General features: G+C 60.6%; 49 protein-coding genes and 1 pseudogene. 23 read left to right on the top strand and 27 right to left on the bottom strand.

Annotated elements, in window-relative coordinates; translation table 11 throughout:
• Positions 1 to 115: 115 nt before the first annotated feature.
• Complete coding sequence (locus tag RWK44_RS32965) at positions 116 to 1,102, bottom strand: polysaccharide deacetylase (RefSeq protein ID WP_316030010.1); 987 nt, start codon at positions 1,100 to 1,102, stop codon at positions 116 to 118.
• Positions 1,103 to 1,223: 121 nt separating this feature from the next.
• Between RWK44_RS32965 and RWK44_RS32970 the strand changes: the two genes are divergently transcribed.
• The 3 genes from RWK44_RS32970 to der all read left to right on the top strand — a co-directional run bounded on the left by RWK44_RS32970 (position 1,224) and on the right by der (position 4,138).
• On the top strand, positions 1,224 to 1,808 hold the full coding sequence (locus tag RWK44_RS32970; RefSeq protein WP_222010231.1) for an NnrU family protein: 585 nt from the start codon (positions 1,224 to 1,226) through the stop codon (positions 1,806 to 1,808).
• A gap of 206 nt (positions 1,809 to 2,014) precedes the next feature.
• Positions 2,015 to 2,698 carry a tetratricopeptide repeat protein gene (locus RWK44_RS32975; protein ID WP_221942462.1) on the top strand — a complete coding sequence of 228 codons (684 nt, stop codon included), beginning with the start codon at positions 2,015 to 2,017 and terminating at the stop codon, positions 2,696 to 2,698.
• A gap of 18 nt (positions 2,699 to 2,716) precedes the next feature.
• Positions 2,717 to 4,138: a ribosome biogenesis GTPase Der gene (der, locus tag RWK44_RS32980; RefSeq protein ID WP_221942461.1), complete on the top strand. Its 1,422-nt coding sequence runs from the start codon at positions 2,717 to 2,719 to the stop codon at positions 4,136 to 4,138.
• Positions 4,139 to 4,349: 211 nt separating this feature from the next.
• On the opposite strand, the gene RWK44_RS32985 is transcribed toward der, so the two are convergent.
• Positions 4,350 to 4,787 carry a MarR family winged helix-turn-helix transcriptional regulator gene (locus RWK44_RS32985; RefSeq protein WP_221942460.1) on the bottom strand — a complete coding sequence of 146 codons (438 nt, stop codon included), beginning with the start codon at positions 4,785 to 4,787 and terminating at the stop codon, positions 4,350 to 4,352.
• Between the two features lie 159 nt (positions 4,788 to 4,946).
• Here RWK44_RS32985 and RWK44_RS32990 point away from each other — a divergent pair, with 159 nt between their 5' ends.
• Positions 4,947 to 5,960: an alpha/beta hydrolase gene (locus tag RWK44_RS32990; RefSeq protein WP_316030011.1), complete on the top strand. Its 1,014-nt coding sequence runs from the start codon at positions 4,947 to 4,949 to the stop codon at positions 5,958 to 5,960.
• Between the two features lie 5 nt (positions 5,961 to 5,965).
• Here the strand turns inward: RWK44_RS32990 and RWK44_RS32995 are convergent, their stop codons facing one another.
• Positions 5,966 to 7,150, bottom strand: coding sequence for a glycosyltransferase family 4 protein (locus RWK44_RS32995; protein ID WP_221942458.1), 1,185 nt, complete (start codon positions 7,148 to 7,150; stop codon positions 5,966 to 5,968).
• A 245-nt stretch (positions 7,151 to 7,395) separates the two neighbouring features.
• The gene (locus tag RWK44_RS33000; protein ID WP_018481520.1) at positions 7,396 to 8,436 is read right to left on the bottom strand and encodes a glutamine synthetase beta-grasp domain-containing protein; all 1,041 of its coding nucleotides are present in this window, start codon (positions 8,434 to 8,436) and stop codon (positions 7,396 to 7,398) included.
• 432 nt (positions 8,437 to 8,868) lie between these two features.
• Between RWK44_RS33000 and gstI the strand changes: the two genes are divergently transcribed.
• Positions 8,869 to 9,060, top strand: coding sequence for a glutamine synthetase translation inhibitor GstI (gstI, locus tag RWK44_RS33005; protein WP_168270633.1), 192 nt, complete (start codon positions 8,869 to 8,871; stop codon positions 9,058 to 9,060).
• 239 nt (positions 9,061 to 9,299) lie between these two features.
• On the opposite strand, the gene RWK44_RS33010 is transcribed toward gstI, so the two are convergent.
• The 7 genes from RWK44_RS33010 to RWK44_RS33040 form a co-directional block, all read right to left on the bottom strand.
• Positions 9,300 to 10,220 (bottom strand): sugar kinase, encoded by a 921-nt coding sequence (locus tag RWK44_RS33010; RefSeq protein WP_316030012.1) that lies wholly within the window; start codon positions 10,218 to 10,220, stop codon positions 9,300 to 9,302.
• A gap of 219 nt (positions 10,221 to 10,439) precedes the next feature.
• A complete protein-coding gene (locus RWK44_RS33015; protein WP_168270637.1) occupies positions 10,440 to 10,781 on the bottom strand; it encodes a hypothetical protein in 342 nt (113 codons plus the stop codon).
• 165 nt (positions 10,782 to 10,946) lie between these two features.
• Positions 10,947 to 11,933 (bottom strand): ABC transporter ATP-binding protein, encoded by a 987-nt coding sequence (locus RWK44_RS33020; protein WP_316030013.1) that lies wholly within the window; start codon positions 11,931 to 11,933, stop codon positions 10,947 to 10,949.
• The gene (locus RWK44_RS33025) at positions 11,926 to 12,933 is read right to left on the bottom strand and encodes an ABC transporter ATP-binding protein (protein ID WP_316030014.1); all 1,008 of its coding nucleotides are present in this window, start codon (positions 12,931 to 12,933) and stop codon (positions 11,926 to 11,928) included. The genes RWK44_RS33020 and RWK44_RS33025 overlap by 8 nt, the downstream gene beginning before the upstream one ends.
• Before the next feature lie 2 nt (positions 12,934 to 12,935).
• Positions 12,936 to 13,853, bottom strand: coding sequence for an ABC transporter permease (locus RWK44_RS33030; RefSeq protein WP_168285100.1), 918 nt, complete (start codon positions 13,851 to 13,853; stop codon positions 12,936 to 12,938).
• Entirely contained in the window at positions 13,850 to 14,773 is a 924-nt protein-coding gene (locus RWK44_RS33035; RefSeq protein WP_020051165.1) for an ABC transporter permease subunit, read from the bottom strand. The genes RWK44_RS33030 and RWK44_RS33035 overlap by 4 nt, the downstream gene beginning before the upstream one ends.
• A 48-nt stretch (positions 14,774 to 14,821) precedes the next feature.
• On the bottom strand, positions 14,822 to 16,402 hold the full coding sequence (locus RWK44_RS33040; protein ID WP_131664557.1) for a peptide ABC transporter substrate-binding protein: 1,581 nt from the start codon (positions 16,400 to 16,402) through the stop codon (positions 14,822 to 14,824).
• Between the two features lie 287 nt (positions 16,403 to 16,689).
• Between RWK44_RS33040 and bglA the strand changes: the two genes are divergently transcribed.
• Positions 16,690 to 18,336 carry a beta-galactosidase BglA gene (bglA, locus tag RWK44_RS33045; protein WP_131664558.1) on the top strand — a complete coding sequence of 549 codons (1,647 nt, stop codon included), beginning with the start codon at positions 16,690 to 16,692 and terminating at the stop codon, positions 18,334 to 18,336.
• Positions 18,337 to 18,339: 3 nt separating this feature from the next.
• On the opposite strand, the gene RWK44_RS33050 is transcribed toward bglA, so the two are convergent.
• From RWK44_RS33050 to RWK44_RS33065, 4 genes are all read right to left on the bottom strand, one after another.
• Positions 18,340 to 18,594: a type II toxin-antitoxin system RelE family toxin gene (locus tag RWK44_RS33050; RefSeq protein WP_077978948.1), complete on the bottom strand. Its 255-nt coding sequence runs from the start codon at positions 18,592 to 18,594 to the stop codon at positions 18,340 to 18,342.
• Positions 18,591 to 18,791 (bottom strand): hypothetical protein, encoded by a 201-nt coding sequence (locus tag RWK44_RS33055; protein WP_131664662.1) that lies wholly within the window; start codon positions 18,789 to 18,791, stop codon positions 18,591 to 18,593. Before RWK44_RS33055 ends, RWK44_RS33050 begins: the two co-directional genes overlap by 4 nt.
• Positions 18,792 to 18,849: 58 nt before the next feature.
• The gene (ade, locus tag RWK44_RS33060; RefSeq protein WP_316030015.1) at positions 18,850 to 20,547 is read right to left on the bottom strand and encodes an adenine deaminase; all 1,698 of its coding nucleotides are present in this window, start codon (positions 20,545 to 20,547) and stop codon (positions 18,850 to 18,852) included.
• Between the two features lie 119 nt (positions 20,548 to 20,666).
• Positions 20,667 to 21,770: a branched-chain amino acid ABC transporter substrate-binding protein gene (locus RWK44_RS33065; protein ID WP_222010238.1), complete on the bottom strand. Its 1,104-nt coding sequence runs from the start codon at positions 21,768 to 21,770 to the stop codon at positions 20,667 to 20,669.
• 482 nt (positions 21,771 to 22,252) lie between these two features.
• Between RWK44_RS33065 and RWK44_RS33070 the strand changes: the two genes are divergently transcribed.
• Complete coding sequence (locus RWK44_RS33070; protein ID WP_316030016.1) at positions 22,253 to 23,167, top strand: HD-GYP domain-containing protein; 915 nt, start codon at positions 22,253 to 22,255, stop codon at positions 23,165 to 23,167.
• A gap of 81 nt (positions 23,168 to 23,248) precedes the next feature.
• Here RWK44_RS33070 and RWK44_RS33075 read toward each other — a convergent pair whose 3' ends face one another.
• Positions 23,249 to 24,574, bottom strand: a complete 1,326-nt coding sequence (locus RWK44_RS33075) for an aspartate aminotransferase family protein (RefSeq protein WP_316030017.1) — start codon at positions 24,572 to 24,574, stop codon at positions 23,249 to 23,251.
• Positions 24,575 to 25,072: 498 nt separating this feature from the next.
• Here RWK44_RS33075 and RWK44_RS35110 point away from each other — a divergent pair.
• Both RWK44_RS35110 and RWK44_RS33085 read left to right on the top strand, forming a co-directional pair.
• Positions 25,073 to 25,365 (top strand): annotated as a pseudogene (locus RWK44_RS35110) (alkaline phosphatase PhoX); the annotation flags it as partial.
• 9 nt (positions 25,366 to 25,374) lie between these two features.
• Positions 25,375 to 26,583, top strand: a complete 1,209-nt coding sequence (locus tag RWK44_RS33085; protein ID WP_410056154.1) for a PhoX family protein — start codon at positions 25,375 to 25,377, stop codon at positions 26,581 to 26,583.
• Positions 26,584 to 26,815: 232 nt separating this feature from the next.
• Here the strand turns inward: RWK44_RS33085 and RWK44_RS33090 are convergent, their stop codons facing one another.
• The 5 genes from RWK44_RS33090 to RWK44_RS33110 form a co-directional block, all read right to left on the bottom strand.
• A complete protein-coding gene (locus RWK44_RS33090; RefSeq protein WP_003541857.1) occupies positions 26,816 to 27,133 on the bottom strand; it encodes an ArsR/SmtB family transcription factor in 318 nt (105 codons plus the stop codon).
• Positions 27,134 to 27,249: 116 nt separating this feature from the next.
• Entirely contained in the window at positions 27,250 to 27,999 is a 750-nt protein-coding gene (locus tag RWK44_RS33095) for a HugZ family pyridoxamine 5'-phosphate oxidase (protein WP_222060516.1), read from the bottom strand.
• Positions 28,000 to 28,030: 31 nt separating this feature from the next.
• Complete coding sequence (gene choV, locus RWK44_RS33100; RefSeq protein WP_131664564.1) at positions 28,031 to 29,083, bottom strand: choline ABC transporter ATP-binding protein; 1,053 nt, start codon at positions 29,081 to 29,083, stop codon at positions 28,031 to 28,033.
• The gene (choW, locus tag RWK44_RS33105; protein WP_017961531.1) at positions 29,080 to 29,925 is read right to left on the bottom strand and encodes a choline ABC transporter permease subunit; all 846 of its coding nucleotides are present in this window, start codon (positions 29,923 to 29,925) and stop codon (positions 29,080 to 29,082) included. The genes choV and choW overlap by 4 nt, the downstream gene beginning before the upstream one ends.
• Before the next feature lie 71 nt (positions 29,926 to 29,996).
• On the bottom strand, positions 29,997 to 30,953 hold the full coding sequence (locus RWK44_RS33110) for a choline ABC transporter substrate-binding protein (RefSeq protein ID WP_020051153.1): 957 nt from the start codon (positions 30,951 to 30,953) through the stop codon (positions 29,997 to 29,999).
• A 236-nt stretch (positions 30,954 to 31,189) separates the two neighbouring features.
• Between RWK44_RS33110 and RWK44_RS33115 the strand changes: the two genes are divergently transcribed.
• The 3 genes from RWK44_RS33115 (at position 31,190) to RWK44_RS33125 (ending at position 34,213) form a co-directional block, all read left to right on the top strand.
• The gene (locus tag RWK44_RS33115) at positions 31,190 to 31,792 is read left to right on the top strand and encodes a thymidine kinase (RefSeq protein ID WP_020051152.1); all 603 of its coding nucleotides are present in this window, start codon (positions 31,190 to 31,192) and stop codon (positions 31,790 to 31,792) included.
• 76 nt (positions 31,793 to 31,868) lie between these two features.
• Positions 31,869 to 32,942 (top strand): hypothetical protein, encoded by a 1,074-nt coding sequence (locus tag RWK44_RS33120; protein ID WP_222010243.1) that lies wholly within the window; start codon positions 31,869 to 31,871, stop codon positions 32,940 to 32,942.
• A gap of 140 nt (positions 32,943 to 33,082) precedes the next feature.
• Positions 33,083 to 34,213, top strand: a complete 1,131-nt coding sequence (locus RWK44_RS33125) for a DUF2333 family protein (protein WP_131664566.1) — start codon at positions 33,083 to 33,085, stop codon at positions 34,211 to 34,213.
• 11 nt (positions 34,214 to 34,224) lie between these two features.
• Here RWK44_RS33125 and RWK44_RS33130 read toward each other — a convergent pair whose 3' ends face one another.
• Positions 34,225 to 34,686: a PAS domain-containing protein gene (locus tag RWK44_RS33130; RefSeq protein WP_168285090.1), complete on the bottom strand. Its 462-nt coding sequence runs from the start codon at positions 34,684 to 34,686 to the stop codon at positions 34,225 to 34,227.
• 46 nt (positions 34,687 to 34,732) lie between these two features.
• Positions 34,733 to 35,458 carry a helix-turn-helix transcriptional regulator gene (locus RWK44_RS33135; RefSeq protein WP_222010245.1) on the bottom strand — a complete coding sequence of 242 codons (726 nt, stop codon included), beginning with the start codon at positions 35,456 to 35,458 and terminating at the stop codon, positions 34,733 to 34,735.
• A gap of 478 nt (positions 35,459 to 35,936) precedes the next feature.
• On the opposite strand from RWK44_RS33135, the gene RWK44_RS33140 reads away from it, so the two are divergent.
• Together RWK44_RS33140 and RWK44_RS33145 are read left to right on the top strand one after the other, a co-directional pair.
• Positions 35,937 to 37,616, top strand: a complete 1,680-nt coding sequence (locus tag RWK44_RS33140; protein ID WP_316030018.1) for a hypothetical protein — start codon at positions 35,937 to 35,939, stop codon at positions 37,614 to 37,616.
• Between the two features lie 200 nt (positions 37,617 to 37,816).
• Entirely contained in the window at positions 37,817 to 39,496 is a 1,680-nt protein-coding gene (locus tag RWK44_RS33145; protein WP_316030019.1) for a formate--tetrahydrofolate ligase, read from the top strand.
• Between the two features lie 86 nt (positions 39,497 to 39,582).
• On the opposite strand, the gene RWK44_RS33150 is transcribed toward RWK44_RS33145, so the two are convergent.
• Positions 39,583 to 40,062, bottom strand: a complete 480-nt coding sequence (locus tag RWK44_RS33150) for a GNAT family N-acetyltransferase (protein WP_246621784.1) — start codon at positions 40,060 to 40,062, stop codon at positions 39,583 to 39,585.
• 287 nt (positions 40,063 to 40,349) lie between these two features.
• A complete protein-coding gene (locus RWK44_RS33155; RefSeq protein ID WP_316030030.1) occupies positions 40,350 to 41,363 on the bottom strand; it encodes an extensin-like domain-containing protein in 1,014 nt (337 codons plus the stop codon).
• Between the two features lie 209 nt (positions 41,364 to 41,572).
• Between RWK44_RS33155 and RWK44_RS33160 the strand changes: the two genes are divergently transcribed.
• From RWK44_RS33160 to queF, 6 genes are all read left to right on the top strand, one after another.
• The gene (locus RWK44_RS33160) at positions 41,573 to 43,828 is read left to right on the top strand and encodes a TonB-dependent hemoglobin/transferrin/lactoferrin family receptor (protein ID WP_316030020.1); all 2,256 of its coding nucleotides are present in this window, start codon (positions 41,573 to 41,575) and stop codon (positions 43,826 to 43,828) included.
• A 263-nt stretch (positions 43,829 to 44,091) separates the two neighbouring features.
• On the top strand, positions 44,092 to 46,281 hold the full coding sequence (locus RWK44_RS33165) for an anthranilate synthase (protein ID WP_316030021.1): 2,190 nt from the start codon (positions 44,092 to 44,094) through the stop codon (positions 46,279 to 46,281).
• A 128-nt stretch (positions 46,282 to 46,409) separates the two neighbouring features.
• Positions 46,410 to 46,649, top strand: a complete 240-nt coding sequence (locus tag RWK44_RS33170) for a hypothetical protein (protein WP_316030022.1) — start codon at positions 46,410 to 46,412, stop codon at positions 46,647 to 46,649.
• A gap of 15 nt (positions 46,650 to 46,664) precedes the next feature.
• Positions 46,665 to 47,336, top strand: a complete 672-nt coding sequence (locus RWK44_RS33175) for a DUF2161 domain-containing phosphodiesterase (RefSeq protein WP_316030023.1) — start codon at positions 46,665 to 46,667, stop codon at positions 47,334 to 47,336.
• Positions 47,337 to 47,489: 153 nt separating this feature from the next.
• Positions 47,490 to 48,404, top strand: coding sequence for a CDF family cation efflux transporter EmfA (emfA, locus tag RWK44_RS33180; RefSeq protein WP_316030024.1), 915 nt, complete (start codon positions 47,490 to 47,492; stop codon positions 48,402 to 48,404).
• The gene (gene queF, locus RWK44_RS33185) at positions 48,404 to 48,868 is read left to right on the top strand and encodes a preQ(1) synthase (protein WP_026158801.1); all 465 of its coding nucleotides are present in this window, start codon (positions 48,404 to 48,406) and stop codon (positions 48,866 to 48,868) included. Before emfA ends, queF begins: the two co-directional genes overlap by 1 nt.
• A 126-nt stretch (positions 48,869 to 48,994) precedes the next feature.
• On the opposite strand, the gene RWK44_RS33190 is transcribed toward queF, so the two are convergent.
• Positions 48,995 to 49,774: a DUF2076 domain-containing protein gene (locus RWK44_RS33190; RefSeq protein ID WP_316030025.1), complete on the bottom strand. Its 780-nt coding sequence runs from the start codon at positions 49,772 to 49,774 to the stop codon at positions 48,995 to 48,997.
• A gap of 230 nt (positions 49,775 to 50,004) precedes the next feature.
• Between RWK44_RS33190 and RWK44_RS33195 the strand changes: the two genes are divergently transcribed.
• The 3 genes from RWK44_RS33195 to leuA all read left to right on the top strand — a co-directional run bounded on the left by RWK44_RS33195 (position 50,005) and on the right by leuA (position 54,162).
• Positions 50,005 to 50,589 carry an ATP-dependent Clp protease proteolytic subunit gene (locus tag RWK44_RS33195; RefSeq protein ID WP_316030026.1) on the top strand — a complete coding sequence of 195 codons (585 nt, stop codon included), beginning with the start codon at positions 50,005 to 50,007 and terminating at the stop codon, positions 50,587 to 50,589.
• A gap of 162 nt (positions 50,590 to 50,751) precedes the next feature.
• Positions 50,752 to 51,981, top strand: coding sequence for a benzoate/H(+) symporter BenE family transporter (locus tag RWK44_RS33200; RefSeq protein WP_026158800.1), 1,230 nt, complete (start codon positions 50,752 to 50,754; stop codon positions 51,979 to 51,981).
• Positions 51,982 to 52,410: 429 nt separating this feature from the next.
• A complete protein-coding gene (gene leuA / locus RWK44_RS33205) occupies positions 52,411 to 54,162 on the top strand; it encodes a 2-isopropylmalate synthase (RefSeq protein ID WP_222010253.1) in 1,752 nt (583 codons plus the stop codon).
• Positions 54,163 to 54,253: 91 nt separating this feature from the next.
• Here the strand turns inward: leuA and RWK44_RS33210 are convergent.
• The coding region (locus tag RWK44_RS33210) for a winged helix-turn-helix transcriptional regulator (protein ID WP_316030027.1) at positions 54,254 to 54,672 on the bottom strand (419 nt) is incomplete at its 5' end.

Below are 54,672 nucleotides of genomic sequence, written 5' to 3' on the forward strand. Positions count from 1 at the left end.
CGGGTAGAAGGGGGAATCGCAGCGTCGCAACGAATCTCTTCTCCCCAGCGGGGAGAAGCCGGCAGGCGGATGAGGGGGCCGCACGGCACGTCGGTTCGTCCAGATAATTGGCTCTTCAAAGACCTGACGTCTGCAGTTTCCCGCGCGCCTCGATCATCGGGATCGCTTCCGAATAGCTGACACAGGCCACATCCGTTCGGTGGCAGACGTCGCTAACCAGTCGGTCGAGGGCGCGCCAGTAGGCGCCGCCGTTCATTTCGACGAAGTGGAAGCCGAGCTGTAGCGGGATGCGGGCGCCGGCGTATTGTTTGTCGAAAGCCTCCTTGAAGGCGGCATAGGCGCGTTCCTCGAATTCCGCGGAATCGGCCGTATCCTCCTCACCCTTGGAATGGCGGACGAAGAGGTTGTAGTCCATGCCGATGATCGGCTTCTCGTTCGGGCCTTCGGGGATCAGCGGCAGGCCGAAGCGGATGATGCCGTCTTCCTCGACAGGCATGGCCGGCCCTTTGGTGACGAGGCTCGCATCATAGCTGAAGCCCGCCTTCTCTTCGGCGGCGATCATGTCGGCGCCCGCAGTTGCCGAGAGATAGGGCGCGCGAAAGCCCTTGATGCCGTGCTCGACCAGATCCTGCCAGCCGGCCGGCTCCTGGAGACCGATGCTCTTCCAGGCATTCTCAAGCGTCGCGCGGAAAGTGGCGTACTCGGCAGACCAGTCGGCCTCGCTCCAGAGGCGGCCGTCGAAATGGCCACAGGCATGGCTCGATATGTCGTGGCCTTCGAGATGGGCATGCCAGATATTGCCGAGGCGCTCGCGGATCTCGTCGTCGCTCTGGGCGAAGCCGACATTGGATTTTCCGCGTTTCTGGTGCGGCGCCTGATAGGCCTTTTTCGCCGTCTCGTTCATCAGGAAAGTGCAGGAGAGAAAATAGGTGAAGTGGGCGCCGTTTTTCGCCGCCATCTCGCGGCTCTTCAGCCACAGCGCGTTGTCGTGGGCGCCGTCGAAGGAAATGATGACGAGCTGTTTCGGCCGGTCGGCCGCCTCTGCAATTGCCGGAACGAGGAGCGAAACAGAAAGGCAGGCGGAGAAGAGGGAACGAGACATGGGCACCGCGACAATTTGTTCGCGGTTTCCCTCCGACAGAATTGCGGCGAAGCTGCGGTCGCGCTGGCATTTTTTCGCGCCAGCCGGTAAGCCATGACAAACGGCACGGAAGGGATCCGCAATGACATTGCTTATCGTCGGCATCATACTTTTCCTCGGGGTGCATCTGGTGCGGGTGCTGGTGCCGGACTTTCGCCGTTCGATGATCGCAAGCCTCGGCGAGAAGGGCTGGCGGGTGGCCTATTCGATTGCCAGCATCGCCACGCTGATCCTGTTGATCTACGGCTTCGGGCAGGCGCGTGAGGTGACCGGCGTGCTCTACAGTCCACCGATCTGGATGGCGCATATATCAATCACGCTGATGCTGATCGCGATGATCTGTCTCGTCGCCTCGCTGCTGCCGGCGGGGCATATCGCGACCAAGACCAAACATCCGATGGTGCTGTCGGTGAAGATCTGGGCACTGGCGCACTTGCTCGCGAATGGCGAGACGTCGTCGGTTCTGCTGTTTGCCGCCTTTCTCGCCTGGGGCGTTATCCTACGCATTTCCTTGAAGCGGCGGCAGCGGGCGGGCGAGATCACGCTCCGACCGTTCGTCTCGGCCAAATACGACCTCTATGCCATCATCATCGGCATCGTCGTCTGGGCGCTGATCATATGGAAGCTGCACGAATGGTTGATCGGCGTTTCGCCGCTCGTCATCTGACCTGCGCATAACCCCAAAAATCGATTCCGGTTTTTGGAAAGGATTATGCGCGGATTCAAAATGTTAGAGCGTCCTTAGCGCGTCCTGTTGGACGCGCGGCGCTCTAATCTTTCACATCCCCCTTACAACGGCTGCAAAATGGAGTAGAAGGCCCGACAATATGCGTTTTGCATGGTGTATGGGTATTTCCGCGGCCGGAGACGAGAATGGCATTCAACGACGACAGCTTCATCCGTGAAGTCAATGAGGAATTGCGGTCTGACCAGATGAAGGGCGTCTGGCGCCGGTTCGGCCGCTATATCGTCGTCGTCGCCATCCTGATCGTCGTCGGTACCGCCGGGAAGGTTCTCTACGACTATTGGGACGACAACCGCTCCTCCGGCACCGGCGACCAGTTCCTGGCGGCAATGAAGCTAGCCGACGAGAACAAGAACGACGAGGCTCTGGCCGCGCTCAACAAACTCGAGAAGGAAGGCCATGGCGCCTACCCGGTGCTGGCGCGCATGCGGGCCGCGACCGTTCAGGTGCAGAAGGGTGATACCGCCGCGGCAATCGCCGCCTTCAACGAGATCGGCAAGGACAATGCAATTCCGGCTGCCGTGCGTGATGCCGCCAAGATGCGCGCCGGCTGGCTGCTCATCGAGAACGGCACTTACGAACAGGTTTCGGCCGCGATCGAGGAAATGGCCGTTCCGGGCAACGCCTTCCGTCATTCGGCGCGCGAGGCACTCGGCCTTGCCGCTTACAAAGCCGGCAACATGGCGCAGGCGCGGCAGTGGTTCCAGTCGATCGTCGACGATACCGACAGCCCACGCAATGTTGCCAATCGCGCCCATATGATGCTTGATCTGATTACCGCATCCGGCAAGGCGCCCGCCGCTCAGGGCTGATCGCGTTAAGGACAAGATATGAGTTTCACGGTCGCGATCGTCGGTCGTCCGAATGTCGGCAAGTCGACACTTTTCAACCGGCTGGTAGGCAAGAAGCTGGCGCTTGTCGATGACACGCCGGGTGTTACCCGCGACCGCCGGCCGGGCGATGCGCGGCTGATGGGCCTGACCTTCACGATCATCGACACGGCTGGTCTGGAAGAGGCCGACGCGGAAAGCCTGCAGGGCCGGATGCGGGCGCAGACCGAAGCGGCGATCGACGAGGCGGATCTTTCGCTTTTCGTCGTCGACGCCAAGAGCGGATTGACGCCCGTCGATACCGACCTTGCCGAAATGCTGCGCCGGCGCGGCAAGCCGGTGGTGCTTGTCGCCAACAAATCCGAAGCGCGCGGCTCCGACAGCGGCTTCTATGACGCCTATACGCTCGGCCTCGGCGAGCCGACGCCGATTTCGGCAGAACACGGGCAGGGCATGCTCGACCTGCGTGATGCGATCGTCGCGGCGATCGGCGAGGACCGTGCCTATCCCGAGAAAGAGGATGTGGCGGTTACCGACGTCGACATTCCGCAATCATCAGACGAGGGCGACGAGGACGAAGAGCCGACCTATGACGAGACGAAGCCGCTCAGAGTGGCGATCGTCGGCCGGCCGAATGCCGGCAAGTCGACGCTGATCAATCGCTTCCTCGGCGAGGACCGGCTTTTGACCGGGCCGGAGGCAGGCATCACTCGCGATTCCATCTCGGTCGAATGGGACTGGCGCGGCCGCACCATCAAGATGTTCGATACGGCCGGCATGCGCCGCAAGGCGCGGGTGATCGAGAAGCTGGAAAAGCTCTCCGTCGCCGATGCATTGCGCGCCATCCGCTTCGCCGAAACCGTCGTCATCGTCTTCGACGCGACGATACCTTTCGAGAAGCAGGACCTGCAGATCGTCGACCTGGTGTTGCGCGAGGGGCGTGCCGCCGTGCTCGCCTTCAACAAGTGGGACATGATCGAAGATCGGCAGGCGGTGCTTGCGGATCTGCGCGAAAAGACCGACCGGCTGCTGCCGCAGGCGCGCGGCATCCGCGCCGTGCCGATTTCCGGCCAGACCGGCTGGGGGCTCGACAAGCTCATGCAGTCGATCATCGATACCGACAAGGTCTGGAACAAGCGCATTTCGACGGCGCGGCTTAACCGCTGGCTGGAGACGCAGCAGATCCAGCATCCGCCACCGGCTGTTTCCGGCCGCCGCATCAAGCTCAAATACATGACGCAGGTGAAGGCCCGCCCGCCGGCCTTCATGATCTCCTGCACCCGGTCGGATGCGCTGCCGGAATCCTATACGCGCTATCTGATCAACGGGTTGCGCGCGGATTTCGACATGCCGAGCGTGCCGATCCGCATCCATTTCCGCTCGTCTGACAATCCGTTCGAAGGCAAGAAGCGACGAACGTAGGGTTCAGGGGCCTCGTAGTGGGAACACCCCCGCAAGTGGGGGGAGATCGGATGGGCGTTAAGGCTTCCCAAAACAACGACACTTGGCCATTAGAATATCGACAGAGAGGGACGAAGCGTTTGCCTCCTGCTGATCTCCCCACCTGTGAGAGAGATGCCCGGCAGGGCAGAGGGGGTACCACAAGCACCGTGATACCCAGTCCGGTTAGCAGCTAAACCACGCTTTTGTTCAGCGCCTCACGCAGCGCCACGATCTCGGCCTGGAGGCGGGTGAGGTCGACTGCATCGCGACCGCTGGCAGCGGCGATGCAACCCGGGATGCCGATCGCCCTTTCCTTCAGGCCAATGCCTTCTTCGCTCAAGCGGATGATGACGACGCGTTCGTCCTCCCGGCTGCGTTCGCGGCTGACATAGCCTGCGGTTTCCAGGCGTTTGAGCAAAGGCGTCAGCGTGCTTGATTCCAGGAAGAGCTTTTCACCGAGGCCGCCGACGGTCTGGCCGTCCTGCTCCCAGAGAGAAACCATCGCCAGATATTGCGGATAGGTGAGACCCAACGTATCGAGTAGCGGCTTGTAGACGCGATTTAACGCGTGGCTTGCCGTATAGACGGCGAAGCAGATGAAATTGTCGAGCTTCAGCTGATCCTGCATGGGGTATCTCCAGAACTGATGGAAGTTATATCGTGCAATAAATAATCGTAAGCGATTTTTATGCATGGCTGTTATGCGCAAATTTAAATTGTCCTATAAATAATCGTGCGCGATATAAAAGGTGTTCAGGACGAACATCGAACCCGAGAGGACAAGACAATGTCGACCATCAAGACCGCAGTTTCCGCAGCAGCACTCCTGGCAGCTTCCGCCGTCGGCGCGCTTGCCGATCCGGTACTCGAACCGACAACGCAGAAATTCATCAATGGGCTTGCCGGCGGCAAGCCGATCTACACGCTGTCGCCGGCCGATGCCCGCAATGTTCTGGCGGGCGCGCAGAAGGGCGACGTGAAGAAGCTTGCCGCCCAGGAAGAGGACAGAGTCATCAAGGCCGGTCCGACAGGCAGCGTCAAGCTGCGCATCGTCCGCCCGGAACATGCCAAGGGCACGCTGCCGGTCATTCTCTATTTCCATGGCGGCGGCTGGGTGCTGGGCGATGCGGATACACATGACCGGCTGGTGCGCGAGATCGCCAACGGCGCCGATGCCGCCGTCGTCTTCGTCAACTACGAGCGCTCGCCGGAAGCCCGCTATCCCGTTGCCATCGAGCAGGCCTATGCTGCGACCAAATATGTCGCCGAACATGCCCAGGAGTTCCAGGTCGATGCCGCCAGGCTCGCTGTCGCAGGCGATAGCGTCGGCGGCAACATGGCGGCGGTGGTAACGCTGCTGGCCAAGGAGCGTGGCGGTCCTGCCATCGACCAGCAGGTGCTGTTCTACCCCGTCACCGACGCCAATTTCAACCATGGTTCCTACAATGAGTTCGCTGATGGCCCGTGGTTGACGAAGGAAGCGATGAAGTGGTTCTGGAACGCCTATCTGCCCGATGAAGCCAAGCGCAAGGAGCCGACGGCCTCACCGCTGCAGGCGTCGCTGGAGCAGTTGAACGGGTTGCCGCCGGCGCTGGTCATCGTCGACGAGAACGACGTGCTGCGTGACGAAGGCGAGGCCTACGCCCGCAAGCTCAGCCAGGCCGGTGTCCGCGTCACGTCGATGCGCTACAATGGCACGATCCACGATTTCGTGCTGCTGAACGCCATTGCCGAAACGCCTGCCACGCGCAGCGCGATTGCGGTCGCCAACGACACGCTTCGCAGCGCTCTTCACAAGTAAACCAATCAGTCTGCGGATGGGACAGGCCCGGCGGTTTCGCCGGGCTTTCTGCTTCTTGGAAGCGACTTGGTGGCAAATTGCCAGGCCCTCTTCCATTTCGGCGTGATGACGCCGTTGGCGGCGCGAATATTGTTGATGAATTGCAGCGTCGCCGCTTCCCAGGAATATTGCATAGCGAGCTCGCGCGCCTTGTCTCGGGAGGCGGAAAGGGCGGCAAGGCATGCGGCCTGCAGATTCTGGTCGAGCGCCCCGACTTCGCTATCCTCGCCGATGATGTCGAGCGGGCCGGTGACCGGATAGGCTGCGACCGGCACGCCCGATGCCAATGCTTCGAGGATGGTGTTGCCGAAGGTGTCGGTGAGCGAGGGAAAGACGAAGACATCGGCCTGGGCGTAGGTTTTCGCCAGATCCTCGCCGAACTGCACGCCGGCGAAGAAGACGTCGGGGTATTGCTTTTCAAGCTCGGCGCGGGCAGGACCGTCGCCGACGACGACCTTGGAACCCGGCAGATCGAGATCGAGGAAGGCCGGCAGGTTCTTTTCCAGCGCCACGCGGCCAACGGTCATGAAGATCGGGCGCGCCAAGCCGAACGGGTTTTCCTCGAGCGCCATCGGACGGAACTGCGTGGCGTCGATGCCGCGGCTCCAAGGCATGAGGTTGCGGATGCCCTTTTCCGACAGTTCGCGGGCAAGGCTCGGCGTCGCCACCATGCAGCCGGCGCCGCCATTGTGGAACCAGCGGACGAAGGAATAGAGCCAGCTCTTTGGTATCGGCAAGCGCGCGGAGACATATTCCGGGAAGCGGGTGTGGTAGCTCGTCGAAAACGGCATGCGGTTCTTCAGGCACCAGCGGCGCGCCGTCAGCCCCAGTGGGCCTTCGGTGGCGATATGCACGTAGGAGGGATTGTGCTTTTCGATCTCGCGGGCGATGCGGCGGTAGTTGGCGATCGACAGGCGGATCTCAGGATAGGTCGGGCAGGGGATGCTGTTGAAGCGCTCCGGCGTCACCATGGAAACCTCGACGCCCATCCTCGCCAGTTCGCGATTGGTGTTCTCGATCGAGCGCACGACGCCGTTCACCTGCGGGTGCCAGGCATCGGTGACGATCACCAGCCTCTCGGGCAGGTTTCCCGCGGCTGCGGCATTGGCCCAACTCTCGCCGCTATAAATGTTTGCCGGACGTTGCAGCATGTCACGATTTCCATCCGCGTCGCAGTGATATGCCAACGCTCAACCCTTCAGCGGAGTTCCGGAACGGCGATTCCCGCTTGTCTATTTTGAGGCATGACTATGATGGAAATATTACAGCCCATATTGCAAGGATTGCAGGGCTTTCGCCTGACCGATCGCCCCGATTATGTCGGTAGCCGGCGGCGGTTTTCATACGGAAAAAAGAAGGTCACGGCGCCGGTCCAGGACCGGCGCCGTTCGGGACGTCAGGCGGCAGCAGAAGCCGAGCTTGCAGTCGGAACTTCCGAGATCGTCTTCAGAACCTGCGAAGCGATCTGGTAGGGGTCGCCTTGCGAGTTCGGGCGGCGATCTTCCAGATAACCCTTGTAGTCGTTCTTGATGAAGGAGTGCGGCACGCGGATCGAAGCACCACGGTCGGCAACGCCGTAGGAGAACTTGTTCCACGGAGCAGTCTCGTGCTTGCCGGTCAGGCGCTTGTCGTTATCGGGGCCGTAGACCGCGATGTGGTCCATCAGGTTCTTGTCGAACTGCGCCATCAGCGCTTCGAAATATTCCTTGCCGCCGACTTCGCGCAGGTACTTGGTCGAGAAGTTGCAATGCATGCCCGAGCCGTTCCAGTCGGTGTCGCCGAGCGGCTTGCAATGATACTCGATGTCGATGCCGTATTTTTCCGTCAGGCGCTGCAGCAGGTAGCGCGCCATCCAGATCTGGTCGGCAGCTTTCTTGGAGCCCTTGCCGAAAATCTGGAATTCCCACTGGCCCTTGGCCACTTCGGCATTGATGCCTTCGTGATTGATGCCGGCAGCGAGGCAGAGATCGAGGTGCTCTTCGACGATTTCGCGGGCAACGTCGCCGACGTTCGAATAGCCGACGCCGGTGTAATAAGGGCCCTGCGGAGCGGGGTAGCCCTGCTCAGGGAAACCAAGCGGACGGCCGTTCTGGTAGAAGAAATATTCCTGCTCGAAGCCGAACCATGCGTCTTCGTCGTCGAGGATGGTCGCGCGAGCATTCGATGCGTGCGGCGTGACGCCATCCGGCATCATCACTTCGCACATGACGAGCGCGCCATTGGTGCGGGCCGGGTCCGGATAAATGGCGACGGGCTTCAGCACACAATCCGAGCTGCGGCCTTCGGCCTGCTGCGTCGAGGAGCCATCAAAGCCCCAGAGTGGAAGCTGTTCCAGCGTCGGAAATTCGTCGAATTCCTTGATCTGCGTCTTGCCACGCAGGTTCGGTACCGGTGTGTACCCATCGAGCCAAATGTACTCGAGCTTATATTTTGTCATCGTGACTCTCTCAATGCTACGAAGGTGAGCAAATCCGGAGGTGATCTCGGCGCGCAAGCGCATCCGACCGCCAGGGATGACAATTTCAAAGCATGTAGCGTGCCAGTTTTGGCGCTACGCGAAAGAAAAATCGCGAATCGGCGTGCCGGCGGGTTTTTTAACTTTCGGAAAATCGAGCTGTTTTTAACGTTCATAGAGAGTATCGCCCATGAAAACGCACTTTTCCCGTCTGGAACCGGATGAAAATTACGCCGTTAGTCTGAAATGATGAAGTGTTAAACAAATTATCGGAAGCTTTTGGTCGAGGCAGCATGCCGACCGATTACAATTGCAACATTGCCTATATTTTATGCAATTTGCGTAAACTATGTGCATTGTGCTATGTAGATGGTCCTGAAATGTTGATGCGCCGAACTGAATGGAGGCGATCTCATGCCCACCGGTTTCCATCGTGAATCCGCAACGATCTACCAGTTTCCCGTTAAGGCGACACGAAACGCCAACCGGTTCGAACGCGCCAGGCTGATGGAGCGCGAGGCCGCGGACGTCTGCGATGCTGCGCTCGACAGCTGCTGGTACCATGACGAGGCGGTTCGCGACGCCGATCGGCCGACAAAGTCCTGATTTCCCCGGATCAGGATGATTTTAGGCCCGATCGGCCTGAAATCTGAATCCTGATCTAAATCAAAGAAATAGAGCATGATGTCGTCCGAAAACCGCGCACACTTTTCGGCATCATGCTCTAGCAGCGGGGCAAACGATGCCGACAAGGCGGAGAGCGCTCGCACATGGCATTCAACCTGCGTCAGCATGTGCGGCCTAAAAGCATGTCTCGTTAAGCGAATCTGAAAGATCGCGCCGCTCTAGCCGCCATCCAATCCAAGCTTTTCCTTTATGACCAGTGCACCATGTTCGCTGACGACGCGAGCAGCGACCTTTGCTGCGAAGCGGGCGGCGTCAGGCGCATCGCCGGCTTCGAGATATCGTGCGAGAAAGGCGCCGTTGAAGCTGTCGCCGGCGCTGGTCGTGTCGACCACCTTCTTCACCTTTTCGGCTGGAACGAAGGTTTGCTCGCCGGCAAAATTCAGCGTGACACCGTCAGCGCCGTTCTTGACGACGATATGGACGGCGCCCAGTGCGCGATAGCGGTGGATCGTCGCCTCGATGGAATCATCGCCGAAATGGGCTGCCTCGTCGTCGAAGCTCGGCATGACGAGCACGGAGGAGCGGGCGCCTTCGCTGATCGTCGTGTGCATCACGTCGTAGCTCGACCAGAGCCGCGGGCGGATGTTCGGATCGAAGACGACGAGCTTGCCGGCGGCCTTGGCGCGACGGACCTCGGCAAGCAAAGTCTCGGCATCCTCATGCGGCAGGATGGCAAGGGTGATGCCGGAGAAATAGACGACCTCAGCGCTTTCCACCGCCTCGCGCAGGCGGTCCGGATCGGCGGCCAGGCTGCGGGCCGCCGAACTGTCGCGCCAGTAGCTGAAGGAGCGTTCGCCATTTTTCAGGTTGATCATATAGAGGCCGGGCGTCCTGCCCCTGATGCGGCGGATGAGGCTGGTGCCGATGCCCGCCTTGTCGATGAAGCCGACCATTTCGTCCGACATGGCGTCGTCGCCCAGGGCGGTGTAGTAGTCGACCGACCAGTCGGCGGCAAGGCAGGCGCGGGCATACCAGGCGGTGTTGAAGGTATCGCCGGCAAAGCCCTTGCGCAGCAGGCCGTCGCCTGCCTGCGAGAGTTCCACCATGCATTCGCCGATCGATAGAAACCGTCTGCTCACCTTGTCCTCCCGGCATTTGAGCGCCGCGTCCAACAGGACGCGCTATCACTTTGAATTGGCGCATAGTCCTTTCCGAATATCGATCCCGATTTTCGGAAAGGATGATGCGCTGGTCTTCATTCGCTGATACGCGGAGCTAGGCTGAGTGACAAGCGTCGATATCACGAGAGAGATGAAAGCCCGCCTTCACGGACGATGCGAAGGCGGGCTTCCCAATTCTTATTCGTGGATGGTGTAGCTGCCCATCGCGCAAAGGTCCTGCGCATCTTCGGTGGTTGCGAGGTTGGAATCTTCCTCGAATTCGAAGCGCATGTCGTATTTGCAGACGGTGCGGCCGTCGGCGATGGTGATATTCATGGTTTCGCCCGGATCGAGAACGTTGTCGCCGAAGACGTCTTCTTCCCAGTCGTCGACGCCGGTCGGCGAGCTGTAGAAGTGCGTCAGGACGGAGTTCGTTCCGTTGATGAGCTTGAAGGTCAGATCTTCGGCATGCGATGAAACCGCGGAGACGGCAATCATGGCCGCGGTAAGTGCGATTACACCTGATATTTTCGATTTCATATATGCGTTCCCCTGGCTTGCGATTAGGCCGAAATGGGATAGCACATGCTTATAAAAGCTTTCTTATTGGGGACTTTAGATCCAAAAATAGTCTGCTTCCATCCGAGAATGAATGGGGGCATGGGGCATTCAAGGCGAAGGCCGCTTGCGCGGCCTTCGTTCCGTTTATGGCCTGTCCATATGATAACAGGCGGCCGACTGGCCGGGGTGAACGTGCTCGGTCGGCGGCATTTCGGTGCGACAGATGTCGGTCGCCTTCCAGCAGCGCGGCGAGAAGACGCAGCCCTTCGGCGGGTTGAGCGGCGAAGGCGGGTCACCCTGCAGACGGATGCGGGTGCGCAGGCGCGCAAGCTTCGGATTCGGGATCGGGGCGGCGGAGAAGAGCGCCTGTGTATAAGGATGGGCGGGGTGATCGAAGACGGTAGCGCAGTCGCCAGCTTCCACCACCCTGCCGAGATAGAGCACCAGCACATCGTCGGAGATCAGGCGCACCACGGAGAGGTCGTGGCTGATGAAGATCAACGTCAGGCCGAATTCCTTGCGCAGCTTGCGCAGAAGCGTGATGACCTGGCCCTGGATCGAGACGTCGAGGGCCGAAACCGGCTCGTCGCAGATGATGAGCTTCGGCTTGGTGACGACCGCGCGGGCGATGCCGATGCGCTGCGCCTGGCCGCCGGAGAATTCGTGCGGATAGCGGTTGATCATCTCCGGCACCAGGCCGACGGCGGTCATGATCTCGCGAACGCGCTCCGTGCGTTCGGCCCTGGTAAGCTTCGGCTCGAAGACGGTGAGCGGCTCGGCAATGATGTCGCCGACCGTCATACGCGGGTCGAGCGAGGCGATCGGATCCTGGAAGATGATCTGCATGTCGCGGCGGGCGGCGCGCATTTCCTCGTCTGACAGGTCGAGCAGGTTGCGGCCCTGCCAGAGGATACGGCCCTTCTGCGATTTCAGCAGCCGCAGGATGGAACGGCCGAGCGTCGACTTGCCGCAGCCGGATTCGCCGACGATGCCGAGCGTGCGGCCTTCGCTGAGGTCGAAGCTGACATTGTTGACGGCGGTGAGGAAGATCGGCGGCTTGAAGAGGCCCTTTGCTGGCAGTTCGAATTGGGTCGTCAGGTTCTCGACCCTCAGAAGCGATCGGTCAGCCATGGTTCAGCAACTCCTCACGACGCGGGAAGGGGTGGTAACAGGCGGCGCAATGTCGCGGCGCCAGCGTTTCGAGCGGCGGCGGGCGGTCGATGCAATCGTCCTGGACCTGCGAACAGCGCGGCGAAAAATTGCAGCCTTTCGGCAGGTGCTGCAGGTTCGGCGGACGCCCGGGAATGACGACAAGGTCGTCTACATCCTGGTCCGGCCGCGGGATAGAGGCATGCAGCGCCGCGGTATAGGGATGAGCCGGATTGTCGAAGAGCTCGTCGACGGGCGCCTCCTCGACGATGCGGCCGGCATACATGACGGCGACGCGGTCGGCGAGGCCGGCAACGACGCCGAGATCGTGGGTGATCATGATCAGCGCCGTGTTCATCTCCGCCGTCAGGTCGTTGAAGAGATCGAGGATCTGCGCCTGGATGGTGACGTCGAGTGCCGTCGTCGGTTCGTCGGCGATCAAGAGCTTCGGCCGGGTGAGCAGCGCCATGGCGATGACGATGCGCTGGCGCATGCCGCCGGAGAGTTCGTGCGGGTAGAGGTGGAAGCGCCGCGTCGGGTCGGGGATGCCGACACGTTTCAGCATGTCGAGTGCGGCGGCGGATGCGGCGCGCGCCGTCAGCCCGCCGTGAACCTCGAGCTGCTCCGTCAGCTGCCGGGAGATCTTCAGCGTTGGATTGAGGGCGGTCATCGGGTCCTGGAAGACCATCGCCATGTCCTTGCCGCGGATCTGGTCGAGCTCGCGCGGTTTCAGCGCCAGCACGTCCTTGCCTTCGAGCAGCGCCTGTCCCGTCGTTTGGCCGTTCTTGGCGAGCAGCCCCATGATGCCGAGAAAGGTCTGGCTCTTGCCGGAACCGGACTCGCCGACGATAGCGATGCGCTCTCCGCGCTTGACCGTCAGGTTCATGTTCGAGACCGCCTTCACCTCTCCATCCGGCGTCTTGAAGGTGATCGAGTAGTCTTTGAGTTCGAGAAGCGTGTCTTTTTGTGTCTGCTGGGACATTCTTAGCGATCCTTCGGGTCGAACGCGTCGCGCAGGCCGTCACCGATGAAGAGCAGGCTGAGCAACAGGGCCACGAGGAAGCTTGCCGGGAAGACCAGCAGCCACGGCATGCTTTCCATGGCATCGGTTCCCTCGGCGATCAACGTACCGAGCGAGGTCAGCGGTTCCTGCACGCCGAAGCCGAGATAGGAAAGGAAGCTTTCGGTGGCGATGATTTCAGGCACCGTCAACGCTGCGAAGATCACCACGGGTCCGACGAGGTTCGGGATGATGTGTTTGATGATGATCTTGAACGGCCGCTGCCCGGATGCGCGGGCCGCTTCGATGAATTCGCGATGCTTGATCGACAGCGTCTGGCCACGCACGATGCGGGCCATGGTCAGCCATTCCAGCGCGCCGATGGCGGCAAACAGCAAATAGACGTTGCGGCCGAAGATCACCATCAGCAGGATGACGAAGAGGATATAGGGAAGCGCATACATGATATCGACGAAGCGCATCATGATCGCATCCAGCCTGCCGCCGATGTAGCCCGAGACCGCGCCGTAGAGCACGCCGATGAAGACGGAGACGACGGTCGCCGTCAGCGCCACGGCGAGCGAGACGCGGGTGCCGTAAAGGACGCGGGCGAGAAGGTCGCGGCCGTTCGGGTCGGTGCCGAAATAGTGGCCGGTTTCGATCGAGGGCGGTATGCGGAAGGCCGCCCAATCCGGATCCTCGTAGTTGAAGGGAATGAACCAGGGGCCGAGGAAGGCGGCGAGGATCAGAACCGTCAGAACAACGATCGACAGGACGGCTGCCTTGTTGCGCGCGAGGCGGCGCAACGCATCCTTGGTGAGCGATCGGCTTTCGGGCGCAAGGCCCTCCGCCTCCAGAAGCTCCTGGGCAAGCAGCTCGCGTTTTGCGGGGTTGAGGATCATCGGTTTCTCACTTTCGGATCGAGCCACGCATAGGCGATATCGACGAGAAGATTCAGGAACACAATGAGCACCATGTAGAAAATGACCGTGCCGAGAACCATGCCGTAATCGCGGTTCAGCGCTGCGTTGACGAAATAGCGGCCGATGCCGGGCAATCCGAAGATGCTTTCGACAACCAGCGAGCCGGTGAGAAGGTAGCTTGCGGCGGGCCCCAGATAGGAGACGACAGGCATCATGGCGGGCTTCAGCGCATGGCGCATGACTGTCAGGCGGGGGCCGATGCCTTTGGCCTTGGCGGTGCGGATGAAGTTCTGATTCATTACCTCGATCATCGAGCCGCGCGTGATGCGCGAGATACGGCCGGCATGCGGCAGGGCCAGAACGACGATCGGCAGGATGAGGTATTTGATCGAGCCATCACCCCAGCCGCCAACCGGGAACCATGCGAGATGGATACCGAAGACGAGCTGCAGGATGGGTGCAATCAGGAAGTTCGGCAGCACGACGCCAATCAGGATGAGAGCGCCCAGAATATAATCCGGCGCCTTGTTCTGGTAGAGCGCCCCAAGACAGCCGACGGCCACGCCGACAATGATGGCAATCAGGAAGGCAGCCGTACCGATGGTGAAGGTGTAGGGCAGACCGATCATGATCTGCTGGGCGACGGTGAAGTCTTCGCTGGCGAAGGACGGGCCGAGATCGCCCCGGAGCAGGTCACCGACATAGATCAGGTACTGCTGGATGAGCGGCTTGTCGAGATTGTAGTGGATGGCAAGGTTCTTCAAGATCACCGGCGGCAATGGCCTTTCGCCATCGAAAGGGCCGCCGGGGGCAAGGCGCAAAACAAAAAAGCAGGCTGTGACGGCGATCCACAAAACGGGGATCGTCGATAGCAGGCGACGGAGGGCGTATTTGATCATGATCGTGGGCCGGTCCTTCCCCCAATGCGCGGGAAGGACCGTTTTCCCTTACTCTTTCATCGACAGCCAGCGGGTGCGGTGGATGTCCTGGATATTGTCGACGAAGCCGTCGATCTTCGGCGAAACGACATTCTTCGAGACGTAGTAGTAGATCGGCAGGGCGGCGGATTCATCCAGCGCCAGCTGTTCGGCTTTCTTGAAGATCGCGGCACGTTTGGCGAGATCGGTCTCGGCGTTGCCTTCCTTGATCATCTTGTCGTATTCGGGATTGGACCAGCGACCGTAGTTCATCTGCACGCCGGTCACCAAGAGGTTCAGGAAGTTGTCCGGGTCGTTATAGTCGGCAAGCCAGCCGGCGCGGCCGATTTCGACCTGGCCGCGCTGCATCTGGTCGTAATGCACCTTGGTTTCGGCGTTAACGAGCTCGACATCGACGCCGAGCGGCTTCCACATGGAAGCGATGGCGACGGCGATGCGCTTGTGGTTGTCGTTGGTGTTGTAGCTGAGCACGGCGTGCAGCGGCTTATCCGGGCCGAAGCCGGCTTCGGTCAGAAGCTTCTTGGCTTCTGCGACCTTCTCGCTATAGGGCAGATCCTTCCAGCTGACATAGGCCGGCTCGCCGTAGTTCGCCGTGCCCGGCGGCACCCAGGAATAGGCCGGCAGTTCGCCGGTGCCGAGGATCTGCGGGCCGATGACTTCGCGGTTGATCGCCATGGAGAGAGCCTGGCGGACACGCTTGTCGCTGAAGGGCGGCTTCTGCGAGTTGACGACGTAATAGTAGAGGCCGGAGAAGGGGGCGACATGCGCCTGGCCCGGCAGGTTCTTCTTCATCCACTCGTATTGGTCGGTCGGGAAGTCGGTGAGGATATCGAATTCGCCGGCGCGGTAGCGTTTCAGCGCGGCTTCCTGGTCTTCGAGCACGAAGAATTTCGCGCCATCGATCTTCAGGTCCTTGGTGTCGTACCACTGGTCGTTCTTGACGGTGGTGACATGCGAGCCCGGAACCCATTCGACCGGCTTGTAGGGGCCGTTGGTGACGATGTTGCCGATCTTGACCCAATCCTGACCCTTCGCCTCGACGACATGCTTCGGCAGCGGATAGGCGGTGTAATGCATCAGGGCATTGATGAAATAGGGAGTGGAGTTTTCAAGTGTAATCTCCAGCGTCTTGTCGTCGATCGCCTTGACGCCGAGCTGGTTGAGATCGGTGATCTCACCCTTGTTGATCTTTTCGGCGTTCTTGATGGTGAACTGCAGATAGGCATAATCGGCGGCATTCTTCGGGTCGACGAGGCGCTGGAAGGCGAAGACGAAATCTCCTGCCGTTACCGGCTGGCCATCGGACCACTTGATGCCGTCGCGAAGCTTGAAGGTGTAGACCTTGCCATCAGGCGAAATCGTCCAGCTTTCAGCCTGGCCGGGGATCGGATTATCCTTGGCGTCTTCGGTGACGAGGCCTTCGAAAATGTCGCCGGCGATACGGTTCTCCCAGTCGCCGGAAAGTTTCTGCGGATCGAGCGACTGCGGGTCGCCACCATTGTGAATGTTGAGCGTGGCCGCATGGGCCGAAAACGCCAGCAATGTGCCAAGCATTGCAGAGGCGAGAAATTTTTTCGTGAAATGGTTCATGGTGGGTCCACCTTTCTAGGCTTTTCGCCTTTATTAGATCATTTGTTCCCGGTGTTTGACCTCTTACGTGCAGGTCAGCGCGCACATTATCGCAAAGGCTTTGCGTTGCAACCCCAAATCCGGAGGATGGAAACGGGTTGTGGACAAGCCTATATACGTCTCCCCCTTGTCGGATCGCGACGACGCATCGCGGCGTTTCGCAACGCCTTCATAACCGCTTCACATGGTTGTCTTTTGTTTCGTCCGCTTTAGTGTGGCGAGCGCAAACGAGGCAGGAGATGTAGCCGATGGCATTGCAGGCAGGCGGGAGTGCGGACTGGTGGCGCGGCGCGGTGATCTATCAGGTCTATCCGCGCTCGTTTCAGGACACCAACAGCGACGGTCTCGGCGATCTCAGGGGAATCACCCGCCGGCTGCCGCATATTGCCAGCCTCGGCGTCGACGCGATCTGGCTCTCGCCCTTCTTCAAGTCGCCGATGGCCGACATGGGCTACGACGTTTCCGATTATTGCGACGTCGATCCGATCTTCGGCACGCTCGCCGATTTCGACGAGATGATGGCCGAAGCTCACAGGCTCGGCATCAAGGTCGTCATCGACCAGGTGATCTCGCATACCTCCGACCGGCATCCCTGGTTCCTCGAGAGCCGGTCGAGCCGGACCAATCCTAAGGCGGACTGGTATGTCTGGGCCGACCCGAAGCCTGACGGCACGGCGCCGAATAACTGGCTGTCGATCTTCGGCGGGCCGGGCTGGGAATGGGATGGCGTGCGCCGGCAATATTACCAGCACAATTTCCTGACCTCGCAGCCGGACCTCAACTTCCACAGCAAGGCCGTGCAGGATGCGGTCCTCGATACGGTGAAGTTCTGGCTCGACCGCGGCGTCGACGGCTTCCGCCTGGACACGGTCAACTATTATTTCTGCGACAAGCTGCTCAGGAGCAATCCGCCGCACGAGCCCGACGAGGATGACGCAGGCCTCGATGCGCCCGATACCAATCCCTACGGCATGCAGAACCATCTTTATGACAAGACGCAGCCGGAAAATGTCGATTTCCTCAAACGCTTCCGGATGCTGCTCGATCAGTACGAGGATCGCACGACTGTTGGCGAGGTCGGCGATGGAGCGCGTTCGCTGAAGACGGTTGGCGCCTATACGAGCGGCGGCGACAAGCTGCACATGTGCTACACATTCGATCTGCTCGGGCCGGATTTCACCGCCGAGCATATCCGCGGCTGCGTCGAAGCCTTCCAGAAGGCGGTCACGGACGGCTGGGTGTGCTGGGCTTTTTCCAACCACGATGTCATGCGCCATGTCAGCCGGTTTGCGCTGACGGAGGAAGAGCGCCCTGTCATCGCCAAGCTGGCGATCTCGGTGCTTGCAGCGCTGCGCGGTTCGATCTGCCTCTATCAGGGCGAGGAGCTCGGTCTGCCGGAGGCTGAGCTCGCCTTCGAGGATCTGCGCGATCCCTACGGCATCCGCTTCTGGCCAGCCTTCAAGGGCCGCGACGGATGCCGCACGCCGATGCCCTGGGAAGCCGGCAAGGCGCATGCAGGCTTCACCTCCGCGGAAAAGAGCTGGCTGCCGGTGCCTTACGAGCAGGCAGCGCTTTCCGTGGATACGCAGGAGGCGAGCGAAAGCTCGGTGCTGCAACACTACCGCAGGACGCTCGCATTCCGGAAGAGCCACCCGGCGCTGATCGACGGCGACATGATCTTCGTCGGCACCAACCAGGACCTGCTCGCCTTCACCCGCGAAAAGGACGGCGAAAAGCTGCTCTTCGTCTTCAACCTGACGCGCAAACCGACGGAATTCCGTCTGCCTGATGGTATGGTGCTCGGGGAACCGCTTGAGATGCCGGGCTTCGAGGCGGTAGCGGGCACGGGGTCAGTGAAGCTTGCGGCGCTGGATGGGTTTTGTGCGCGGGTTTGACGGTTATTTCAGAAGCTTATCGTAATCTGCGTGCGAGCCGATCCAAAACCAGATGATGTCATCTCCGTCACTGACGGCTAAAGCTCTCCAGGATGCACCGACGCGCGCCGACCAAAATCGGCCGACGCGTTTGAAATGCAAGGAGGGATGTCTGGGATCTTGTTTGAGCAGATCGAAGTTTCCGTCAGCCAACTTCCGTATCTGTTCAGGCAAGCGGTCATACGCCTCCCAGAAGGCGGGAGTCGCGTGGTGTTTCAAAGCCGTCTTGTCTTTCCGGCATGAAAATCGGCAAAGGCCTTCTCCGCGAGATGATCGAGCTTGCCGCTTACGGCGTCCTTTTCCATCTGCCGATCCCAACGTTCGGCCTGAAGGGCTTCAAACCATGTGGAAAAGGCTTCGAACTCCTGCTTGTTGAGTTCGGCCACGGATTTTTCAATCTGTTCCAGCTTCGTCATCATGGGCTCCAGCGATATTGCAAAATAGGCGCTGCCGCGGGATTTGCCAAGGATTCCCTCACCCAATCAGCGCGAACTTGTCTACGTCCACCATGCCGCGGTCGGATATCTTCAGGTGTGGGATGACAGGCAGCGGCAGGAAGGCCAACTGGAGGAAGGGTTCTTCCAGCGTGGCGCCGAGCGCCAAGGCGGCTTTGCGCAGTTGGTGGAGCGTATCGCGGACCGTCTCATAGGGCTCGAGGCTCATCAGGCCGGCGATGGGCAGGGCGATTTCGCCGGTGACCTTGCCGTCTTCGACGACGACGAAGCCGCCCTTGATCTCGCCGAGGCGGTTTGCGGCGTGTGCCATGTCGTCCTCGCTGACGCCGACCACGCAGATATTGTGGCTGTCATGGCCAACGGTCGAGGCGATCGCACCCTTCTTCAGGCCGAAGCCCTGGACGAAGCCGTTGGCGTGGTTGCCGTTCTTGCCGTGGCGCTCGATGACGGCGACCTTGATGATATCGTTGGCAAGATCGACCGTCGTCTCGTTGCCCCGGACAGGCAGGCGATAGCGGCGATGCTCGGTGATGATCTTGCCCGGCATGACGCCGATGACGGGCGTTTCGCCTTCGGCGACCGCAACGCCGAAATGGGCGGCGTTGACGGGCCGGGCCTTGACGCTGTCGAGGCCGATCGGGGCAACCGGTCTGCGCGAGGAAAAGAGCGCATTGGTAACGCGTCGTCCGGCGGAAAAGACCATGTCGGCACGGCAATTTTCCAGGCTGTCGAGAACCACCAGATCGGCTCGCCAGCCCGGCGCGACCAGGCCGCGGTCCTTGAGGCCGAAGGCGCGGGCGGCCGAAATCGAGGCGGCGCGGTAGATCGCCAGGGGCTCGACGCCGCTTGCGATCGCCGTGCGGATCATATGATCGAGATGACCCTGTTCGGCGATATCGAGCGGATTGCGGTCGTCGGTGCAAAGCGCGAGGAAGGGTGAAAGCCGCTCGGTGATAATGGGTATCAGCGCCGCGAGATCCTTGGAGACCGAACCCTCGCGTACGAGGATATGCATGCCCTTGCGGATCTTTTCCAGCGCTTCGCCGGCGGTCGTGCATTCATGCTCGGTGCGGATGCCGGCTGCGAGATAGCCGTTGAGGTCATTGCCGGAAAGCAACGGCGCGTGGCCGTCGATATGGCCGCCCTGGAAGGCGTCGAGCTTGGCCATGCAGACGGGATCCTTGTGGATCACGCCGGGGAAATTCATGAATTCGGCAAGGCCGATGACCTTGGGATGAATGCGGAAGGGCAGGAGGCTCTCGATCGGCAGGTCGGCGCCGGAGGTTTCGAGATGTGTCGCCGGCACACAGGAGGACAGCTGGACGCGGATGTCCATGATCGTCTCCAGCGCGGATTCGAGAAAGAATTCGATGCCGGCGGTTCCGAGCACATTGGCAATTTCGTGCGGATCGCAGATGGCGGTGGTGACGCCATAGGGCAGAACGCAACGGTCGAATTCATGCGGTGTGACGAGCGAAGATTCGATATGCAGATGCGTGTCGATGAAGCCGGGAACGACAATTCTGCCCGAGATATCGATCTCGGTTTCGCCTTCATAGTTGCCTGAGGTGCCGACGATGCGATCGGCGCCGATGGCAATGTCCGACTGGATGAGTTCGCCGGTGACGAGATCGAAAAAGCGACCGCCCTTCAGCACGATATCGGCAGGTACGCGGCCGACGCCCTGGTCGATGAAACGTTCAAGTCTGCTGGTCATGGCATTGCTCACATTGCAACCGATTCCGAAACTTATAGCCGATCTGCCGTGACATGCGAGTGCCGCAAAATGAAGCCGGGCGCCATAGAGGCGCCCGGTCGTTGACGGTCAGCGATGGTTTACTCGGCGGCGACGATCTTGCCGGCTTCCCACTTGTAGAGCGAGAAGCTCTGCGAGGTGAGGTCGCCGGTCTCGCCGTAGGTGACCTTGCCGATGGCGGTCGGGATTTCTTCGCCGCCCTTCAGCGCGGCCACGACGGCTTCCGCGTCCTCAGCGCTGCCGGCCTTCTCGATGCCGGCCTTCAGCACTTCGACGGCGGCATAGGCGTTCAGTGTGAAGGCCTCGGCCGGGATGTTCTTGGCGGCGAGCGCGTCGGCTGCGGCCTTGGAATCCGGGCTCTTGGTGGCGTCCGAAGCGTTGGTGAAGATCGTGCCTCCTGCCGCATCCGTGCTGATTGCCCAGAATTCGGTGTTCGAGAGTCCGTCGCCGCCGATGATCGTCGCGTTGGCGGCGAGGTCATGCAACTGTCGGGCGAGCAAGCCGCCTTCCGGGTGGTAGCCGCCGAAATAGACCACGTCGACCTTCTCGGACTTGATGCGGGTGGTGAGCGCGCTGAAATCCTTGTCACCGGGCGTGATCGCGTCATTGACGACTTCGGTGATGCCGCCGGCGTTCAGCGTCGCCTTGAAGGCGTCGGCGAGCCCCTTGCCGTAGGCGCCCTTGTCGTTGACGATGGCGACGCGCTTGTCCTTGAAATTCTTCAGCACATATTTGGCGGCGACTTCGGCCTGCTGATCGTCGCGGCCGCAGGTGCGCAGCACGTTGGTCAGACCGCGCTTGGTCAGGTCGGGGGCCGTCGCGGTCGGGGTGACCATCAACACGCCGTTTTCAGCAAGCACGTCCGAAACGGGAATGGCGACGCCCGATGTCACCGGGCCGACGACGAAGCGGATGCCGTCGCCGACGACCTTGTTGGCGGCGGAAACGCCCTGTTTCGGTTCGCCGGCATCATCGGCCAGTTCGAGGACGACCTTCTCGCCGAGAATTCCGCCCTTCCTGTTGATCTCGTCGACGGCGGTCTGTGCACCGTTCTTCACCTGGTCGCCATAGGCGGCGACGGGGCCGGTCAGCGGCGCGATCAGGCCGATGGTGATATCTGCATGGGCAAGCGGCGCAAAGGCGAGCGACGCGATGAGGGTCGCCGTCAATGTCTTGAGGGTCATTGTCTGTCTCCTTGGATGGGGTCATTCGACCCGCGATGAGGTGCCGCGCCGGATTTTCCGGACCGTTCAACGGCCCCGGGCCGTGCCAAGGACGATCGATATCGGCGCGATCGATGCGCCCTCCGGCCATATTTGGCTCGAATGGGTGCAACGGCAAGATTACTAAGAATTTTGCTGAGATTTCGCAAGTTGATAACAAAATGAAACGAAAATCGAGCCGATCCAGCGCGAAATAATCCAAAATCGTCGATCGTGGTGCCGTCTGCAGATCTCTGGAGGATGTTGTACCCGCATCTGCGCGGTGCCGATGAGCCGGCCGAATTTCGCGAAACTCTTCGTCTTTTTGAATAGTCGAATTCGGTTTTGAAATTAACGCTTGATTCTACCACTCAGTGTAGAACTGTTGTTCGTGCATATATTGCTGCGATGCAAAAGAACGGTCGATAATAAACAGAGAGATATTTCAGGAAACAGAGATCTGGATGCTCAAGCGTATCGAAGCCAGACAGGTGCGCAACGGAATGTTTGTGGAGGCGATCGAGGGTGCATGGCAGGACCCTCTTCTGTCCAAGCGAAGATTTCTGCTGCGCCGTGAAGCCGACGCGCTGAAAATTCGCAAGAGCGGCATTGAAGGTGTTATCATCAACACCAGCAGAGGCCTCGACATCGGCGGTCTGCCAGGCGGCAATATCGAGGTCGACACGAAGGCGGCACGCGAGACCATCCAGAAATCCGTGCAGGTCCTGGAAAGCGTTTTCGGCCGACTCCAGCATGGTGATGGCATCAGCTTCGATCAGGTGGCGCCGGTGATTTCCTCGGTCTCGAAGTCGATGGATGACAATCCCACTGTCTTTCTGAGCGTTACGCGTCTGAAATCCAAGGACGAAGTGACGTTTCTGCATTCGCTGTCGGTGAGTGCGCTGATGATCCTTTTCGGCCGTCATCTCGGACTTGACGAGACGACCGTGCAGATGCTCGGCACGGCAGGATTGCTGCACGACGTCGGCAAGCTCGAAATTCCGCTCGAGATACTCAACAAGGAAGGGCGCCTGGACGAGGACGAGATCAAGATGATCCGCGATCATCCGGAAAAGGGGCACGCAATCCTGTCACGCCAGGAAGGCATGCCGGAGATCGTTCTCGACGTTTGCCTCAACCATCATGAGCGTATCGACGGCAAGGGCTACCCCCGCAGGCTTTCCGAAGCGCAGGTCAGCTTCCATGCGCGTCTTGCTGCGATTTGCGACGTCTATGACGCCATGACCTCCGTGCGGCCGTACAAGGCGCCATGGAGCGCGAGCCAAGCCCTGAAATGGATGCTTGGCAATGAGGGGCAATTCGATCGCCGGCTCCTGAAGAAATTCGCCCTCTGCCTTTCCGTCGCCGCCGTGACCTGAGGCCCGTCGATTTCCCAACAAAAGGCCTGCGTGGACTTAGCCCCGCCGCAGGCCGTGATGCCGGAAGTCTTCAGAGCTTTCTCAGATGTTGTTCTGCAGGATAGTCCGCAGCTTGCCGAAGAGCTCGTCGATGTGGTGCTCCTCGATGATCAGAGGCGGGGAGAGTGCGATGATATCGCCGGTAGTGCGGATCAGCAGGCCGCTTTCATAGGCTTTCAGGAAAGCGGTGAAGGCGCGCTTGGTGGGCTCGCCGGCGATCGGGTCGAGTTCGATGGCGCCAATCAGGCCGGTGTTTCTGATGTCGATGACATTGGGGCAATCCTTCAGCGAATGCAGCGCGTCGGCCCAATAGTCGGAAAGCTCGGCGGCGCGTGTCAGCAGCCCCTCTTCTTTGTAGGTGTCGAGCGTGGCGAGGGCGGCGGCGGAGGCGATCGGGTTGCCGGAATAGGTGTAACCGTGGAAGAACTCGATCATGTGCTCCGGGCCGTTCATGAACGCGTCATGGATCTCGGAGGTGACGAAGACGGCGCCCATCGGAATGACGCCGTTGGTCAGTCCCTTGGCGGCGGTGATCATGTCGGGCTTGACATCATAATATTGCGCGGCAAAGGGGGCGCCGAGGCGGCCGAAGCCGGTAATGACCTCGTCGAAGATCAGCAGGATGCCGTGTTTGGTGCAAATCTCGCGCAGCTTCTGCAGGTAGCCCTTCGGTGGGATCAAGACGCCGGTGGAGCCCGCCACCGGCTCGACGATGACGGCGGCGACGGTGGAGGCGTCATGCAGGGTGACGATACGCTCGAGTTCGGTGGCGATGTCGCCGCCATGCTCGGGCTCGCCGCGGGTAAAGTTGTTCTTGCCGGGCTGGTGGGTGTGCGGCATGTGATCGACGCCGGTCAGAAGCGTGCCGAACATCTTGCGGTTGGTGACGATGCCGCCGACGGAGATGCCGCCGAAATTGACGCCGTGATAGCCACGCTCGCGGCCGATCAGGCGGAAGCGTGATCCATTGCCCTTCACACGGTGATAGGCGAGCGCCACCTTGAGCGCGGTCTCGACGGACTCGGAACCGGAGTTGGTGTAGAGAACGTGGTTCAGGCCTTCAGGGGCAATGTCGACCAGGCGGTTCGCCAGTTCGAAGGCCTTCGGATGGCCGAGCTGGAAGGCCGGCGCGTAATCGAGTTCGCCGGCCTGCTCGCGGATCGCCTCAGTGATCTTCGGGCGGCAGTGGCCGGCATTGACGCACCAGAGGCCAGCCGTGCCGTCCAGCACCTGACGGCCGTCATGGGTCGTATAATACATGTCCTTGGCGCCGACGAACAAACGCGGCTCCTTCTTGAACTGGCGATTTGCCGTAAACGGCATCCAGAAGGCGCGAAGATCGTTCGGTGCATTGAGGCGATTGGACATGCTGTTCTCCTGGCCTCCGACGGCCCTTTCCCGGGGCTTCACGCCCATATTTTTACTGCCCGGTCAAATTATCAGGGCTTCCCAAGGCGTCAACGGGAAAAGTCCCCAGAGCTCTCCTGACAGGAGGCTCAACTTGCTTCGCTCATCTGGAAATATCCTGGGTCAGGCACCGCAAGCTGCCCGTCATCAATCCTTTGCCTCGGCTTGTTACAAAAACCGATGGCTCGCAGGGCGCAATTGCATTTCATCAATTGACTGAAATCAAACGATATTTCGATCGGAGATACTGATGTCTGACGCCAGAAGACAAGGGCGCGCCCCACGCGGCGCCATACATTCGCGCCAAGTTACGGCGCCATTCTCGAAGAGGGCGTTCGCCGCCGCAGCGTGCTCAAGGGCTTTCTCGCAGCGATAGGCGCTGCGGCACTTTCGCCAGCGCTCGGAACCGCACATGCCGAGGCTGCCGGCTCCAGCCTGACATTTCCGGAACTCAGGCGCGTGCGCGATACCGACGACCACTGGCCGGAGGGCTATGAGCGCCAGATCCTGGCACGTTGGGGCGATGCACTGTTTGCCGACAGCCCGGAATTCGATATCGCGACGCTTGATGGTAAGGCGGCCGAGCGACAGTTCGGCTACAACAACGACTTCACGCAGTTTCTGCCGCTGCCCTGGGGCGAGAAGAGTTCCAACCATGGGCTGATGGTGGTCAGCCATGAATATGCAACGCCTTTCCTGATGTTTCCCGGCCTGACGGACGAAAACTATCGCGAGAAGCTGACGCAGGCGAGGAAGGCGCGATGGATGTCTTCGCCGGCGACTACAAGAAATTGCCGAACCAGGAGCTGGTCGAGCGCCAGGGCTGGGACGAGGACGAGAACGATATCTATTCCGTCAGCCGCATCGAGCCGCGCTTCAAGTTCGAGGAAGAGCCGAACGAATGGATGCGTTTCGACTGGGTGGTCGAGATCGACCCGCTCGATCCCTCTGCAAAGCCGGTCAAGCGCACCTCGCTCGGCCGCATGACGCATGAGGGCGCTCAGTGTAGCGTCGCCCCTGACGGCCGCGTGGTGGTCTTCATGGGCGACGACGACGACTTCGAATATATCTACCGCTTCGTCACCCGCGATCCCTGGAACCCGAACGACCGCGCCGCCAACAAGGACCTGCTCGACCACGGCACGCTTGATGTCGCCAAGTTCGAAAGCGACGGCACGATGCGCTGGATCCCGCTCATTGCCGGCGAGGGGCCGTTGAGCGCGGAAGCTGGCTTCAAGAGCCAGGCTGACGTCGTGCTGGCGACGCGCGCCGCCGCCGATCTCGTCGGCGCTACGCCGATGGACGGGCCGGAAGGCTTCATCCCGCATCTCGGCACTGGCAAACTCTATGTCGCCATGACGGAGAACGAAGATCGGCTGCCCAAGGTTGATGGCGGCGATGAGAAGGAGATGGTCAACATCGCCAATCCGCGCGGCCCCAATCCGCATGGCCACCTGCTGGAACTCGCAGCACCTGGTGGTCCTGAAAAGCCGGATTATGCCGCCGAGAGCTTCAAGTGGGACGTCTTCATTCTCTGCGGCGACCCTGCCAAGGCCGAGGATCAGGCGATGTTCCATCCGGCGACGACCTCCTCCGGCTGGTTCACAGACCCTGACAATCTCGCGGTCGATCCGGCCGGACGCCTCTGGGTCACTACCGATGGCCCGCCACCGGAAGGCATTGCCGATTCCGTCTATGTGATGGATACCGAGGGCCCGGGCCGGGCACTGCCGAAGCTGTTCTATATTGCGCCCGTCGGTTCGGAAACCTGTTCGCCGACGTTCACTGCGGATGGCAGCAGCGTCTTCCTCTCGGTTCAGCATCCGGGCGAATTGCGGATGGCCGACAACGAGGATGCGACTTCGATGGAGGATGCCGGCACCAGCTGGCCCGACTTCAAGCCCGGCATGCCTGCCCGCCCGTCGCTGGTGGTGCTGACCCGCTCCGATAACGGTGTGGTCGGCAGTTAAAGCGATACCGCCAAAACTGCGCGGCGGTTTTACGTCTGGAATGCACCAAAACAAAAGATCAATTGCGGGACGGGCGCTCCGGCGCGATCGGCCATCATTCTAAAAGTACGACCGGCAAATCGCAAATTTGCCGGTCATGCCATAAGGTTCACGTGCTGAAATATCGGTGCCGAGCCTCCGGGAACATACCCTTGCAGCATGGCATCGGCCGACATTCATGTCAGCGCTATCATCAGGCGGCGGATCTATTTCTGTTCTGCACGAGGTAAATGTCTTCGAGAGTTGCCAGAATCTTCATGACCGGCTCGGAGGTGCTCGAATAATAAATGGTTTGTGCGTCCCGGCGGGTCTTGACCAGCTTTTGAGCGCGCAGTTTCGACAGGTGCTGAGAGAGAGCCGACTGGCTGAGCCCGACCTGCGTCGCAAGCACGCCGACGGCCACTTCGCCCTTCACGAGGCTACACAGGATCAGCAATCTCTTCGGATTGGCCATGGCCGACAATAAAGCTGCCGCCACGGTCGTGTGATCGGCCAAATCAGAGGTTTCCATATGTTATCTTCCTAATGCGAAACGTACATCAAGCGTGTTGGCGCAGGGTACCAGCCGGGATTTTGACTGACACCAAAAGCCTACCAACTAGGCTCGAAGATTGTATATACCTAAATTTAAGGTATCGAGTATGCTATTTTAGTCATGTTTGAACAAATGTGATCGGCATCCACCGCGAGGGTTTCGAACTCGTATCGCAGCAGCAAGTCGCCGGAAATCATGTCAAAACCTGAGGAATCGATACCACAAATGCGCCAGGGACCCGATTCTGGCGCCTTTAGCCTGTTAGCGAGGGCTTCGGCGACATCGGGATGGCGTTCTACTAAATCTCGCACTGTCTCTGCCGCCTCGGCGGCGATCGCCTCATTCGCCGCCGACTGGATTATGAGATCATTCCCATCCAGCTGGTAGGCGCGGCCGAAGCCGCCATTGAGGCTGGCCTGTTCCGGCTTGAGACGGAAAAACAGGAAATCAGGAAAGTCGATATAAAGCGTCGCCTTGGAATGGCGGGCGAGAAAACGCGTGCGGATACGCTCGTAGAATGGGTTGCTGCGCTCGACGGGTTCTGCCAGGCATTGGGTTGTCAGACGGGGATAGGCGAGGGGATCGCCCTTGCCTGGCTCGCCAGTCAGGAGGGAGGCGCGCGGGTCTTTGGCGAGCGCCCTGGTATGGGCCGACAGCTGAGAAACCAGGATGACGGGGCTGCCGTCGATATCGGTGGCGACGAGCACGCGGCTGGCGAAGGGGAAACCGGTCTCGGGGCTGAGAACGGCAATCGCCGCGTGCCGTGCGGAGCGCAAAAGCACGCGGGCGAGCTTGCGGGCATCGTCGTCGGTTTCGCGTAAGGGCGAGGGCTGATCTTTCATATCCGCTTTGTGACAAAGCGGATGGAAAACATCAAGCTTCCTCCTTGCGGCGATGGCGGGTGAGGCCGGCAACGATATCCTGAGCCGAGATGGTGCCGACGATCGTGCCGTTCTCGACGATGCCGATACTGCCCGGCTGGCGGGCAAGGGCATCGAGAATATCGATGAGCGGGGTCGCGGCGCGGGCCGTGGCGCTGACGCTCATGCCGGCGGCAGTCTGGCCGAGGCCTGGCTGCATGACGTCGGCCGCCGTCAGCATGTTGATCGGATTGAGGTTCTGCACGAAATCAGCGACATACTGGTCGGCGGGGTTCTTGACGATATCGTGCGGCGTCCCGCACTGGATGATGCGGCCGCTCTCCATGATGGCAATGCGATTGCCGATGCGGAAGGCCTCGTCGAGATCGTGGCTGACGAAGAGGATGGTCTTCTTCAGCCGCCGCTGGAACTCCAGGAGTTCATCCTGCAGGCGGGTGCGGATCAATGGGTCGAGCGCCGAGAACGGCTCGTCCATGAGCAGAATCGGGGCGCCGGTGGCAAAGGCGCGGGCGAGCCCGACACGCTGCTGCATGCCGCCGGAAAGCTCGTTGACCTTGCGATCGGCCCATTTCGTCAGGTTGACGAGTTCAAGTTGTTCGCCGACGCGGAGCTTGCGTTCGGCTTCCGGCATGCCGGCGAGCTCGAGACCGAAGCCGACATTGTCGGCGACTGTGCGCCAGGGCAGGAGGGCGAATTGCTGGAACACCATGGAGACGGTGTGGGTGCGCAGCTCGCGTAGCGCCTTGGCATTGCATCTATAGGGGTTGACGGGGCCGGTGGCCGCCGAGACCGCGACATCGCCACGCACCACGGGAGCGAGCCCGTTGACGGCGCGCAGCAGCGTCGACTTGCCGGAGCCGGAAAGACCCATCAGCACCAGGATCTCGCCTTCCTCGATCGTCAGCGAGGCGTTGGCCACGCCGAGCACCAGACCGGTGGCGGCGCCGATCTCGTCGCGTGTTTTGCCCTGGTCGACCATGGCAAGCGCGGTTTCCGGTCGATCGCCAAAGACGATGCTGACATTGTTAAAGCTTACCGCGGTCATGCAGCGCCTCCTTCACCCGCGGTGCGGAACATCCGGTCGAGAATGATTGCCAGGATGACGATGCAGAAGCCCGCCTCGAAGCCCTTGGCGATATTGACGGTGTTCAGCGCACGGACGACGGGCACGCCAAGCCCTGGAGCGCCGACAAGGGCGGCGATGACGACCATCGACAGCGACAGCATGATGGTCTGGGTGAGACCCGCCATGATCTGCGGCGTGGCGAAGGGAAGCTCGATCTTGCGCAGCACCTGTATCGGCGTCGCGCCGAAAGCCACGGCGGCTTCGACGAGGGACGGCGGCGTTGAGATGATGCCGAGGCGCGTCAGCCGGATCGGGGCGGGGATTGCGAAGATGACGGTCGCGATCAGGCCTGGCACCATGCCGAGGCCGAATAGGATGAGCGCCGGGATCAGATAGACGAAAGTCGGTATGGTCTGCATGAGATCGAGCACCGGGCGCATGGCAGCATAGACCCAAGGGCGGCGGGCGGCGGCAATGCCGAGCGGAATACCGATCACCATACAGACGAAGGTGGCGGCGAGCACGAGGGCGAGCGTCTCCGTCGTTTCCTTCCAATAGTCCTGGTTCACGATCAGCAGCAGCCCGAGACAGGTGAAGACGGCAACCGCGATCGACCGGCGCAGCCAAAAGGCGATGGCAGTGATGGCAGCGATGACGATCAGCGGATGAGGCTTCTGCAGCACGAAGAGCAGGCCGTCTATCGCGCTCGACAGCAGGAAGGCGATCTGGTTGAAGAACCATTCGCCGTTCGAGGTCAGCCAATCCACAAAGGATTTGGCCCAGGGGCCAACGGGAATCTTAAATTCGGTGATCCAATTCAAGGGCGCGCCTATCCAAAAAACAACAATCGGACAAAAATGAAACGGGGCGGCGAGCCGCCCCGTTCATATCATTAGAGGCCGAGGCCGGTCTTGGCGGCCGCGAGGGCCTCGCCGCTGCCGTCGCGGGTCTTGACGCCCGCAAGCCAGGGCTCGAGCGCTGCGGGGTTCGCCTTCAGCCATTCAGAAGCCGCAGCTTCCGGCTCCTTGCCGTCGTTGAGGATCTTGCCCATGATCTGGTTTTCCATGTCGAGGGAGAACTTCAGGTTCTTCAACATCATGCCGACATTCGGGCATTCTTCGAGATAACCGGCACGGACATTGGTGAAGACCTTGGCGCCGCCGAAGTCAGGACCGAAGACGTTGTCGCCGCCTGTGAGGTAGGTCAGCTTGAAGTTGGTGTTCATCGGATGGGGTGCCCAGCCGAGGAAGACAACGGGCTTGCCCGATTTGTCGGCACGGGCGACCTGGGCGAGCATGCCCTGTTCGGAGGACTCGACGACTTCCATATCCTTCAGGCCGAACTCGTCCTTCTCGATCATGTCCATGACGAGGCGGTTGCCGTCATTGCCGGGCTCGATGCCGTAGATCTTGCCGTCGAGATCGTCCTTGTGAGCGGCGATATCCTTGAAGTCCTTGATGCCGAGTTCAGCACCCTTGGCGTTGGTTGCGAGCGTGTACTTGGCGCCGACGAGGTTTGGGCCGAAGGATTCGACCGACTTGTCGTCGAGATAGGGACGGACGTCCTTCTCCTGCGTCTCCATCCAGTTGCCGAGGAAGACATCGATGTCCTTGTTCTTCAGCGAGGTATAGGTGACCGGCACCGAGAGAACCTTGACGTCGGTCTGATAGCCGATGCTCTTCAGGACGACGGATGCGGTGGCGGTGGTGGCGGTGATATCCGTCCAGCCGACGTCCGAGAAACGAACGGTGGAGCAGCTGTCGGGATCGGCAGCGAAGGCGGCGGTCGCAACGGAGAGGGCGGCGACGGCAGTTGCGGTAACGAGTTTGAACGTGCTTGTTGTTTTCATTTTAGACTCCCAGTCTTTAAGTTCCCAAGCCAACCATCATTAACCGAGTTTGACAAGCGACCTCAGTGCGTTTGCGCCGTATCGACCCATGCGATTGCGACGTCCGCGGTTTTTTTGGCGGTGCCTTGTTTTCGGGGCTTTCCGCGGTTTTCGAGCCGGATTCCTGTGATTATCGTTCACCCAGGGCTTTTCTTTGCCATTCCGAGCTTTCAATAAGCCGATCAAGGAGAAATCGGATGGCAAAACTCTATTTCAACTACTCGACGATGAACGCCGGCAAGTCGACGATGCTGCTGCAGGCCTCCTATAATTACCAGGAGCGCGGCATGCGCACGGTGCAGCTGATCGCCGCCTTCGACGAGCGCGCGGGCCGAGGCGTCATCGGCTCGCGGATCGGCTTGGAGGCGAGCGCCATTCCCTTCGAGCCGCAGGAGGATCTGTTCCGGTTGGTCGCCACGCTGAGCGGCGAAGGGGCGCCGATTTCCTGCATCTTCGTCGACGAGGCGCATTTTATGACGCCTGTCCATGTCTGGCAGCTTGCCCGCATCGTCGACAGGCTCGGCATCCCTGTGATGGTCTACGGGCTAAGAACCGATTTCCAGGGCAAGCTGTTTCCGGCCTCGCAGGAACTGCTGGCGATCGCCGACGAAATGCGCGAGGTGCGCACGATCTGCCATTGCGGACGCAAGGCGACGATGGTTGTGCGGCTCGACGCGGAAGGAAAAGTATTGCACGAAGGCGCCCAGATCGATGTCGGCGGCAACGAGAAATATGTCTCGCTCTGCCGCAGGCACTGGGACGACGCGATGAACGGTACCTGGATCGCCGAGCCGGTCTGAAGCCGGCGACGCTGCCTGTTTTCTTTGGCGTCGCAAGCGGCTAGCTTGCGGGCAGGAGATTCCCTGGAGAGGCTTGGTGCGCAAACCCCCGCCATTCGACAGCCAGTATGAAGCCGCAGGCAGCCTTGCCGAAAGGATTGTGGCCGAGGGAGCCTATTGCGTGGCCGCGATCGGCGCCTTCAGCGGCGACGAAACACGATCGGCCGACGAGGTCTTCCTCGAGCAGAATACCCGCTTCCAGGCCCATATCGCCGATGCTGCGGCGCTCGACGCCCAACTGGCCGAGCTGGTCTTTTGCCTCGATCGGTTGACGGCCGAGGTTTCAGCCGATCTCGACAGTTTCCGGGGGTTGACGCTGCGTGAGAAGATGGCCGGCTGGGTGTCGCGCCAACGGATGTGGCGCATGTATACCGAACGTGTGCGCGAAGCGCCTGTCATCGAGCGGCTGCTCGACCTTTTGACGAAATCGGATGCGCTCGCGGGACTGATTGCCGGCCAGCGCGCCGCGCTCACCGAACGGCACAAGGCCGCCGAACTCGGCCTTGTCGATATCGTCGAGCAGCGGCGCCGGCTGGTTGTTTCCATCGATATCGCCCGCCTCAAGATGAAGGAGCTCAATGCCAAGGCGCTGACGACGCAGGGCCGTATCGGCGTCTATGGCAACAGGGCGCATTGGGAGCAGATGGAGGCGGAGCGGCGGGCGCTGAAGGCGGAGGCCGAGCGGATTTCCGCCGGAGAGCACGAGATGCGCGACGACAGCCAGAGGCGTGAGCGCTTCATCGGCCTGTTCCAGGCCTTTGTCGATTCGCTGAACGGCCGGATCGCCGCCTGCAACGCGCTGCTGCGCAAGCTGCTGATCGACGTGGAAGAGCGGCTGATCATCTACCAGGCGCAGGTCGATACCGATCGGCCAGGCATGAAGGTGAGGATCAAGCCGGAACTCTTTCCCGATATCGCCGCACCGATCAGGCTGTTTGAGAAGGGCATGCTGGTCGCCCAGGATCTGGAGCGGCGCAAGAGCCGCGCCGATATCGAGCTCGCCAGAAGGTTTCCGACCTATGCCGAATCGCCGCCGGAAACATCGGGAGCGCCTCTGATCGACACGGCGCGCAGGTCTTTCCGTTTCAGCCTGCCTTTCCCCCGCTCCTGACCAGCAGGGCACCCCTCTTGCGCAATGCTTTCATTCCGAAAAATCGAAGGGCTCGTGTTGTGCTCGGCCCATCGAGCGCATATGTGGGATGCAGCGGGCGGCAATGTCCCGATGTTCGCCTCGCCTGACAGGAGACGACGATGCTTGACCGGATAGCCGGTTTTTTCAGGCTGATCGGCCAGACGATCGGCCGCTGGGCCCGCCTGTTTTCCGCCTGGGCCTTTTGGCCCTTTCTTGCCGCGCACGGCTGGTATCAGCGCCGGAGCTGGATGATCCGGCTGCCTGTGATCGCAGCCGTGGTTCTGCTTGTCGGGCTCTACGGCTATTTCTTCTGGCAGACGCAGGTCTGGACGAATTTCAACCCCGCCTTCGTGGACCAGTACCGGCTTTCGGAGCGCAAGGTCGCGGCCGGACAGGACGTGCCGGCGGCCGACGGTACCGCTGCGACGGCACCGAAGACTTGCCAGCGCTCGGCGATCGTCGACGTCGCGGCTGATCTGACCGATTTCAATGTCAACCAGAACGCATGGATCTCCTCCATGCTGCTCTACAAGATGGGCTTTTTCGGCGTCGACTGGGATCATACGCCCTTCCTCGACAACAAGGCCTCTTTCCAGCGCGGTATCAACCAGGCGGTGCGGCGGACTTCGGCGGAGCTTGTCGATACGCTCGGGCGTGTGCGCGGCACGTCGGGCATTAACAACGACCTGCAGAGCGCGCGCGGCAATCTGCAGTTCGACGAAAACAGCTGGTATTTCGGCCTCAACCCCTTCGGGCCGAAGACACCGACGCCCTCCTATTACCGCTCGGCGATAGGCAGCCTGCGCAAATTCAACACCGATCTCGCCCTCTGCAACGTCGTTTTCGACGGCCGCGCCGACAATCTTATGCAGTTCATCGACCGCATCGCCAACGATCTCGGCGGCACCTCCGACATGCTCGCCGAGCGCTCGGAAAACCACAATCGCGGCTGGTTCGATACCCGCGCCGACGACCGGTTCTGGTTCGCCTATGGCCAGCTCTATGCTTACTACGCCATCCTTGCCGCCGCGCAGGCGGATTTCTCGCAGGTGGTGCAGGAACGTAATCTCGGTGCGATCTGGGGCGGAACGACGCGGCAGTTCCAGGCCGCACTGCGCATCCAGCCGGCGATCATCTCGAACGGGCGCGAGGATGGCTGGATCATGCCGAGCCATCTCGCCACCATGGGTTTCTATATTCTGAGGGTGCGCTCGAACCTCGTCGAGATCCGCTCGGTGCTCGACCGCTAAAACATCTGGATTCAGCGGGGTATCGTGTTGTCCTCGAAGCCGACGACGCGCAGTTTCTCGACGAATTCATAGGTGATGCCGACGATGCCGCCGCCGCTTTCATCGTTTCGGAAGCGGCCGACGCTGCGCACCAGCTTGTAGCCGCCAAGCCGGTTGTCGACACGATAAACAAAATGGAAGCCGACGCCGTGAAGGCTCGCCTCTTCGAAAGTTTGGGCGATCAGGCTGCGGTCCTCCTCGTGGATGCGCGACATCAGCTCTGTCAGGTTGACAGGGCCGTCGCTGTAGGGGAGGCCAAAGATCGCATGGACATCCTCGCTTGCAAAGAAATGTCCTGTCTCTATGTCGATGCGCCAGAAGCCGAAAAGACGATAGGCAGCAAGCATCTGGACGACTTCAGCATCGGTGATGCCGATGTGGGCGCGGGATTGTTCTGTCTTGTCAACAACGGGCTGTTCGAAGTGAAGAGGCACGATTCCCCCAGATCACGGGACGACGTGCCGACTCTCTTCTGATTCCTCAGTTGATCAGCTTCAATCGAATTGCCTTAGCTACCAACTGGGTCCGGTTGACGCAATCGAGTTTTTTGATCGCGTTCGTCATATAGGCGTTCACAGTATGGTCCGAGAGCGTCAGGATCTGACCGATTTCGATCGAGGTCTTGCCTTGGGCAGTCCAGCGCACAACTTCTAGTTCGCGAGTCGATAGCGCGTTATGCGCGCATTCCTCGTTGCGTTTGACTGCATTGTATGCATCCAGTGCATGGAGAATGATCATTGCCAGCTCGTTGATTTCGCTCTGGCCGAGTGCGGCGCGCTCGCCGCAGAACCAGAAGACCAGGCGCTGGCCGTCGGCTGCAATGGTCGGCATGGCAACGCCTGCCGGTATGGCATGGCGCAGCATCAGGGCACGCAGTTCGGCGGAGAAAGCCTGACCATTGGAGGCGTCGTTGAGGTGCCAGGCCGGCGGCACGGCAGACTCCCTCAGCCTTACGCCGAAAGGGCAGTCGCGCATCATGTGGGCACGGTCGAAATCTCTGACATAGGCAGCCGGAAGCGAGCTCTCGATCAGCAGGGGTTTCAAGAGAAGGTCTTCCGGGGAGGGGGCGTGCATCAGCGTCACATGCGACAATCCGAAGGCTGTGGAGACCCTGCCAAGCGCCTGCGCAAACAGGCTGCGCGTTCGTGCGGTCGAAAGTTCTGCCGAAAGCAATGACTGTCTTTCAGAGGTAGTCATGTAAGACATTTGTACGCCCCCGGCAGCCTCATGTTACCGCTATCAAATACAGAAAATCGGCGGGATGCTAGCCCCAATTGACGTAACGCAAGCCAATTCATTCGAATTGTGAATAATTAGCCACGGTAGTGCGCGCGCCGGTTGAGTTTCGACTTGCAAAAATAGCGTTGCGGTATCTCTGAGTTCTTTCACTGCTGCATAGGGATGGTCTCGCGCAGCCGGGCAAGGAGAGAATCACTTGGGAGAGTTTTGCGAAAGAACTCGGCTCTCTCCGGCACGGGCGCAAAGGCGGTGGACTGGTTTACCTGCAGCGCTTTACGCTGGAGCAGGTGAACTGCGTGAACGCGGCCGCAGCGGGTCGCCATTTCAGCCTGATTGCGGTGAAAGAACAGAGATAAGAAGGATGGCAGCAGGCGGCGAAATCCGACTTGCTGGCAGTCAAGCCAATTGCTAAGCGTATGCTCAGTACAACTGAGGCAATTTAATCGTGCGCTTTGCAATTTCCTTTTTGGTGAAGTGTCTATTTTCCAGATTATTACTTGTTTTTCTCCTTTTGACCTTGCCGATCGGAGCGGCAACCTCGCAGGCTGCCGGAGAGAAGAAGGCGGCACAGCCGCCGATGAATTTCATCCTCGTGCGTAGTCTCCTCTGCCGGGAAAACTGTCCGGAATGGATATCGGCGGAGGGGCGCATAACGTCCGATACGCCCGCGCGGCTTAGAAAAATACTCAAGAAGATCGGTGGCCGTAAATTGCCTGTCGTTTTCCGTTCGGAAGGCGGCGACGTCGATGCCGCCTATGCGATGGGCCGGATGATCCGCAAGGCCGGGCTGGAAACGGCGGTCGGCGGCACGCGGCTGAAGGGATGCCCCGTTGGGGACATGCGCTGCGAAGCCGCTATTGCAAAGGACGGTCCCTCGGGCGGCTACACTTATTCGGCTGGTGCATACTGTTTTTCCGCGTGTCCGCTGGCGTTGGCGGGCGGTGTGTCGCGTGTCTCGTCGCAATGGGCCTTTATCGGCGTCCACCAGATCACGACCGTCTATAACAAGGTGCGTGTTTCCTATCGCATCGAATACAAGATCGTGAATGGCAAGAAGAAGGAAATCTCCCGCAAGGAGGTCGGACGCAAGGTGGCGGGGCAGAGCAGTTCCACCAAACTTGGAAAGAAGGCTACCGCTGCTTTGACGGCCTATTTGAAGGAAATGGGCGTCAGCGAAGATGTGATAGGTCTGATGATGAGCGCCACGCCTGACAACATCAATATCGTACCGGCTATGGAGGCACTTCGAACAGGTCTCATCACGGACATGTTGTCCTACAATGAGTGGCCCGGCATGCCGCTCTGCGCCACAGATGCAGTGGCCGAGGCTGTCTGCCACAGCCATCCGGTCGCCGAAGCCCCTGTGGTGGCTAAGGCGCCTTTATCTCAGGTGCCCGTGCAGGATGCGGCCACAGAGACAAGCGAGAAACTACCGAAAACCCAGCCGATGGACTTCCTCCTGATGTCCAATGGCAACTGCCGGGAAGAGTGCACGCAGTGGATTTCTGCGGATGGGGACATCACGCCGGATACGCCGGCTCGGCTGAAGGCGATGTTGACGACTCTCGGCGAAAGAAAGCTACCTATCGTCCTTCAGTCTAATGGCGGGGACATGGATGCGGCATTCGTGATGGGGCGTATGATCCGTGCTGCAGGTCTGGAGACCTCGATTGGCAGAACGCAGTTACCGAATTGTCCAAAGCTGGATCCGCGTTGCAAAGCCAGCATCGCCAAAAGCGGACCGACCGAGGGAGAAGTTTTTGCCGGCCGTGCGTATTGCCTTTCAAGCTGTACTCTTGTCCTGATGAGCGGAACGCCGCGGATTGTCGGATATTCCTCGATCGGCCTTGTCAGGCCCACGACGGCTGAATATACGAGATTCTTCGCTTATTTCGACGAGATGGGCGTGAGCGCCGAGACATACGAGACGATGATGTTCGCGACATCAATTGAGCGAGGGACTATACTTCGTTCCCAGGCGCTCAAGTTTGGCATCGTCAATGGTATCATCCCTTATGATGAAAAGCCCGGCTTGCATGTCTGTGGGCCGGAGGCGAAGGAAAGCCTTCGATGCCCGAGAAAAGCTGAGGCAGAGACCGTTCCTGTTGCGGCTTCGGTCAATTGATCTTAGGACGTGAAAGAGCATAGCTCGGCGTTTTTGCGCTGGGCTGCTGCTTGTTTAAGCTCCGAAGGCGCCTCGTGTTGCCGGTCAGTCTTTAGCGGCCGCAAGGCGTGGCACTATTCACACCCCGCCGATATTTCGCTATCTCGATGAAGAGAAAAGCAACGACTCCGCTCCCGCGGAGGTCGGACGGGGGAACATCTATGCCATCGATCAAATCCGATATCGAAATCGCGCGCGCTGCGGCCAAAAAGCCGATCTTCGAAATCGGGGCGCAACTGGGTATTCCGGTCGAGCAGCTCGTTCCCTATGGTCACGACAAGGCGAAGGTCAGCGCCGAGTTCATCGCCGCGCAGGCGGGCAAGAAGGACGGCAAGCTGATCCTCGTCACGGCGATCAATCCGACACCGGCGGGCGAGGGCAAGACGACCACCACCGTCGGGCTCGGCGACGGGTTGAACCGGATCGGCAAGAAGGCCATTGTCTGCATCCGCGAGGCCTCGCTCGGTCCCTGCTTCGGTGTCAAGGGCGGGGCGGCCGGCGGCGGTTATGCGCAGGTCGTGCCGATGGAAGACATCAACCTGCATTTCACCGGCGATTTCCATGCGATCACATCGGCGCACAATCTGCTGGCGGCGATGGTCGACAACCACATCTACTGGGGCAACGAAGAGAATATCGACATCCGCCGCATCACCTGGCGGCGGGTCATGGACATGAACGACCGGGCGCTCAGAAGCATGGTCTCATCGCTCGGCGGGGTCGCCAACGGTTTCCCGCGCCAGGGCGGGTTCGACATCACCGTCGCCTCCGAGGTGATGGCGATTCTCTGCCTCGCCACCGACCTCAAGGATCTGGAGCAGCGGCTCGGCGACATCATCATCGGCTATCGTTTCGACAGGACACCAGTGCATGCGCGCGACCTGAAGGCCGACGGCGCCATGGCGGTGCTGTTGAAAGATGCGATGCAGCCGAACCTGGTGCAGACGCTCGAGAACAATCCGGCCTTCGTGCATGGCGGGCCTTTCGCCAATATCGCCCATGGCTGCAATTCGGTGACGGCGACGAAGACGGCGCTGAAGCTCGGCGACTATGTGGTGACGGAAGCAGGCTTCGGCGCCGATCTCGGAGCGGAAAAATTCTTCGACATCAAGTGCCGCAAGGCGGGGCTGAAGCCGGATGCGGCGGTGATCGTCGCGACCGTCCGGGCGCTGAAGATGAATGGCGGGGTGAAGAAGGAAGATCTCGGCACGGAGGATGTCGCAGCACTGAAGAAGGGCTGCGCCAATCTTGGCCGGCACGTCGCCAATGTGCGCCGTTTCGGCGTGCCCGTCGTTGTCGCGATCAACCATTTCGTATCCGATACCGAGGCTGAGATCGCGGCGGTCAAGGAATTCGTCTCGAGGCTTGGCGCCGAGGCGATCCTCTGCCGCCACTGGGCACTAGGTTCGGCCGGCATCGAGGAATTGGCGCACAAGGTGGTGGAACTGGCCGAATCCGGGCAGGCGAAATTCCAGCCGCTTTACGGCGACGATCTTTCGCTGTTCGAGAAGATCGAGATCGTCGCCTCGAAAATCTATCACGCCGGCGAGGTGACGGCCGACAAGGCGGTGCGCGACCAGCTGCAGACATGGGAGGAGCAGGGTTACGGCAAGCTGCCGATCTGCATGGCGAAGACGCAATATTCCTTCTCCACCGATCCGAACCTGCGCGGCGCGCCGGAAGGCCACATCGTCACCGTGCGAGAGGTGCGGCTTTCGGCGGGAGCGGCCTTCGTCGTCGCCATCACCGGCGAGATCATGACAATGCCCGGCCTGCCGAAGTCGCCGTCGGCGGAACGGATTTTCCTGAACGACCAGGGTTATATCGAGGGATTGTTCTGATCTTCAGAGCGCTTGCCGAGGTGGGGAATGTTTGGAGCTTAAGTACGCGGAGAAAATTGGCGGCAGGTCGCAAGAGCCGTAATGAATTATCCCGTTTTGATTGTCTTACTCATATTGACGCCGGTGACGCGAAAGCCGGTTCCCTCGTAGACATGTTTCGCGCGCTTGTTATCCTCGGCAACACGCAACCTTATCTGCTCGAACCCCGTCCGCGCCAGTTCAGTTTCCAGCACATATAATGCCTGTTTGCCGAACCCTTTTCCCTGATGTGCAGCGAAGATATAGAAATCTTTGATGAATGCAGAGCGGCTTGCCAAATCCGGTCGGTACCAAAGATAACCCACGACGCTCTCAGCTTCCAGCGTTTGGTTTACGACACAGAACATGATCTCGCCGGGAGTATTGATGCCATGTGGCAGGTCGTTCGCGATTTCCTGTTTGGCCCGTGCCAAGGCCTGAGGGCCTGAAAGACCGTAGTTGGCCGAAATCTCGGTCGCATAATCAGTGATGAAATAATCGAGGTAAGCCGGATATTCGCTATCACGCATGGGTCTGAATGAGATCATCGTACTTCCTGGTTGTGAGCCTAAGTCCCAGCTGCATGCTAAGGTAAAAAGAGATTTCCCAATCGAGATAATTGCTAGCAGTGTCAAATCTCAGGAAGCGCGGCGGCGAGATCGGCGAGCGACGGAATCTTTTGATTCAGTTGGTCTAGACCCAAGCAATTGCCGAGCCATGTGAAGAAGGAGATCCGGAGTTTGAGAGTCATGATGGGCGCTCCGCCGGTTCTTCGCATTCAAGTCTAGTGGTTGGATGGCCTGATTCAAGCGGGAATCGCAAACCATTGAAATGATTAGTGACAGTAGCGATAGCCGCCCTTCCTCTCGATCACGTCGAGGTGGAAGTGGGTCTCGTGGGCGGCGTCGCTTTCGGGGTCGAGGACGGTGGTGAAGTAGAGGCAGCCGGCGGCGCTGACGGTACGCTGGAAGGCGCCGGTGAGGGTCGAGTCCTCGCGGCGGGAGCGGACGGCGACATCCTCGCCCTTTTCGAAATGGAAGCTTGCAATATCGATAGCGTTGCCGCGGGCATGTTCGGAGATCTTGCCGGTTCCGGCGCCGTTGCGCAGGCGGCACATATAGGAAGTTGCCTGGTTGACGGTGGTGATGCGGCCCTGCTCCGGCAGGGCGGCGGAAGCCGCCGGGATGACGCTGTCCTTCATCCAGCGGGCAAGGGCGAGTGCCGCCGGGCAGCGCATCGTCGCCTCCGGCTTCAGCTTGATGCCGGGCAGGGCTTCGGAGACGACGATCGGCTTGTCGATGCCGCAGCCGTTACCGTCGTCGATGCGCGGCGTGTCCTTGAAGGCGACGCCCAAAGCCTGAAGGGCGGCCGTGCATTCGGCATGCTCGGCATCGCTTTCGGGTTCAATCGTCAGGTGTTGCTCTTCAAGTGTCTGCTCGCCGGGCGGCTTACCTTCTTCCGTCGGCGGCTGCGAGCTTTCAGGGCTGCCCGGCGGCCGTGGCGGACCTTGCATCGGTTCTGCCGGTCCGGACTTTGACGGTGTGGCCTGCGGCGCTGGCGGCTGGCTCGATACCGGTGCCTCCGGATCCTTTAGATCGGGTTTCGGCTGAGGGGCCGGGACCTCTTCAGGCGGGGGCGGTTCCGCCTTTTCCGAGGACGGGGAGGTGGGGCTGGTCGCCTGTCCGGCATCTGGCCGAGGTTCGGGCATCGGGCCTTGCGCAGGCAGGCGGGCGCCGGCAAGAAAGGCAGTAGCGGCGAGAAGGATCGCCAATGTCGAAAGTTTTCTCAACGCGTCCGAATCCTCGTATCCGTGGCCAAAGACAACGCATGAGGGCGTCTTTCGTTGCAGTTGTGCAACGTCCTTGAAGATCGCTAAAACTTGATTGATATTTTCAACATAAAACGACGACTTATGTTGACAATCCTCCTCATGTTTTTTATGCGGCAAAAAGAAGGCGGAATTCTGCTCCGCCTTCATTCGTAAAAGCCCAGCCAGCCCCTCGAGCGTGCGACACGCCACGACCAGCCAGCCCGGTAATCATCATTAGAGGGTAGGTTATGATCGTCCGGCATTGGCGCTCGGTTCTATTGGTCTGCACGGCAGCCACAGTTGTTCTTCCTGTTTCGCAGTCTTTCGCGCAAAGCGCTACGGCAGCCACGCCGCAAGCCGCGACGGAGGACAGCACCGTCCTGGAGAAGATCGTCGTCAAGGGCAAACGCGTGGCGCCGGGCAGCGTCGCCGACACGCCGCTGGCGACCGAGATCACCGCCAAGCAGCTCGAAGAAAAGCAGGTCACTAATTTTGACGATATCGGCCGAAGCGTCGATGCCGGCGTGAATTATTCGCGTGGTGACGCAGGCTTCAACCTGCGCGGCCTTTCCGGCGCTCGCATCCTGACCACCATCGACGGCATTCCGATACCTTATATTTCGAACAGCTCGCGCCAGGGTGCCTTTGCGCCCGCCAACGCCAACGGCGGCGGCGACACCTTCGATTTCGATTCACTGTCCTCGCTCGATATCGTGCGCGGCGCGGATTCGAGCAAGGGCGGTTCCGGCATGCTCGGCGGCGCCATCGTTCTCAATACGCTGGAGCCAGAGGATCTTATTCCCGAAGGCCGCGACTGGGGTGCGATCGTCAAGTCGACCTATGACAGCGAAGACCGCAGCATTTCCGGCTCGGCCGCCGCTGCCAAGAAGATCGGCAACACGTCGGTCCTCTTTCAGGGCGGCTACCGCAAGGGCCATGAACGCGACAATATGGGCGACAACGACAGCTACGGTGCTCTTCGCACCGAGGCGAACCCGGCTGATTTCGATCAGAACAACCTGCTCTTCAAACTGCGCCAGGAGCTGGAAGGCGGCCATCGCATCGGCTTGACGGCGGAACGATTCCGCCGCGATCTTAAGACCGACCTACGCCAACTCCAGGGAGGCACGAGTCCTCGCAACTTCATGATCGACAATTATGACGGTCGCGAACTGCGTGACCGCGATCGCGTATCGCTCGATTATGATTATGAAGCCCAGTCCTCCGACGCGTTCTTCAGCAGTGCGCGTGCCACGCTCTATTGGCTGGATTTGAAGAAGGAAGCCGGCAGCAGGGGCCGTACGACCGCCAATGTGGCCTATGGACGTAACAACGAGATTGAAAACGAAACCTGGGGCTTCAGTGGCACGGCAACGAAGGATTTCGAATATTCCGGTCTCAGCCACTCTCTTCGCATTGGCCTCGACGTCGGCGTTTCCAGCTGGAGCCAGTATAGCTGGGCCCTTTGCCCCACACCGACGACCTGCCCGTCGCTGAACAATCAGGCGGAAGTGCCCAATGTCGACAGCCAGAATTTTGGGCTTGTGGTCGAAGACAAGATCGAAGTCGGCAATACCGGCTTCGCGCTGACACCCGGCTTCCGCTTCGACTGGTTCAACTACAATCCCTCGACCGGCGGGAGTTTCGCAAGCAATACCGGGCTTACCCGTTTCGGGGACCTGAACGACCGAACTGAAGCCGGTCTGTCGCCGAAGATTCTTGCCACATACGACCTGACCCCTGACGTGCAGCTCTACATGCAGCTGGCAGTCGGCTTCCGCGCACCCACCGTGGACGAACTCTACAGCCGATTCTACAACCCGACGGGCCGCTACGCCCAGCTCGGCAATCCCGATCTGGAACCCGAAATCGGCCGCGGCGTCGAAATCGGCGCTAATTTTGACACGGGCGATCTTACCGGTCGGGTCGCGGCCTTCCATACCCGCTACCAGAATTTTATCGAGACAGTGGCGACGAGGGATGTGACCGGCTTCACGGAGTTCAATTACACGAACGTAGCAGCTGCTACGATCTCGGGTATCGAAGCCAGCGCCGCCAAAACGTTCAACAACGGCGTCAACCTGCACGCTTCACTTGCCTATGCTTACGGTAGGAATGAAGAAACCACACAGCGCCTGCGCTCTGTAGCGCCGTTCAAGGCAATCGTCGGCGGCGGCTGGAGCAATGAAACTTTCGGCTTCGATCTGTCTTCGACGCTTTCGGCTGGCATGCTGACCGACCATCTCGATACCGTCGGCTCGCCTCCCGACACGACCTTCGATGCGCCTGGTTATGGTATCGTCGATCTGACGGCATGGTGGACGCCGGAGCAGATGAAGGGCCTGCGTATCCAGGGGGGTGTCTACAACATCTTTGATCAGGAACATTACAACGCGCTGGCCGTGCGCGAGGTCAATCTGAGCTCGGCGACGGCGTCCCAGCCGCAGGAGTGGTATTCGGAGCCGGGGCGCACATTCAAGGTGTCGATCACCAAGACCTTCTGACGCCAATCACGCCTTCAAGTTGGGGAGGGGCGGCTTTTGGGCCGCCCTTTTTCAATCCTGCAATCGCCTCTTGCGCGACGGCTGATCTCAGGCTAACAATTTTTCATGATCAAGTCCTTGAACATTGCTGTTTGGTGGTGGGTTCGCTAAGGCGGCCTCGACCAATCGTGTCCAAAGACGACGAGTGAGCCGCCCGAAACTTCGAGGCGGCTTTTTTTGTTTGTGGCCGCCTGTCGTCCGGGCCCCGATAACGGAGTGGAACAATGGTAACGATCCTGCGGGATGATGGTGCGGAAATCTACGAGACCAAGGGCGGCATATCAGTCACGCGGCAGCGGCGGGCGATCCCCTACGGCGATGCGGTCTCTTCCTATGTCGACAAGCTCGACGAGCGCCGCGGCGCAGTGTTTTCGTCGAACTACGAATATCCGGGCCGCTATACGCGCTGGGATACCGCCGTCGTCGATCCGCCGCTCGGCATCTCTTCCTTCGGGCGCGACGTCTGGATCGAGGCCTATAATGAACGCGGCGAGGTGATTCTCGGCTTCGTGACCGAGCGGCTGAAGACGGTGTCCGACATCGTGCTCGGCGCTTCCTCGGCCCGCCGCCTCGACCTCACCGTCAAGACGCCGGACCGGGTGTTCACCGAGGAAGAACGCTCGAAGATGCCGACGGTCTTCACCGTGCTGCGCGCCGTTACCGACCTGTTTTATTCGCAGGCGGATGCGAGCCTCGGGTTCTACGGCGCCTTCGGATACGACATCGCCTTCCAGTTCGACGCGATCGATCTGAAGCTGACGCGACCCTCCGACCAGCGCGACATGGTGCTCTACCTGCCGGACGAGATCCTCGTCGTCGACAACCACGCCGCCAAGGCCTGGGTCGACCGTTACGACTTCGAAAAGGGCGGCGTGTCCACCGAGGGAAAGGCCGGCGAAATTGCTGCCGAGCCGTTCGTACGCACCGATGCCATCCCGCCGAAGAGCGATCATCGTCCGGGCGAATATGCCGAGCTCGTCACCAAGGCGAAGGAAAGCTTCCGCAAGGGCGATCTGTTCGAAGTCGTGCCCGGGCAGAAATTCATGGAGCGCTGCGACAGCAAGCCGTCCGACATTTCAAAGCGGCTGAAGGCGATCAATCCCTCGCCTTATTCCTTCTTCATCAATCTCGGCCATCAGGAATATCTGGTCGGCGCCTCGCCCGAAATGTTCGTGCGCGTTTCCGGCCGTCGCATCGAGACCTGCCCGATTTCGGGCACGATCAAGCGCGGCGACGACCCAATCGCCGACAGCGAGCAGATCCTGAAGCTCCTGAATTCCAAGAAGGACGAGTCCGAGCTCACCATGTGCTCGGATGTCGACCGCAACGACAAAAGCCGTGTCTGCGAACCGGGTTCGGTCAAGGTGATCGGCCGCCGGCAGATCGAGATGTATTCGCGCCTCATCCACACGGTCGACCATATCGAAGGGCGGCTGCGCGATGACATGGACGCTTTCGACGGCTTCCTCAGCCACGCCTGGGCCGTCACCGTCACCGGCGCCCCGAAGCTCTGGGCGATGCGCTTCATCGAGAGCCATGAAAAAAGCCCACGCGCCTGGTATGGTGGGGCGATCGGCATGGTCGGCTTCAACGGCGACATGAACACCGGCCTGACGCTGCGCACCGTGCGCATCAAGGATGGTATCGCCGAAGTGCGCGCCGGTGCGACGCTGCTCAACGATTCCATTCCTGACGAAGAAGAAGCCGAAACAGAACTGAAGGCCTCTGCCATGCTTTCCGCCATCCGAGACGCCAAGACGGGCAATTCCGGCAGGATCCAGCGCGACGTCGCAAGCGTCGGCAAAGGCGTCAACATCCTGCTCGTCGATCACGAAGACAGTTTCGTCCACACGCTCGCCAATTACTTCCGACAGACGGGGGCGACGGTTTCGACCGTGCGTACGCCGGTGCCGGAGGAAATCTTCGACCTGCTGAACCCGGACCTCGTCGTGCTGTCGCCCGGACCCGGAACGCCCAAGGATTTCGACTGCAAGGCGACGATCAAGAAGGCGCGGGCGCGCAACCTGCCGATCTTCGGCGTCTGCCTCGGCCTGCAGGCGCTTGCCGAAGCCTATGGCGGGGAACTGCGCCATCTGGCGCTGCCGATGCACGGCAAGCCCTCGCGCATCCGCGTGCTGGAGCCGGGTATCGTCTTCTCCGGCCTTGCCAAGGAGGTGACGGTCGGCCGCTACCACTCGATCTTCGCCGATCCCTCGACGCTGCCGCGTGAGTTCATCATCACGGCCGAAAGCGACGACGGCACGATCATGGGCATCGAACACGCCAAGGAACCGATCGCCGCGGTGCAGTTCCATCCGGAGTCGATCATGACGCTCGGCGGCGATGCCGGGATGCGGATGATCGAAAATGTCGTGGCGCATCTGGCGCGCAAGGTGAAGACGAAAGCTGCCTGAGGATTTCGACGGTTATTCGGCCTGCCCTTTCCCCGACTGGGGGGAGCGGCAGGCCGTTTTCGAAAGGCCGGTTGACTTCTTCAGGCAAATCAGAACATTTCAGGAACGATCAATCGGGATATCTCGCCGTGGCCAGTGCTGAAAAGTTCATCGTTCTCCCTTACCGCAAGAACCGCGGCAATCTCGTGCCCGGCGAAATGCGCCAGGCATCGAACTCCGTCAGCGCGGAGAAAATCGCATCGGCGATGTCGGAGCGTTTCGTCGGCGTGGCGGCTTATGCCGTGATCGTCGATGAGGAAACCGGCGATATGTCGTCGCCGCGATTGCTTGCACGATATGGCGAGATTGCCGATCTCAACGCCGCCTGAGGCGCGGTTTTCAATATGGAGACATCGCTCTACCTGCCGGTCAAAGCTTTCCTGGAGGCGGCGGGTTATGTCGTGAAGGGTGAGGTCGACGGGTGCGATCTCGTGGGCCTGAGCGATGCCGAGCCGCCGGTCGTGGTGGTCTGCGAACTCAAGCTCTCCTTCAACCTCGAACTGCTTCTCCAGGCGGTCGACCGCGCGGCGATGAGCGATGAGGTCTGGATCGCGGCCCGCGTCTCCGGCAAGGGTCGGGGGCGGGAGGCCGACAAACGCTATCGCGATCTCTGCCGCAGGCTCGGCATCGGCATGCTCGGCGTCTCCGATGCCGGCGAGGTCAGCATCATCGTCAGTTCCGTCTCGCCGATGCCGCGAACCAATCCCAAGCGGCGCACGCGGCTCGTCAAGGAGCATCAGCGCCGCCACGGCGATCCCGCCGTCGGCGGCAGCACGCGGGCGCCAATCATGACCGCCTATCGTCAGCAGGTGCTGCTCTGCGCCGCCGCAATCGAGTGTGGGGTCGGGCGGCCGCGGGATATGAAGGCTCAGGTGCCCAATGCCGGCCGAATCCTGCTCGACAACGTCTACGGATGGTTCGAACGCAAGGAGAAGGGCATCTACGCCCTGACGCCTGCGGGGCAGGCGGCACTCTTGCGCTGGCCGCAGACTATTCTCTCAGAGCCTGCTCCTTGAGCCACGCGGCAGGGAACCTCATTGCCCTTTGACAAATCCGCAGTCTTCCCCCATATCACCTTCAACTGAACCGCCTGCGCGACATTCGCGTGGGCGGTTTTGCGTTTCAACGGCTTGAATTCTGCAATTCATTCGCAACCGCAGGGGAACGATATGAGTGATAAAGGCGATCTTACGGTTCGCAAGCTGGCGATGTGGGGGATTCCGCTGTCGCTCGGCGTCATGGGGCTGAAGATGGTGGCGTGGTGGGTCACCGGGTCGGTGGCGCTGCTGTCGGACGGGCTGGAATCGTCGGTCAACGTCGTTGCCGCCTTCATCGCCTTCTTCGTCATCCGCTATGCGCAGAAGCCGGCTGACCACGACCATCCCTTCGGTCATCACAAGGCGGAATATCTGTCTGCCGTCACCGAGGGCGTGCTGATCGTTGTCGCTGCCCTGCTGATCGTCAACGAAGCTGTTGGTTATCTCGCCGAGCCACGCATGCTGGACGCACCTGTGCTCGGCCTTGCGATCAACTTCGCGGCCGGTGTCATCAATGCGATCTGGGCGCGGTTGCTGATCCAGACTGGACGCAGACATCGCTCGGCAGCGCTCTCGGCGGATGGACAGCATATCATGTCCGATGTCGTGACCTCCGTTGGGGTGCTCGTCGGCCTGCTGCTGGCGCTGGCAACGGGATATGCGATCTTCGACCCGGTGCTTGCCATTCTCGTTGCCGTCAACATCCTCTATCAGGGCTGGAGGGTAATCTCGCAATCGATTGGCGGGCTGATGGACCAGGCGGTCGAACCGCAGGAGGAGGAAGCGATCAAACAGGCGATTGCCACCCACGCGGAGGGTTCGATCGGCGTGCATGACCTGAAAACCAGGCGGGCAGGCACCGTCACCTTCATCGATTTCCACATGGTGGTGCCCGGCGGGATGTCGGTGCGGCAGGCGCATGATATATGCGACCGCCTTGAGGATGCCATCAGGGCGGTGCACGAGGGTGCCACTATCGCAATTCATGTGGAGCCGGAGGGCGAAAAGGCCCATGGCATCCGCGTCAAAGTCGTGAAGGAGGTATAATGCCGAGTACCGATGTTTCCAGCCTGTCGATGCTGGGTCAGCAAACCGAAACCGCGCAATCGCCGGAGGAGGCAATGCTTGAGAAAGTGCCGTCCAACCATGCCGGCACCGATTACGTCGTGCGCTTCACCGCGCCGGAATTCACTTCGCTCTGCCCGATGACCGGGCAGCCGGATTTCGCTCATATCGTCATCGACTACATTCCGGGCGAATGGCTGGTGGAATCGAAGTCGCTGAAACTCTTCCTGCATTCCTTCCGCAATCACGGCGCTTTCCACGAGGATTGCTCGATCTACATCGCCAAGCGCATCGTCGAACTGCTCGATCCCAGGTGGCTCAGGATCGGCGCCTACTGGTATCCACGCGGCGGCATCCCGATCGACGTCTTCTGGCAAACGGGCAAGCCGCCGGAAGGCGTGTGGCTGCCGGAACAGGGCGTTGCCACCTACCGCGGCCGTGGGTGAGCCGCGGTCGGGCGCAGCCCGAGCAATCGATCCAGTGAATCGATTGCAGCGGCGAACGCCCTGAGCTTAGAGCGAAGGGCCGGGCAACGGTGCGGCAACCGCTGCCCATCTCTACCCCGCTAGATCTCACACATCCGTAACATCGTCGCCGGACGAGTCGTCGGTGGAATCGCTGCCGCCGTCGTAGTCGGCCTGCTGCAGGTTGGCGTCGTTGTCATCGGCTGTGTTGTCGGAGGCCTGACGGGCGTCGTCGTTGCCGTAATTGTTGATGACGGTTTCCTCGGTGGGCGCGCTGGCATTGCCGAAGGGATTGGCGCCGAAGGGCGAGCCCAAGCCGAGCGAGGACATGTGGTTGCCGAAGATGCCGCTCAGCGAATTGGCGAGCAGCATGCCGCCGGCCACGCCCGCTGCCGTGCCGAGCGCGCCGCGCAGGAAGCTGCCGCCGGCCGACGGCGCAGAGGCCTGCTGGCTCCAGGGGCCGGTCGGCTGCTGCTGCGTCTGGTGGGCATTGCCGTCGCCGCGGGGATCGCCATAGCCACGGGACTGCTGGCCCCAGGGACCTGCGTTGGAGGGGCCAGGATTCGAGGGAACTGGGGCCGGCTGCTGCGTCTGGGTATTGCCGAAAATCGAGCTCAGGAAACCGCCGCCCTGTTCGGCCTGGCGGTGTTCGCTCTCGCCGGCTTCCAGCTGGCGGACATGCTCTTCGAGTTGCTTGATGTGGTTGGCAGCCGCCTCCAGTCCCTTTTCCTGAACGATGACGGCCTGGGCGAGATAATAGGTGGCGGAGGGCTGTTCGCGCGTCGCCTGGTCGATCAGGGCTTCAGCCTCGCGGTCGCGCGGTGTGGCCGCGGCGGTGCGTACGCGGTCGAAAAGGGCGGTCAGCAATTGGTTTTCTTCCGGTGACATGTCCTGCCTCCTATTATCGAATGCGGCGTTTGCCGCGTGAGGTTTGAGGTAGGAACCGATTTAGGCTTTTCAAAGCCTTTCGCCGTTACAATTCAGTAAGGCTTGCAGAACGGCGCGCGGCTTCTTAAGGATATCTCCATCGCTTCGGTGCCTTGTGTTTTTCCCGCATTGTTTTAGGCATTGAGTCGCACTATGTGCGAGGAACCCGAATTCATCTCCAAGAGGTTCGAATGAACGACGAAGACCAGGACGACAAGACGAAGGAACTGCCGCTCGGCAAGGAAACGGAGGCGAATCTTTTCAAGTCGCGTTCGATCTTCATCTACGGACCGATCAATCAGGAATTGGCGCAGAAGGTCTGCTCGCAGCTCGTGGCGCTTGCCGCGGCCAGCGACGAGGACATCCGTATCTATGTCAATTCGCCCGGCGGCCATGTCGAATCCGGCGATTCCATCCATGACATGATCAAGTTCATCAAGCCGAAGGTCTGGATGATCGGTACCGGCTGGGTCGCCTCTGCCGGCGCGCTGATCTATGTCGCCACTCCGAAGGAGCGGCGCCTGTGCCTGCCGAACACGCGCTTCCTGCTGCATCAGCCCTCCGGCGGCACGCGCGGCATGGCATCCGACATCGAAATCCAGGCGCGCGAAATCATCAAGATGAACGAGCGCCTGAACAGGATCATGGCAGAGGCCACCGGCCAGCCGCTAGACAAGATCGACAAGGATACGGATCGCGACTATTGGCTTTCGTCCGAAGAGGCGAAGGACTATGGCCTCGTTTCACGGATCGTGACGTCGCAAGCCGAGATCTAAGTTTTCTCGGCCAAAGCTACCAAAAACCCGCCCTTGCCTGCCCATCGCAGGTGAGGGCGTTCTGTTTTTGGATGGCGCTTGAACGGAGATGATCTCCTGGCGGCAAGGTCTGAACGGAAAGCAATGAATCCGGACTTGCGCCTGGGACGGCCATCATGCTCCATGCGCCATTCGCGCAGCTCGAGTCCCGCCATGCTCAAAGATTTTTCCGTCCAGGCCCTGTTCATGGGGCTGCTGACCGCCTTCGTCGGCTCCGCCAGTTCCTTCGCCGTCGTGCTGCACGGGCTTGAGGCGGTCGGCGCGACGGATGCGCAGGCGGCATCCGGTCTGATGGCATTGTCGATCTCCATGGGCATCTGCGCGATCGTGCTCAGTGCCGTGACGCGATTGCCGATCAGTATCGCCTGGTCGACGCCGGGCGCCGCGCTGCTGGCAAGCACCGGGGCGATCGAGGGCGGCTTCAATGCGGCGGTCGGGGCATTCCTGGTCTGTGCGGCGCTGATCATCGTCGCCGGGCTGTTCAAGCCGCTCGGCCGGGCCGTTGCCGCCATTCCCGCGCCGCTTGCCAATGCGATGCTTTCCGGCGTGCTAATCGGCCTCTGCTTCGCGCCGGTGAAGGCAATCGGCTTCAATCCGCTGTTCGGGCTGCCGATCGTTCTCGCCTGGATCGTTGTCGGCGCCTTCAAGCGGCTCTGGGCGGTGCCGGCAGCACTCGCGGCCTTCGTGCTGGTGCTTGTCTTCGGCGTCGATATTCCCGAGGGCGCATTCGCCTCGCTCGAACGATCGCTGGTGCCGACGGCCGAAGTCGTCCGGCCGGTGTTCAACCTTGCTGCTTTCATCTCGATCGCGCTGCCGCTCTTCATCGTCACCATGGCCTCGCAGAACATTCCCGGCATCGCGGTGCTGAAGGTCAATCACTACGATCCGAAGCCCGGTCCGCTCTTTGCCGTCACCGGCTTCTTCTCGCTGCTGTCGGCGCCGTTCGGCGGCCACGCGGTCAATCTGGCGGCGATCACTGCGGCGATGTGCGCGGGCCAAGATGCCCATGCCGATCCGAAGCGTCGCTACTGGGCATCACTGATCGCCGGCGTCGGTTATATCATCCTCGGCTTGCTTGCCGGCGCGGTGACGGCCTTCGTCGCATTGGCGCCTCCTATCCTGATCGAGGCAGTGGCGGGACTGGCGCTAGTCGGCGCCTTCTCGTCTTCGGCGATGTCGGCCTTCCAGGCGCCGGACTCGCGCGAGGCGGCGGCAATCACCTTCCTCGTCACCGCATCCGGCGTTTCCTTCGGCGGTATTTCCGGTGCCTTCTGGGGCCTGATCGCGGGTGGGCTGATGCTCGCGCTGTCGCGGCTGGTGAAGATTTGGAAAGACCGAGCTCAGTCGAGGTAGTGGAAGGTCGGTCTGCTCTCCAAATGCCGGATCCTGGCGCTTTCAAGCAGCTCCGCCGGCAATAGGTGGGCAGTTCATCGAATGTTGGCGGCGACCAAAGGCCGGGCAAGGACTTGCCAGCTTTACCGTCCGAGGCTATAAGCGCGGTCATGAAGACCACTGGCGCCAGAATTTCTGACACGATTGCACGCGGCCGCATCGCCCTGCGTGACAATACGCGCGCCCTGACCTCGCTTCTTCTCCTCGGCCTTACGCGCGGTTGCCGGGTCCTTTGAGGAGCGCCCGGCGGCCGAAAGCCCGCCCGGCCATCGCTCCTCGCGACTCACTTTCAAAATTGACCTAACGACCGACAAGGTCCGCATTTGTTTATCGCCAAGCCCGACATGATCGGCTAAGAGCGGGCAAATGCCGGGACGAGGAGACGATACGATGGACGCGAAGACGCAATCCCCCCGAGATAAGATGGCCTCCAAGAGCGAGATGAGCCCCGCAAAAGGCATGCCAGACGCCGCGGTGAAATACCGGGCCTATCCGCAGGTGAATATTCCCGACCGCACATGGCCGACGAAGACCATTACCAAGGCACCGGTCTGGTGTTCGGTCGACCTGCGCGACGGCAACCAGGCGCTCGTCGATCCGATGGGCCACGATCGCAAGGCGCGCATGTTCCATCTGCTGATCGAGATGGGCTTCAAGGAAATCGAGATCGGTTTCCCCTCGGCTTCGCAGACCGATTTCGACTTTGCCCGCTGGTGCGTGGAGGAGGGCAATGTGCCCGACGACGTCTCCCTGCAGGTGTTGGTGCAGTGCCGCCCGGAACTCATCACCCGCACCTTCGAAGCGCTGGAAGGCGCAAACCGGCCGATCGTGCACTTCTACAACTCCACCAGCGAGTTGCAGCGCCGCGTCGTCTTTGCCAAGGATGTGCAGGGCATCAAGCAGATCGCCGTCGATGCCGCCAAGATGATCACCGATATGGCCACGAAGGCCGGCGGCGGTTACCGTTTCGAATATTCTCCGGAGAGCTTTACCGGCACGGAACTCGATGTGGCGCTGGAGATCTGCAACGCCGTCATCGAGGTCGTCAAGCCGACGCCCGACAACAAGCTGATCATCAACCTGCCGTCCACCGTCGAGATGGCGACGCCGAACGTCTATGCCGACCAGATCGAATGGATGTGCCGCAACCTCGATAATCGCGAGAACCTGATCGTTTCGCTGCATCCGCATAACGATCGCGGCACCGGCATTGCCGCTGCCGAACTGGCACTGCTGGCAGGTGCCGACCGTGTCGAAGGCACGCTGTTCGGCAATGGCGAGCGCACCGGCAATGTCGACATGGTGACGATGGCGCTGAACATGTTCACGCAAGGCGTCGATCCCGAGATCGATTGCTCGAATATCGAGCGCATCAAGGAAGTGTTCGAATATTCGAACCAGATGGCGATCGGCGAGCGTCATCCTTACGTCGGCGAACTGGTCTATACGGCCTTCTCCGGCTCGCATCAGGATGCGATCAACAAGGGTATGAAGGCAGCACAGGTCGCCAATCATCCCGTGTGGGAAGTTCCGTACCTGCCGATTGATCCGCGCGATGTCGGTCGTTCCTACGAGGCGATCATCCGCATCAACTCTCAGTCTGGCAAGGGCGGCATCGCCTATATCCTGCAGCAGGATTACGGGCTGAACCTGCCGCGCAACCTGCAGGTGGAATTCCGCGAGGATATCCAGCGCATCACCGACGTAGAGGGCAAGGAGCTTCCGTCCCGGCGCATCTACGACCGCTTCATCGAGCGCTACGTGACGCAGCCGGAAGGGCGCCTGCGCTTCGTCGACCATCACACCTATCCCGACACTGAGCACAAGGGTCAGCGGATCGTCGCAGCCGAGATTACCGACAATGGAGAGATCAAGCGCATCGAAGGGCGCGGCAACGGTCCGATCGATGGCTTCATCAATGCGCTGTCGCATTATCTCGGCATCGAGATGTCGGTCGAGGACTATTCCGAGCATTCGCTCCAGCATGGCTCGAACGCGGCGGCGATCTCCTATGTCGAGACCTCCTATCCCGGCGGCAAACTCTACGGCGCCGGCATCAATACCAACATCGTCGCGGCATCGCTGGAAGCGATCGTCTCGGCCGCCAACCGAGTGCTCGACGTGAAGGCCGGCAAGGCCTGATTTCGGAAGGCCTCAAGCCGCCACCGCAATACTGCACAATTCCTTAAATAGGAATCGATTTAAGGGTAAAATTATGCAGCAATTCAAAGTGTTACAGCGCCCTACGCGCGTCTGAAAAGACGCGCGGCGCTGTGGCGCGGCGCGGCCTGACGATGCAGTCGGCAATCTCGCCGGCTTCGTTGCGCGCCTCTGCGTGGCGCTGGCCCCATTGGCAGAGCGCCAGCAGCACCGGTTCGAGACCAAGGCCGAGTTCAGTCGCGCTGTATTCGACACGGGCGGGAACCTCGGCAAAGACTTTGCGGGCGACCAGCCCGTGTTCCTCCATCTCGCGCAACTGCTGGATCAGCACCTTCTGGGTAATGGCGGGCATCATCCGCTTCAGTTCCGAAAGACGCTTCGGACCGGAGAAGACGTAATAGAGGATGATGGGTTTCCAGCGTCCTGAGATCACCTTCAGCGCACGCTCCACCGGCAGCTCGGGGAGTCTTTTCATCGGCTCAGCCATGGTCA

This window comes from Rhizobium sp. 25PS6, from assembly GCF_032464655.1.
Taxonomy (GTDB): domain Bacteria; phylum Pseudomonadota; class Alphaproteobacteria; order Rhizobiales; family Rhizobiaceae; genus Rhizobium; species Rhizobium laguerreae.

Coding starts and splice junctions, on each gene's coding strand:
- RWK44_RS32965 (WP_316030010.1), bottom strand. CDS start 1,102: ATGTCTCGTTCCCTCTTCTCCGCCTGCCTTTCTGTTTCGCTCCTCGTT.
- RWK44_RS32970 (WP_222010231.1), top strand. CDS start 1,224: ATGACATTGCTTATCGTCGGCATCATACTTTTCCTCGGGGTGCATCTG.
- RWK44_RS32975 (WP_221942462.1), top strand. CDS start 2,015: ATGGCATTCAACGACGACAGCTTCATCCGTGAAGTCAATGAGGAATTG.
- der (WP_221942461.1), top strand. CDS start 2,717: ATGAGTTTCACGGTCGCGATCGTCGGTCGTCCGAATGTCGGCAAGTCG.
- RWK44_RS32985 (WP_221942460.1), bottom strand. CDS start 4,787: ATGCAGGATCAGCTGAAGCTCGACAATTTCATCTGCTTCGCCGTCTAT.
- RWK44_RS32990 (WP_316030011.1), top strand. CDS start 4,947: ATGTCGACCATCAAGACCGCAGTTTCCGCAGCAGCACTCCTGGCAGCT.
- RWK44_RS32995 (WP_221942458.1), bottom strand. CDS start 7,150: ATGCTGCAACGTCCGGCAAACATTTATAGCGGCGAGAGTTGGGCCAAT.
- RWK44_RS33000 (WP_018481520.1), bottom strand. CDS start 8,436: ATGACAAAATATAAGCTCGAGTACATTTGGCTCGATGGGTACACACCG.
- gstI (WP_168270633.1), top strand. CDS start 8,869: ATGCCCACCGGTTTCCATCGTGAATCCGCAACGATCTACCAGTTTCCC.
- RWK44_RS33015 (WP_168270637.1), bottom strand. CDS start 10,781: ATGAAATCGAAAATATCAGGTGTAATCGCACTTACCGCGGCCATGATT.
- RWK44_RS33020 (WP_316030013.1), bottom strand. CDS start 11,933: ATGGCTGACCGATCGCTTCTGAGGGTCGAGAACCTGACGACCCAATTC.
- RWK44_RS33025 (WP_316030014.1), bottom strand. CDS start 12,933: ATGTCCCAGCAGACACAAAAAGACACGCTTCTCGAACTCAAAGACTAC.
- RWK44_RS33030 (WP_168285100.1), bottom strand. CDS start 13,853: ATGATCCTCAACCCCGCAAAACGCGAGCTGCTTGCCCAGGAGCTTCTG.
- RWK44_RS33035 (WP_020051165.1), bottom strand. CDS start 14,773: ATGATCAAATACGCCCTCCGTCGCCTGCTATCGACGATCCCCGTTTTG.
- RWK44_RS33040 (WP_131664557.1), bottom strand. CDS start 16,402: ATGAACCATTTCACGAAAAAATTTCTCGCCTCTGCAATGCTTGGCACA.
- bglA (WP_131664558.1), top strand. CDS start 16,690: ATGGCATTGCAGGCAGGCGGGAGTGCGGACTGGTGGCGCGGCGCGGTG.
- RWK44_RS33055 (WP_131664662.1), bottom strand. CDS start 18,791: ATGACGAAGCTGGAACAGATTGAAAAATCCGTGGCCGAACTCAACAAG.
- ade (WP_316030015.1), bottom strand. CDS start 20,547: ATGACCAGCAGACTTGAACGTTTCATCGACCAGGGCGTCGGCCGCGTA.
- RWK44_RS33065 (WP_222010238.1), bottom strand. CDS start 21,770: ATGACCCTCAAGACATTGACGGCGACCCTCATCGCGTCGCTCGCCTTT.
- RWK44_RS33070 (WP_316030016.1), top strand. CDS start 22,253: ATGCTCAAGCGTATCGAAGCCAGACAGGTGCGCAACGGAATGTTTGTG.
- RWK44_RS33075 (WP_316030017.1), bottom strand. CDS start 24,574: ATGTCCAATCGCCTCAATGCACCGAACGATCTTCGCGCCTTCTGGATG.
- RWK44_RS33085 (WP_410056154.1), top strand. CDS start 25,375: ATGGATGTCTTCGCCGGCGACTACAAGAAATTGCCGAACCAGGAGCTG.
- RWK44_RS33090 (WP_003541857.1), bottom strand. CDS start 27,133: ATGGAAACCTCTGATTTGGCCGATCACACGACCGTGGCGGCAGCTTTA.
- RWK44_RS33095 (WP_222060516.1), bottom strand. CDS start 27,999: ATGAAAGATCAGCCCTCGCCCTTACGCGAAACCGACGACGATGCCCGC.
- choV (WP_131664564.1), bottom strand. CDS start 29,083: ATGACCGCGGTAAGCTTTAACAATGTCAGCATCGTCTTTGGCGATCGA.
- RWK44_RS33110 (WP_020051153.1), bottom strand. CDS start 30,953: ATGAAAACAACAAGCACGTTCAAACTCGTTACCGCAACTGCCGTCGCC.
- RWK44_RS33115 (WP_020051152.1), top strand. CDS start 31,190: ATGGCAAAACTCTATTTCAACTACTCGACGATGAACGCCGGCAAGTCG.
- RWK44_RS33125 (WP_131664566.1), top strand. CDS start 33,083: ATGCTTGACCGGATAGCCGGTTTTTTCAGGCTGATCGGCCAGACGATC.
- RWK44_RS33135 (WP_222010245.1), bottom strand. CDS start 35,458: ATGTCTTACATGACTACCTCTGAAAGACAGTCATTGCTTTCGGCAGAA.
- RWK44_RS33145 (WP_316030019.1), top strand. CDS start 37,817: ATGCCATCGATCAAATCCGATATCGAAATCGCGCGCGCTGCGGCCAAA.
- RWK44_RS33150 (WP_246621784.1), bottom strand. CDS start 40,062: ATGATCTCATTCAGACCCATGCGTGATAGCGAATATCCGGCTTACCTC.
- RWK44_RS33160 (WP_316030020.1), top strand. CDS start 41,573: ATGATCGTCCGGCATTGGCGCTCGGTTCTATTGGTCTGCACGGCAGCC.
- RWK44_RS33165 (WP_316030021.1), top strand. CDS start 44,092: ATGGTAACGATCCTGCGGGATGATGGTGCGGAAATCTACGAGACCAAG.
- RWK44_RS33175 (WP_316030023.1), top strand. CDS start 46,665: ATGGAGACATCGCTCTACCTGCCGGTCAAAGCTTTCCTGGAGGCGGCG.
- emfA (WP_316030024.1), top strand. CDS start 47,490: ATGAGTGATAAAGGCGATCTTACGGTTCGCAAGCTGGCGATGTGGGGG.
- queF (WP_026158801.1), top strand. CDS start 48,404: ATGCCGAGTACCGATGTTTCCAGCCTGTCGATGCTGGGTCAGCAAACC.
- RWK44_RS33190 (WP_316030025.1), bottom strand. CDS start 49,774: ATGTCACCGGAAGAAAACCAATTGCTGACCGCCCTTTTCGACCGCGTA.
- RWK44_RS33195 (WP_316030026.1), top strand. CDS start 50,005: ATGAACGACGAAGACCAGGACGACAAGACGAAGGAACTGCCGCTCGGC.
- RWK44_RS33200 (WP_026158800.1), top strand. CDS start 50,752: ATGCGCCATTCGCGCAGCTCGAGTCCCGCCATGCTCAAAGATTTTTCC.
- leuA (WP_222010253.1), top strand. CDS start 52,411: ATGGACGCGAAGACGCAATCCCCCCGAGATAAGATGGCCTCCAAGAGC.